The organism is Mycoavidus cysteinexigens (assembly GCF_003966915.1).
GTDB lineage: Bacteria > Pseudomonadota > Gammaproteobacteria > Burkholderiales > Burkholderiaceae > Mycoavidus > Mycoavidus cysteinexigens.
Genome location: NZ_AP018150.1, coordinates 2479873 through 2537543, shown reverse-complemented (window position 1 = coordinate 2537543; position 57671 = coordinate 2479873). Strand labels below are relative to the sequence as shown.

The window sequence follows — 57671 nt, the reverse complement described above, 5'->3', positions numbered from 1 at the left end:
GCGCTGGCAAAACAACCACCATGAAGGCGATTTGCGGTTTAAAAACTTGCGCAGCCGGCTCTATTGAGTATCGGGGCGAATTGCTCAAAAACCTTCCGCCACATGAATTGCTTAAACGCGGGCTCGCTATGGTTCCGGAAGGGCGTGGCATTTTTGCGCGCATGACGATTCTTGAAAACCTGCGCATGGGCGCTTATTTACGTAATGATGTGAATGGCATTAAGCAAGATATTGAGCAAATGTTTGTTTATTTTCCGCGTTTGCAGGAACGCGCGGCGCAGCTTGCCGGCACGCTCTCGGGTGGGGAACAGCAGATGTTGGCGATGGCGCGCGCATTACTAGGCCGGCCTAAGTTACTGCTAATGGATGAGCCTTCAATGGGCCTTTCGCCGTTGATGGTTGAGCGCATTTTTGAAGTGGTGCGTGAAATTTCGGCTCAGGGGCTGACTATCTTGCTGGTCGAACAAAATGCGCGGCTGGCGTTGCAGGCAGCGAATCGGGCGTATGTGATGGAGTCGGGTTTGATCTCTATGTCTGGGGAGGCGAAACAGTTGCTGGGAGATCCGAAGGTGAGGGCCGCTTATTTGGGGGAGTGATGCGCGTGTTTTATTGAAGATAGGAGTCTATCCAAATTTTTAATGTGGCCGCCTCACACACAAAAATAATGGCAAAGTCCTCTTTGACTACTTTTAGCTTGAGGCAATGCGCACCCGCTTATAATGAATCCAGTAAAACAGACTGATGAGTTAGGCTCAAATTCATGGAAAATCACTTTCAACACGTTCATATTAAACCCCATGCCGCACAAATGGATTCTTTAACAATTACGCGTCCCGATGATCTGCATCTGCATCTGCGTGACGGCGCGATGTTAGCTGCGGTGCTGCCACATACTGCACGCCAATTCGGGCGCGCGATGGTGATGCCTAATCTGAAGCCTCCCGTAACCACTACGGCCCAAGCGCTGGCTTATCGCCAACGCATTATGGCTGCGTTGCCAGAGGGCGCGGCTTTTGAGCCGTTAATGGCACTTTATCTGACTGACAATACACCTGCGGATGAGATTCGTCGCGCGCACGAGTCCGGTCGGGTACAGGCGGTTAAGCTTTATCCGGCAGGGGCGACCACTCATTCAGATGCCGGCGTGACGGATCTTAAGCACTGTACAAAAGCGTTAGAAGCGATGCAAGAGGTGGGGTTGCCGCTGCTGGTGCATGGCGAAGTCACGGATGCGTCGGTGGATATATTCGATCGTGAAAAAATATTTATCGATCAAGTGCTGGAGCCTGTACGGCGCGCATTTCCGGCTTTGAAAGTGGTTTTTGAGCATATTACAACGCAAGAGGCGGCTGACTATGTGCGCGATGCAGAGGCTGCACCTGGCATGTTGGGGGCGACGATTACGGCGCATCATCTGTTGTATAACCGCAATGCGCTTTTTCAAAAAGGGCTGCGGCCGCACTATTATTGCTTGCCAGTCTTAAAGCGCGAGCAGCATCGGCTGGCGCTAATTAAAGCCGCGACGTCCGGTAACCCTCGTTTTTTCTTGGGGACGGATAGCGCGCCGCATCCCAAGGGGGCGAAAGAACACGACTGCGGTTGCGCCGGGTGTTATACGGCGCTACATGCGCTTGAGCTCTATGCGCAGGTTTTCGATGGCGTGGGTGCGTTGGCGCAGTTGGAGGGTTTTGCAAGCGTTCATGGCGCTACATTTTATGGGTTGGAGCGCAATCCGGGAACGGTGACGCTGCGGCGCGAGCCGTGGACGTTGCCATCTGAGTTAACGGCAGGCGAACACACGTTGGTGCCACTCGGTGCAGGTGAAATCATCGAATGGCGGCTGTCATAATTAAATAAGCGTGCTACACTCAGGTGAGCAAAGTGGACTAGACCGCCGCCGCCTTCGTTAGAAGGGGGAGGAAAGTCCGGACTCCAAAGGGCAGGGTGATGGCTAACAGCCATCCGTGGTGACACGCGGAATAGGGCAACAGAAAGTAAACCGCCGATGGCCTTAAGCGTTAAGCTTATGGCTCAGGTAAGGGTGAAACGGTGCGGTAAGAGCGCACCGCAGTTGCGGTGACGTAACTGGCGCGGTAACCTCCACCTGGAGCAATTCCAAGTAGCGGGCACGCATCTTAGAATGCAAGCAGGCCCCTTGCTGGTCCGTGGGTAGGAAGCTTGAGCGCGTTAGTAATAACGCGCCTAGAGGAATGGCCGTCACGCGCAGCTCCGGTTGCGCGCACAGAATCCGGCTTATGGTCCGCTTTGCTTTTTCATTATAGTTAGGCCCCGTTGTGTGCTGGGGTTGAAACCTATTCAGTCTTTCTTCTTTTTATCCGTTTTCCGATTAAGCGCTTGCATCACAGTTCGATGCGTGCGTGGCGTTGTGGTCATTGCACCTTCGTGCGGATCAATTACTCAAAAATATTTGTGCTGCGCAGCATGCCGGTTTTGAGGCGAAATTTCCTGAAGTAAGGCCCAAATAGTTCCCTCATTTTTTCTTAAATAGTGTTAGAGCATTTGCATACTTACAGCTAACTTATTGAAAAATAAGTATTTTAAAAATTCGTATAATCCCCTCTATTTTTTCATAATGTAAAAAATAATTTTATATTATAAATTTCCTTGCATTGCACAAGAGTTATCGCTATAATCCTTTCCATCGGTTGTTGTTAAAGACAGCCAAACAGTGTCTCCTCCACCCTCCTCCTTTGGTGGATTCAGCCCGAACTTAGGTTTGGGCTTTTTTTTATCTTTAGTCCCCCCAGATGCAGGCAAGAACGGTCGCTTAAACTCTTTTCGCCTTAGCAAAAATCGGATCGTAGAAAATCTCAGTGAGCTGACGATCTTTAACAAAAAGCACAATATCAATCGTGGTGTAAAGAACTTGCTTGATCATTTCCATGCCGATATGTTGGCCGGCGCTGGATTTTTTAATTAAAGTCGCAATTCGCTCAAAGGTTTGTAGTGCGCCGTTAGCGTGGGTCGTGGTGATTGAACCTGGGTGGCCGGTGTTAAGCGACATGAGATATTCCCAGGCTTCATCGCCGCGTAATTCCGCTAGAAAGATTCGATCTGGAGTCGCTCGCATACACGCGGCAATACATTCATCCGCCGAGACGCGGCCTGTGCCTTGGCCGTAAAGTAATGCGATGACATTCGGATGATGGGGCAAAAAAAGTTCATGCACATCTTCAATTGTGGCAATGCGTTCGCTAGTTGGCACTTGCTCGATTAAGGAGCGCGCAAAGGTGGTTTTACCTGCACTGGTTTTGCCGGCGATGATGATGTTGCGCTGGTACTGAACGCTAGCTTCGAGAAATTTGCGTATCGTGCCGTTGCGCTTGAGTTCTAGCAACTCTACTTCAAACGGTTCAAGCCGATTGAAGTCGGGTGTGGTTAATTGCTCTGTGCAAGTTTCTGAGCTGGGTTGATGGAAGCTCACATCGATAACCCGGTCAAATGTCCCTTCGGCTTCGAGCTCAATCAGAGACTTGACGGTAGGGGTCTGCTTGCGAATCAGAAACATCAATGAGTGGTTAATGACGGCGGGCGGTAAGCCAATCGTTACGCGCTGGCCGCCGGGTAAGATCGCATACATCAGGCTTTTCATCGGTAGGCCGTTATAGACCACAATCGCGGTAATTAGGGCTTGCATATAACTCGCGGTAAGCTCTGGCATCGGGTACGTAAGCCAGCCGATGCGGGTGCGGGTTAGCACTTCAAGCGCACGGTTCATGGCGAGCTCGCTGATAGTTGGATCGTCGAGGAAACGCTTAAAAGGTCGCAATAACTGCAAAAGCGCCGAGTCTTTTGCCGCAGGTTGGGGCATGGTGGTTAAGTCAGGCATTTGCCGCGCAGCGACAGGGGCGGAAATAGCTTCATGGCTCATGGTGCTGGAGTCCATAAACGCTACTAAAATCTAAATCGCGCGCGACTAGAATTGAAATGCGTTCGCCTTGGTTTTTGTAGAGGGTCGGCGCAATATTGATCGAGTTGCGTAATGCTTCGGTGGCAGCTTGTTCTAGCCCTTGAAGAGAATTGCCGAACTGAATTGAGTTGGTTTCTTCACGCCGATTTTGGGCCAGCGCCCATTCTCCTAAATCGCCAATTAAACTCAACATAATGGTGCCGCCGAAACGTTCCCCAAAATGTCGATCAACCCAGCCGCTTAAACCAGCCTCGCCAAGCGGGCCGGCTCCAGGCGAGGTCAGGTTAATGATGACCCCTTGGGGCGTTTCCACACGAGACCATTGTACAAAAATGCGGGCCTGTCCTTGAGCGATGCCGCTTTGATAAAAACCGACCACCTTTGAACCGCGATCAAGTAATACCACCTGACCGTTGGCCGAATAGACATCTTGAGTTAAGTTGCAAACCGTCATGCCTGGCTGGCTGCTAATAATCTTAGTGGCTAGCACACAGCTAATAATGGTGCCTTGGGTCAGCAACAAATTTAGGTCGCTAAAACGGCCTGCGGTGGCTGGACTGAGCATTACTGGTTCTAATTTATTGGATAATTCGTTTGCGTTGCTGGTCTTAAGATTAGCCGGGCTCGTCGGCTTATCTAGCTTGTCCGACGGTGGCGCAGGTTGGGGGTTATCCGTTAAGCCAGCAAGTAAACGCCGTTCGCGCAGTTGCATTTGAGGAGGGGAGTGCAGCGGGGGCGGTTCAAGATCAACCGTAGGTGAAACCAATGGAAGAGGGGGCAAGGGCGGCTCTAGAAGCGTCTCTTTTTGTGCTGAAGGCGCGTTTGATAGTAATGGGGGCAGCGGATTTTGCAACGATACGGCTTGCTGCATGGGTTGCTTGGGTGGGTTGTTGCGTAGCTGCGAGGCTTTACGCATGAAAAGCAGGCCAATCGCTAAGGTGCAGATAATCAGCACGATAAATAAAAGGCGCGCACCAGGAAGCGAGAGGGGGCGTTGCGTATCTAACTCGGCACTGCCACGCTCGCCATTAATCTGTGCTGGCTGGGAATTTTCTACTGGATGCGCATTTTGTTTGGTTTTATCCACTGAATTGAACATTAGCGCGGCTCCTTAATAATACGCCGTACAGCCGGAGAAGCGGTGCCAGTGTGGTTGGCAATGCCGCTCGGATTGAACGCTTCGTTATAGATGGCGAGAGTTTGTTCGCCAAGTCGGAGGATCCATTTGGGATTGATGCTTTCAACCACGATAATATTGTTGGCAGAACCCTTTATATGACGATTGACAATGTTCTCGTCGGCTTGCGTATCCACTTTATAAATCGCGGGAAGATCCCGATTGCCGGGAAATTTGAAATAGGTAAAACGACCGTTATCCCATACGTTGATCGGTGCGATTTCCAGATCGCCGCTCATTTCATACGCTAAGTTATAGTTGCCTGGCGGCACTTTAAAGCCTTGTGCCAGCGCGAACGTGTCTTTTTGCGCTTGTAGCTTAAGCGTATCGGTATCTGGGTAGCGAAAAACTAGTTGATAAACGGCTGCTACTGAGCGTGAAGGTTGGTAACTTAGGCGAAAGTTATAACTGCGCCGATTGGTGATCAGAATCAGATTCGTATCTGCATTTTCTGCTTTAGGTTTAATGAAGATATGGTTTTTTTCGGCGACAAAGGACCAAGCGCTCGCATCGCCAAAAGCATGCGTGAGATAGGTTTCACCTTCTTCAAGCATGATATGGGTGGCAATCCCAAGCATGCTATCGATTTGCACCACATCGGCTGGGTTGTAGTTAGTGTAACGAATCCGGTGATCGTAACTGGAGCGTTCGGGGGCACTGAGGGCGTACGTAGGTTGGTTTGGCAGTAAGGCGAAGGCCAAGAAGAAAGCCAATCGTAAGACCTTATGTAACATGGTGAGATGAGTTTGCTCCATGGGAAGGTTATTCAGCGAGAGTTTCTGGATCTATCCGATAGCTGCTGACTTGAAAACCAAGCAGGTTGATGCGCCGCGCTTCGGGTTTCATGGCGGCTTTACGTAAATAATGGTAACGCACAGTAGCAATCCAATTGCGCGGGGCTTTTTTTGTTCCATTTGAATTAATTTGTTGCGTCGTAAAGCGCACGCTGCCAATACCCATCTCAACATCAGGCACGATCGAGCGGACGGTGACCGCAATGCGCGCATACTTGCCTAACACTTGGTCACGGGCGTTGGAGCCGCGATATAGGGCTTGGTATTGGTGCGCCACTTCCGGCGTACTCATTAAGCCAGTTGCTTCGTATGATTTTTGAATCGTGTTGTAATCGTAACTTTCACGATTTAAGACATATTGATTTAGCCAATATTGATCTGTTATTTCGCCGTAAGTCGCTTCTTTTTCGGCCATTGTTTGCACCCCATCTACCGCGCCCGTGGCGTTGTCGACTCGCAGCACAACCGGCGGCGGCACTTCGCGCTGAATCCCAATCACGCCGGCGCTTAAGCCTAATAAAGCCAATACACCAAAGACGCTGGCAATAATCCAGGCCGATTTGCGTGAATTTAAAATTTCACCAATATAGTCGCGCTCTAGTCCCCGACTTTCCGCCAAGTAGTGCGCTATTTTTTTACTCTCAATCGGTCTGTAGTCCATTATTTAATCCCGCTTCTAATTTCTTCTGGGATCGTTTGATTGATGCGAACTCGATTGCTTTCGTCGGCTGACTTAGGTCTTTTGGGAATGGAAGAGCAAGCTAATAAAATGCTGAACAAGCATAGAGAGAGAATCCGTTTTAAATGCATTATGAGCGCCTATTTGTTTGCAACTTCCACACCCATGCAAGGCTAACGCCGTTTGCAAGCGCACGGGCGAGGGCCGGTAACTGCTGAAAAATAATGATTGAGAGGACCGCTAAAATGACCGCGCCGCCCAATCCATAACTAACGTTTTGGACACCATCGAACTGTAGGTCGGTCATGTAATTACTATAGAGAGAGACAATTAAGCCCAATAGCGCGGAAAGAAAAACTAAGAGCAAAGCGTAGCTAAGGATTTGCTTAATCCAGGCTGCAAAAAAGCGTGAGGTGGACTGCCAGAGTAAAGCCACGATGAACAATGGCCCAAGACCTGCCAACAGGGCAAGGACCAATTTGATGAGCACCATATACGCGCCGCCAAGCGCCGTCATGATGCCGGTTGCCAGCAAGAGCGTTATGCCAAAAAGTCCATAAACAATTTCTTGAGCTTCAAAATGCCCGGCTTTTTCAAAGGCTTGGCTAGCTTTATCAAAGCCATTGCCGGCAGCATGATCCAGTAAGCTAGCCGGACTTTCAGTCTGAGGCGATCCTGGAACCAGCGCATAGGCAAGCTCATCCGAGCCGTGCATAACAAGTTGGGCAATTTGCGCTTGATACAGTCCCCCAGTTAAGGCTAGCGACACAATTACGGCGATACGAAATGAACGTGCAATGAAGTTGTGCACCGGCATTTCGATAGATCCTTGAAGCACCAGCAGACCGTACGCCATAAAAGCTAAGGTTAAGCCAATCGATACGACCGGCGTAATCGCTAAGATTGTATTGGCGCAAATCTCTGTCACAAAAGTTGTGGTGACTTGATCGATTTTTTGGAACAGCGGCGTAAACAGTTGAAATGACATACGAGCAGCAGAAATTGAATTCTTTTATTCCCTCAAAGTCGGCATGGCCTGATTTTGACTATTGAGGATACGTTGGCTTAAAGCGCGTTTTTGTTCCGCGATGAGCTGCTGTTCGGCTTTTTGCAACTGGCTAATCATGGCGAGTTTGACGGTTTCATTCTGGATTGCGGCTTGCTCGATATTAATGCGGGCTTGTAGTTCATCCAGCGCTTTGGGATCCTCGGTCGCGCTGATTTTTTTCATTAATGCTTCAATTTGATCTAAGCGTTGTTGCGCACCTTCGTAAGCTTTAAGGCCGATTGCCTTATCAGTAGCAGCAATCTGGCGGCGGCGCAATTCTAGATCGCGTTGCGCAGTTTGGATTGAGCTATGGGTTTGTTCCTGTTTAAGAATTTCTTGAATCGAGCCAGAGATGCCATAGTTACCGTTTTGTGCAGCATCGTATACCGTGCGCCAGTTCGGCGGTAAAGTGCGGCCTAAGTCGGCTCTGTAGAAAAGTGAGCCCAAGCCGCGCTGACCCGTTATGGCTTCGTATTGTTGCCGGGCCTGTTGCAGTTGATCATGGGTTGCCTTAATTTGTTCCGCCATGCGGCTGATTTGTTCAATAGCATGAGCTGCCGCCACGACATCAATAACCGGCATGCCATTTGCCCTCGCAAACGTGGGTTGAATCATCTGAATTGCGAGAGCGGTGGCATAGATTAACGTCAGTTTTTTGCTCATGCTTTAATCCTTTGGCGCACGTACACGCGCAAGATAAAGCGGTAACCAAATTTCAGGATCGGCACTAGTTTCTGCAATAATTTGCTCAGCTAAGAGGGCGTGGTCGGGTGTGCCAGATAAAACCAAGAGTTCGTCTTCGAACTTGCTCAGGTCTAATTCGGCAAGCACCGAGTTATCTCCTTGTTTGATCAAGAAACGCCGACTAAATTCACCTAAGCCTTTAACGAGTTCAAATTCAGCGTCAGTCAACTTAAAGCCTTGCATGTAATCCTCATAATCGGCTTTGGGATTAGGCAGAAAAATGTAGGTTGCGCATTGTTGAATCAAGGTTTTGGCGATTGAGCTAGCGAGTGCGTCGCTAGGCTCTTGAGTTGCAAACACAAAAATACCGTTTTGCTTCCGAATGGTTTTCTGTTTATTTTTTGCCAGATCTTCAAAATATTCATCTTGCAAAGGTTTCCAGAATTCGTCGAAGATATACATAAACCGGCGACCGTCGAGCATGTTTTCGGTGCGGTATAACAGATACATCATCAGCGGCGTGCGGATCTCAGGATGCTCAAGAAAATCGGTGACGTCAAAACCGTAGAGCCGGTTTTGGCTTAAATCAAGCGCGTCATTGGGATTATCAAACAGCCAGCCGTATGGGCCGCCCTGACACCATTTCAATAGGCGCGCATGAACGGTTGCGCGCGAATTGGCGCTGTCTTGGGCCTGGATTGGATTGGGTAATCCCTGCACCAGCATGGATAAGCGCCGCAGCGGCGAGTCTAGGTGAAACATCAGAGTATTTAAAGCCTGATCGATTTCCTGTTCTTCCTGGTGCGTGAGCGAGCCATCAATAACCGCCAATTTTTTAACAAATTCCCTAAGAAACAGCAGATTGGCAGGCGTAGGCTCAAGCTGGAATGGATTAAAACCAGAGGGCTGACCTAGATTAAGCGGCAAATAACAGCCACCCATCGCCAAAATCGCCACTTCCATGCCACGATCTTTATCAAAAACAATCGCTGTAGGCTTCAACTTTTGCGCTTGAGCTAATAAAAAACCCAGCGTCACGGTTTTGCCGGAGCTGGATTGCCCAATCATCATGGTGTTGCCCAGCAGCCGTTTGCCAGTCGCGTCTTCTTCTAATTTCGATGCATGAAAATTAAAATAAAGCGGAGTGCCGCTGACAGTTTTTAAAACCGTGACAGCCGGTCCCCAAGGGTTACCTGTGGGTTTGCCGCTCATGAAATTATGAAACGGCGAAAAGGAAAGAAAATTTAATGAAGTAATCGCGGCGGGCCTAGGTCGGTAGCTCCAGTTAGCAGGTAATTGTGCCCAAAAGCCAGCTTCTAGAGCTAGATCCACTATTTTGGGCACCAGGCCTGCATCTAACAGGGCGGAGCTGCTTTGTGCCAAAGCGTGACGCACTTGGGTGGCATCTTCGCCCAGTACCAGCAGGCTCATATGATGCTCCCCCATGATAAAGTGACCGGATACTAACTGATCAAGCGCCGTACCAATCGCGTCGATTTGCCCTTGCGCGACGTCGCGCGCATCGACCAAATGGCGCTGGTGACGTTGCAAGAAATCCTTAGCGGCATGACGCGAAAGAGTTGAAAAGCTTTGCGTTAGAACAAATTCAAATTGGCTTTCAAGCAATATATTAAGCTGCCCCGGCACCGTGGCGTCATCATATTCTCGGATCTCCACCATGCCAAACCGGCGCACACGGGTGGCCGTGCGAATTTCGCCGATTTCCCCCCAGGTACTAAAAAACGGTCGGTTCAAGCACATGTAATCAGCGAAACGATCACGGCAGACCGGCATGGGTTTGGGTTCGCTATTGATCAGCTGAGCTAGAAATTCCAGCGCCAATGAATAGGTATGGCCATTTTTTTGGTAAAGTCCGAGCAGCTCCGCATCGTAACGTTTAAAGGCGCGCTTAAGGGTCTGATTAATGTCATTAAGCTGCTTAATTGCAGCTTCTTGCCGTTGCGTTTTTTGCGCGAGCGTTTCACGTTCGCGCCGGGCAAAAAACGACAGCACAGGATCCGCTACGGGCCGAAAAATAACCGTCAAATACAGATCATTGACCATGAGTTTATGGTGGTCAAAGCTGGCTTGATATTTTTGGTTAAGTTGTTGGCAAAATACATTATCGAATTCGCTATTTGGATACTCATTCACTCTGCGGCGAATAATATGTGTCCATACACAAATATGGTCGGAGGCTAGTCCGCGTAGCGTGTTGTTGAGCTCTCGCGTCCAGCCTAAAATCTCGTCACTTGAAGCGCTCTGATGCGAGCGCCCGCCGATTTTCCAGACAGATAAATACTCTGCACTCTTGGTCGAAATGATGGTTTCGGTGACGTGGTGAGAATACGGAATATATTGCGTCACGGAGGCCTCGCTGGCCAAAATTTGGCGCGATCGCATTAATCTCATGATGCTGATTTCCTGCGGCGATAATCGGCTGGGCTATAGCTAGAAGCCCCCCAAAATCGTTGATTGCGGTTGCGTAATGTCGTGTCAATCCAAAGCCACCAAATCCGAAAAGCGCGGTCGTCATGGCGGGTAATTTGCGCCATTAAACACCAAGCCAGCGGAGCGCAGAGCCACCACCACAGACTGAAGTACATCGCAAACATCGCGCTTCCCATCAGCATAATAATTAAAGGCGTCATCGGCACGCCTGCAATGGTCGGCACGCGCGTTGCGCCTTTGAAAAGCGGGAAAGATTTGGACTCAGCCATTGCCGTTGGTTAGGTAAAAAGCATGGCAGTAATTTGGACTGCGGAACCGGCGATGATGATACCGATCGCCCAACGTATTGCTGCTTCTTTTTCTAGGAAGCGGCCCGCATAGGCAAGCCCAATAAATAAAAGCAAGATTGTGGCGCAAATGGGGATGATAGAGGTCAGCTCATTTTGCAGGGTCTGTAGGACCCCTGTGGCTTTCGACAGTCCCTGTGCAATCGCCGCATTTGCTAGGGTTAGGGTCGCTGCGCCCAGCATGCTATGCGCGCTGATACGGTTGAATAAATAGCGATAATGAGAAAGGATCATAGTGGCCTTAGCAGATAACGTAACACTCTAGAATGAATCTGGTTTGACTCAGGGAGCGAAGCTAAGTGCCGTAAATGGCAACAATTTTTTGCAAAAATGAACAGGTTTTGAGAGCAGTGCGGACTGCCTATGTCGCTGGCGGGAAGGATTTGGTGGGCGATAGTGGGATCGAACCACTGGCTTCCACCGTGTGAAGGTGGCACTCTACCGCTGAGTTAATCGCCCTAATTGAATACTAATATAGCCACGCATGCGCGCGCAGCAGAAACGATAAGCTTATCAGATAAATAGTGTGGAACGCCACTTTTTGTTGCTCTGGGAAGGCCCCGCGCTTTTAGTTTATGAGTTTCATCCGAGACAAAAACATAAATATTCCTAGCTGCGAATAACGTCAGCGTACGGTTGGATCGCAGTAAATTCAGCTAGGCCCCCTTGGTCTTTTGCAATCCTTGCGTAGCCGCGGGGGTAACGGCGGTGAGGGGGGCGCAATAAATCTTTAGACGTTGGCATAAGCCCCGTTTGGCACTCTCGATTGGCAACAAAGCAAAATACAAATCAAGTATTTCAGTGTATTTAAAATTATTATTGGGTGCAACTAGGGGTTGTATCAATCACCATTTGAAGCGGAGTTAAGGCCAAGATCTAAATAGATTACTTATCTATAGATAATGGGTGGTTAAAAGATTATTTTTCGTTATAATGCAATGTGATCCGGTTAAAAATTGATTTAATTTAAAAGGTTTGGCATGCCAAGTGTGTTTGAGGAGAAAATAAATATTGTTGGGAGCTGTGTTTGCTTGGGTTGGATTAAGTGTTAAGAAAAAAGGTGATGCTTTCGGACTCATTGATTTCTAAATTTGAAACATGGCCGGTCTCATCAAAAGTTAATTGAATATGGTAATCAATATTATGTTGATTGAATTGTAAGTTGGCTATTGTGTTTTTAGAGTCACCGTCAGACTCGAAAGTGATATTGCCATGATAAAGGCCCGTTTTGATTAGGTTGAATGAAGAGCGTGACGGATCCTCTCCATCTGAATTTGGGGTGGGAAGAAATGCATTCTTGTCAAAAAATATAATTTTCCCTTTATCTTCCGTTGTTTGTTTGGGCAAGCGAGCGATAATAGATACATTTTGAGTGGAAATAGGCTGCCATTCGCCTGAGCTTGTATTAAAAATTTTGGGGGGAGGCGTTTTTTCTAGTAACTCGGCGATAAGGTTGTGAGGGTTTTGGGAACCATCTGGCATTGTGGTTTCGTACCAATTTTTCCAAATTTTTTCATAGGTTACGCCAGTAGGGGAACCACTATGTTGATATTTAGAGAATAATTTTCCGAAAGCTTTTATAGCGATTTGATCAGCTTGGTCTGGTTTTTTTATTTTATCTTTTTTCCATTCTTCGTAAACTTGATGTTGCTCTTTAAAGTATGGACCATTATGATTTTCCAGTGCATTCATAATCCTATATTTGGTACCTTGGTCTTTGGATTGCGCATGCAGCATATATTCTGAAAATAATGAATTTCCTTCATCTAGAGAATTTTGAATTAAATATTCATCTAGAGAAAATGTTGGTTTCATTTTATATTCCGCGTGGGCCATTTCATGAGCCATGGTATTTAAAATTGTCTGTGGAGAGTTAAGTAAATTTCGCCTCCAATACCCATCTGCGATGCCGATTTCCTTTTTATGTTTATTGCAAAAATTAACTGTGCCGGGATGCAAATTTATATTCCAACCTTCGTCTTCCAATCTAGCATAAATTTTCTCCATTTCGGGAAAATGGGTTAATAAATGATCTAGCATATTTCCGCTTTCAAAAGCGATGATCTGTTGGTTTTTGATTTGAGCGGAAAACGTGATGGAAATATTTTCTGCTTTATCGCTATTGAATATTTTTCTATAAATATAGGCGTCTTTTTGCACAAGGCTTTTGCGGAGGTAATTCTGGGGTTGAATTATCTCAGTTAAGAGTGCATGGGGCTGCATGCCCATATTTTCTGCTACGCGTTGAAGGGTGGAGTAGTTTTTACCGGTTATGGCGCTTGATAATTCGGGATGAAGGGTATTGTTTGAAGATTGTTCTGGTATATCAACATTCAGAATTTCGCCTGATTTAATATCACATTGCACGTATAGCTTTAAAGTCATGCCTTTATAATTAAAACCGTATTCACGCCAACTATCGTCCCAACCTAAGATTTTCTGCACATCTCTAGTTTTGAGCGCCACGTTGATTACTTTACAGAATTCACTGACGTCGTCGATGCCTATACCCTTGAATTTATTTGTATGCTCCTTAGCTATTGCCTCCGCGGTCTTGGTCGTCAACCATTTAAAAGCATTATTTGCGCCGTGCGTGTAAATTTTTAGTGTTTCTGGCGCTAAGAATATGCGTGTTGCATGAAAATAATCTTCTACATAATCAATGATTTTTGGGTTTGCAGCGGCAAATTCAGGTGAAATTCTAAAATTGTCATATTCTTGGCAATAATACTCCGCGTATGTAATGCCGCCGGATATTTTTAATTCGCCCATTTTTTTTGCTAGTTCATTAGTCGATAATTCGCTTATTTGCAGAGAATTGGGGGTGTGTAGTTCGTTGTATAGCTTTTTAATCTCGGGCAAGAAGAATTGTGCCGCAGCTTTTTTTCCTGGATCATTCTCTCGAGAGAGGATGCCGTGACGTATTTGAAATTCATTTTGAAAGCCGTTTGCTTGAAGGCGTAGGTAGCTGTCAATGTATTCTTCGCGACTTTTAAAAGAAATAGGCTGCCGATTATTTTCACATCCTACGAAATAAGCGAGTTGAAATAAATACTCATAGGGTTTTTCAGAAATAGCTAAAGCTTGTTCAGATAAAGATGTGCTGATGGGGGGGTAAAAGGTACCGCTTACAGTTTGATCCAAACGGGAAAGCTGCTGATTTAAAAGAGGACTTTGGAGTCTGGCAAAAGCTAGATCCGCTTTGGGTAAGGCGGCTGACGGCCTTGACTTTGATGGTGCAGTAATATGGGTCGAAATTTGTTGAATTTTGCTTCCAATACGTTTTTTGAGTGCGCTTAATTTAGCGTTGCCTTTTTCTTTTTGGCTAGTAGGTAATTGGGTTGAAGAAAGCTCTTGCAGGGACGATGCATTACTTTGGGATGAACCGTTTGCTTCTTGGTTCCGAGTAGACGGCGGGCGTGTCCATCCCGAAAACTTGTCCATGGTGGATTGATTGAAATGGAAAACATTACGGGTCCGCTATTGTGCGGCGGATACTGGTCTATTCAAAATATAGGATGCGCCGCTCGCGGGTAGGGGTATGCCGCAATGAAATCTAGCGAAGCGAAGGTTTTACTCGTAAATAACTTTTTATATATGCGCTCGTAAACAACACCTGCATAGGGGCTATCTATATGCCAGCCAGCTCTTTATTCAGGAAAGGGGCGGAGTTTGCGCGGTGTTATATAAGCTAAGCAGCGACGTTCTACGACATGAATATAGCGCCGCCCCCTAAGCGTGATGATCTGTTTGACTCAAAGTGCTGCTGTACGCCACACGCTTTGGATTTTTGAGGTTTTTTCTAACTCATCCAAGAGGACCGTATGGGCCGAGATTTCATCAGGAGTCGCACTGAGTACGGGCAATCTGAGTTGATCAAGTGCGATCGAAGAATGCTGATGGGTATCGGCGCAGGACTCGTTATGCGCATCAAGCAATAAGTCTTCCTGGCCACGTGTCATGGCTAGATAAACTAGAGCGAGTAGCTCAGCATCGAGAAGCGCGCCATGTAAGGTCCGGTGCGCGTTATTAATGCTGAAACGCTCGCATAGCGCATCGAGCGAGTTGCGTTTGCCGGGAAAAATCTGCCTTGCGTGAACCAGTGTATCGATGACTTCGGTGCCGCACTGTTGATTGAATGACGCTAGGCCGAGTAAGGCTAATTCGGCATCCAGAAAGCCGATGTCAAACGGCGCATTATGAATAATAATTTGTGCATCTTTAACAAAATCGCATAGTTCGTTGGCGATTTGGGCGAATTTGGGTTTGTCGCTTAAGAATTCGGTGGTTAGCCCATGTACGGCCAGCGCACCTGGGTCGCTGTCACGCTCTGGGTTGATATAAAAGTGTAGATGCTTGCCGGTGAGCTGGCGGTTGATGAGCTCAACACAGCCAATTTCAATAATCCGGTCGCCGCCACGGGCGCTAAGGCCGGTGGTTTCAGTATCGACTACAAGTTGGCGCATAGATTTTTCCGCTAAGACTAAGAATAGGTTTGTCCCGGTTTGGTTCTTTTTTGCTAATGAACAAAACGAACGACCTAATTTGAGGCGATTTTGCGCGCCGGTAGTGAACTGTTGGCTTTGGTTTTGGGCGCTTTAATTGGCTTGATTTTGGCTTTGTGTTTGATGGCGGGTGTTTGCGCTTTAAGCTTCACAGTGCGCGCTGTCAGCTTGTTGGCTGCTGGCAATGGCCGCGCGCGTAACTTAGCTTTAACGATTGTCGATTTCTTGCTTATTGGCACGTGCAGCATCACCATTTGCCCAGGCGCGAGCTTGGTCCGCTTTGTATGATTCCAAGCTTGAACTTGCGCAACCGAAACTCGATAACGCTTGGCGAAGGCGGCTATGGTTTCATGGCGGCGCACGCGAATTAACATTTTGCGTGTGTCAGGTACGTCAGGCTCAAGTGCAAAGACGGCATTTTGAGCAATGTGGGCGCTGATATCTTCATCGTCTTCAGCTTTCGGGATCAGGACCGTAGAGCCTGGCTTGAGGCGCATTCCGGCTGGAATTTTATTGACCGCAACTAAAGTGGCGGGATCAACGCCGATTTTGGTCGCGAGTACGGCTGTGCGCTCTCGTTTGGTGACGGTATAGGTAGTCCAGCTTGAGAGTAGGCCCTGGTAGGTCTTAAGACCTTGTTCGAACATTTGGGCGTTTTCAAACGGCAGCAGAATTTGTGGTTGCGTTGCACCTAAAATAACGGGTTTTGAGAATGATGGGTTGAGCGCGCGAAAGGCGTCCACCGATAGACCGGCAAGCTGTGCTGCTATGGCGACATCAATATCGCGCGTGGTTGTGACAGTCACGAAGTATGGGTGATCTGGGATAGATGGGAGCGTTAAGCCATATTTTTCGGGTTGCGCGATAATATCTTTTACCGCTTGCAATTTAGGCACATAGTGGCGAGTTTCTTTGGGTATTTTCAGGCTGAGATAATCCGTTGGCCGGCCCGCTTTCCGATTGCGCGCAATGGCGCGCAAGACATTGCCTTCCCCCCAGTTATAGGCGGCCAGAGCCAGACGCCAATCGCCGAACATTTCGTGTAGTTTGGTCAAATAGTCAAGGGCGGCATTGGTTGACGCCAATACATCTCGGCGCTCGTCTAGAAACATATTTTGCTTCAGATTGTAACTGCGCCCTGTGCCTGGGATAAATTGCCACATTCCGGCAGCTTGCGCAACGGATAAGGCTTGGGGGTTATAGGCAGACTCAATGAAAGGCAGCAGCGCGAGCTCGGTTGGCATATTGCGTGCTTCGAGCGCTTCTACAATGTGATAAAGATAGAGTTTGGAGCGCTCGGTCATACGTTGCACATATTCAGGCCGAGCGAGGTACCAAGAGAGTTGAGCTTGAGCTAAGTCAGTTCTCAGCTCTGGCATTTGAAAGCCGCGCCGGATACGGCTCCATAAATCGGCCTCATTGCCACTATGGGCATTCACCGAATCATGATCGAGATCAATGGTTTGATCGACATCGGCAGCTTTAAAACGGGCTGTGAAAGAAGAGAAAAAAGAAGGGCGCGCATCTGCGGCAGACAACGTACCGTCAAGATTAGCTGGCGGCCTACTGGCGCAAGAGGCTAATAGTACGACCGATACGGCGCATAGCACACTAAAGATAAATCGCATTAGGGCAGAAATTCCAGGTAAAGCCGTAAAAAACCCTAGCATAGCAGGGAAGCTACTCTCGTTTTTCAACTGAATTTTAACTAAAATGATCTTTCTATTCACGCAGCGCGATAAAGTGCGCGAGCGGGTCGCCTTGGGGCATCCTAGGTGGTTGTTAGAGCTCTATCGGGCTAAATTGTAAGAAAGGGTTAACCGGTTTTTTATGGGCAAGCGTGGTCGGCACGGTTGGTTCGCCCTGTGAGCGGCCAGATTTTAAGGCCGGATTAGCAGGTGCGCAGGCCAGCGCAAAACGTGTATTAACTATTATTATTCGTGTTTACGGTGGACGCGCATAGTGCTGGGGCAAGTGGCTAATGCATCGAGTAAAGCGAGCATTTGCTGCGCTGGGCTTTCAAATAGCCGCTCGTAGTCGCTGGCAAAAAGCCTAGCGTCACATAGTATATGGAGCGGCGCACGCTCTGCACTGTTGATAACATAAGCAGGGGACGGGCGTGATCTCTCGCACAGCGCATGTCAACCGCGGTGCTAAGAGAGATGCCGTATCATTATGTTTGAGTGACAGTGGCGATTGTTCGCTGCATCGGGCTGTACCTAGGGATATTGCACTGGCGTGAGCGGCGGATAGTCGGCGACATGATCTAAATCATGCTGTGTGAGTAAAATAGCGCTTAGATGCCAACCATTTTTGTATCATTATGCGCTAACTGGTGTTGCATCGCTTGGCTTGACCACGCATGCAGCTTGGTCATCTAAGACACACCCAATAGCGTTGCCTTGAAGAGCCGGGACTGCTACGGATTCAAGTCATTCGCGAGCAGAAAATTTCATTGGAATGCCATGCCTAATCAATCCGTAATAGAGTGGTCCGCTTGGGCTGCCTCGGCTCCTGGGCGCTATGTGTTGGCCTGGGAGCAGGCGCAACTTGATCGTCTGGTAAGCGATATCTTCGGCTATTATGCGCTGCAGCTTGGCTTACCTCAACTTGACGCATTGCGCGAAAACCGGATGCCGTCTCGCGCCGTGGTGTTGAATGCAGAGTTGGATTTAACTCGGGCCGCCGAGTTTGCTGAATATAGCTGCATTTGGTGTGAGCTGCCGGAGTTGCCTTTTGCTTCGCAAAGCATCGACTTGTTGATTCTGCCGCATACACTTGAGTTGACGTGCGACCCGCATCGGCTGTTGCGAGAAGCCGAGCGGGTATTGTTGCCTGAAGGGCAATTAGTGATCCTGGGCTTTAATACAATGAGTTTATGGGGGGCGCGGCAAGCGCTTGGGCGTTTAACGAAGCAATCTTTTGTTCCCGCTGCGCGTAAACTGATTGCGTTTCCGCGGCTTAAAGATTGGCTTAAATTGCTTGGGTTTGAATTAAATCGCGGACGGTTTGGCTGCTATCAACCGCCATTTGGCAGCGAACAATGGCTGACGCGGTTTGCGTGCATAGAGCAAGCTGGGGATCGCTGGTGGCCGGTTTTAGGTGCGGTGTATATGATCACGGCGATTAAGCGCGTGCGCGGCATGCGTTTAATCGGAGCTGCGCAGAGGACTTCTCCTGCGCTGGCGCCCACTTTGCCACCGGTCGCTACTTCGCAAACACAACGGCGCAAATGATGAATTCTGAAATTATCGAGATTTATACGGATGGAGCATGCAAGGGCAACCCGGGTCCGGGTGGCTGGGGGGCGTTGTTACGCTATCGCACGCAAGAAAAGGAATTGTCAGGGGGCGAGGCGGCCACTACGAATAATCGAATGGAGTTGATGGCGGTTATTGCGGCGCTTGAAGCGCTCAAACGCCGTGCCAAAATTGCGGTTTACACAGATTCAAAGTATGTGCAATTAGGCATTAGTCAGTGGATGCCTGGTTGGAAGCAAAAAAACTGGATGACCTCAGCCAAAACGCCAGTGAAAAATATCGACTTATGGCAGCGCTTAGATAAACTGGCGCATCAACATGAAATTCAATGGCGCTGGGTCAAGGGCCATGCGGGTCACCCAGAGAATGAGCGCGCGGATGCGTTGGCGAATCAGGGGCTGGTTGCGGCGCAGAGAAAGCAAGAAAATAATGACTAAGTAGGTAGCGTTAAAGTTTTTTCACGAAAGAATTGATAAAAAATAAAGTACTTTCAAGTTATAATTAAAAGGTTTGTCTTAATTAAATTCACCTTAGCGCTTACCTTTACCTTCCATGCCGATCCCGCGTAGCGAGCGCATAGACGAATTATAGTTACCGGAGGCAGGTTGACACAGTAGGTAAGCGTGCTGTCTTTAGGAGTTAGCCGTGTTGCCGTCTTTCCAACCCGCTTTGCTTGCGCTTGCTGACGGCACGATTTTTCGTGGCGTTTCGATTGGCGCTGTTGGCCATACTGTGGGCGAGGTGGTGTTTAACACTGCCATGACGGGCTATCAGGAAATTCTGACGGACCCGAGTTACGCGCATCAACTGTTGACATTTACCTATCCTCATATTGGCAATACTGGGATCAATCAAGAAGATGTCGATGCGGCGAACGTGCAGGCCGCTGGCTTGATTATTCGCGATCTTCCTGTATTGTCTTCTAATTTCCGTCAACAGCAGTCACTTTCTGATTATCTGCGCGAGCAAGGCGTGGTCGCGATTGCGGGCATTGATACGCGGCGTTTGACCCGAATTTTGCGCGAACGCGGTGCGCAAAGTGGTTGCATTCTGACCGGTACGGATGCTGAGCAAGCGCTTGCGCTAGCCAGAGCATTTACGGGACTGGACGGAAAAGATTTGGCCCAAGTTGTATCGACCCCGAAACCCTATGAGTGGACGCAAACCGAATGGCGACTTGGCGCGGGTTATGGCGTATTGACGCAGCCGCGTTACCACGTTGTGGCTTTTGACTATGGGGTTAAATTTAATATTTTGCGTATGTTAGCGCAGCGTGGCTGTCGGGTTACGGTGCTGCCGGCGCAAGCGAGCGCAAGCGATGCGCTGGCGCTAAAACCAGACGGGATCTTTTTGTCGAATGGTCCGGGTGATCCACAGCCGTGCGATTATGCAATTCGCACGGTGCGCGAATTGCTCAAGCATAAATTGCCGACTTTTGGGATTTGCTTAGGGCATCAGATTATGGCGCTTGCGCTTGGAGCGCAAACAGTGAAGATGAAAACGGGGCATCATGGCGCCAATCATCCGGTGAAAGATCTGGACGATGGTCGTGTGGTGATCACTTCGCAAAATCATGGCTTTGCTGTGGATGCGAAGACTTTGCCTGCGCATGCGCGGATTACGCATGTTTCGCTATTTGACGGCACGTTGCAAGGTTTTGCCTTAACCGACGCGCCCGCATTTTGTTTCCAGGGTCACCCAGAGGCATCGCCGGGACCGCATGATCTGGCCTACTTATTCGATCGCTTCATAACCCTGATGGCGGATGAGCGTGTTAGCAGCCAGATCGTCATATAAAAAGCTATTTAGAGAACTTTATGCCTAAGCGCACAGATATTAATAAGATTCTGATTATTGGAGCGGGCCCGATTATCATCGGCCAAGCGTGTGAATTCGACTACTCCGGCGCGCAGGCGTGCAAGGCGTTGCGGGACGAGGGTTATACGGTCATTTTAGTGAACAGTAATCCAGCCACGATTATGACGGATCCAGAAATGGCGGATGTAACCTATATCGAGCCAATTACCTGGGAAGTGCTTGAGCGGATTATCGCCAAAGAACGTCCTGACGCTATCTTGCCCACCATGGGAGGGCAGACGGCGCTAAATTGCGCGCTTGATTTGCATCGGCACGGAGTGCTTGCCCAATACGAGGTAGAGTTGATCGGTGCTTCACCGGAGGCCATCGATAAAGCGGAAGACCGGCAGAAATTTAAACAAGCCATGACTAAAATTGGCCTGGCTTCAGCAAAGTCAGGCATCGCGCATTCGCTTGAAGAAGCGCTAAAAGTACAGGCTGAGATCGCGCTGCAAACTGGCGGAGCCGGTTATCCGGTGATCATCCGGCCGTCTTTTACAATGGGCGGCTCAGGTGGCGGCATTGCTTATAACCGTGAAGAATTTGAAGAAATTTGTAAGCGTGGCCTCGATCTCTCGCCTAGCCATGAGTTATTGATTGAGGAATCTCTGTTAGGTTGGAAAGAGTTTGAGATGGAGGTGGTGCGGGACCGAAAGGATAACTGCATCATTGTGTGCTCAATTGAAAATCTCGATCCAATGGGGATCCATACTGGCGATTCCATTACAGTAGCGCCGGCGCAAACCCTCACGGATAAAGAGTATCAAATTTTGCGCAATGCTTCGCTAGCGGTATTGCGCGAAATTGGCGTGGATACGGGGGGCTCGAATGTGCAGTTTGCGATTAATCCGGCCAACGGCCGCATGGTCGTCATAGAAATGAACCCACGCGTATCGCGTTCATCCGCGTTAGCCTCAAAGGCGACGGGTTTTCCTATTGCGAAGATTGCCGCCAAGCTTGCGGTAGGCTATACCCTCGATGAATTAAAAAACGAGATCACCAGTGACGGCGCTGGCCACGGTACGCCTGCTTCATTCGAGCCCACGATTGACTATGTCGTCACCAAGATTCCACGGTTTGCCTTCGAGAAATTCCCTGAGGCGGATCCGCACTTGACGACGCAAATGAAATCAGTCGGCGAGGTTATGGCGATTGGACGCACGTTCCAGGAATCTTTTCAGAAAGCGTTGCGCGGGCTTGAAGTAGGGGCGGACGGGTTGGATGAAAAAGCCACTGATCTTGATGAGATTGGCAAAGAGATTAGCAAGCCTGGCGCGGAGCGTATTTGGTATGTGGCGGATGCGTTTCGCAGCGGTTTAAGTCTGCTAGAAATTCATCAAGAAACGCATATCGATCCTTGGTTTTTAGCGCAAATTGAGCAAATTGTGCTGAAAGAGCAGGCATTAAAGACGCGCTCATTAGAGAGCTTGTCAGTCGATGAGTGGCGTGAATTAAAGCGTAGCGGTTTTTCCGATCGACGCTTGGCTAAGCTGCTGGGGATAGACGCTGCCGCTGTGCGTGCGCGCCGTTGGGCACTTGATGTGCGCCCAGTCTATAAACGTGTGGACACGTGCGCGGCTGAATTCGCCACCAACACCGCCTATTTGTATTCAACCTATGAAGAAGAATGTGAAGCTGAGCCGACTCAGCGCAAAAAAATTATTGTATTAGGCGGTGGTCCGAATCGGATTGGACAAGGGATTGAGTTTGATTATTGCTGCGTGCATGCGGCGCTGGCGCTACGTGAAGATGGCTATGAGACGATCATGGTCAATTGCAATCCAGAAACAGTATCCACCGATTATGATACTTCTGATCGGCTCTATTTTGAGCCCGTTACGTTAGAAGATGTGTTAGAAATTGTCGCTAAAGAGCAGCCCTTGGGAGTGATTGTGCAATACGGGGGACAGACTCCGCTCAAATTGGCGCTTGATCTTGAGGCGAATGGCGTACCTATCGTCGGCACAGTGCCGGACATGATCGATATGGCAGAGGACCGCGAGCGCTTTCAGCAGTTGTTAGCGGAGCTCGGCTTGCGCCAGCCGCCTAATCGCACCGCCCGCACCGAAGAAAAAGCGCTGGCGCTGGCGGCGGAAATTGGTTATCCGTTGGTGGTGCGGCCTTCTTATGTATTAGGAGGGCGCGCGATGGAAATCGTACATGAACCCTGCGAGCTTGAGCGGTATATGCGGGAGGCAGTTAAAGTTTCCAATCACTCGCCGGTTTTGCTTGACCGTTTTCTGAATGACGCCATCGAATGCGATGTGGATTGCATTGCAGATGGGCAACGGGTTTTTATTGGCGGGGTGATGGAGCATATTGAGCAAGCTGGTGTGCATTCCGGCGACTCGGCATGTTCGCTACCACCTTATTCGCTATCGGCGGCTACGATTGCTGAACTTAAGCGGCAAACCACAGCAATGGCGCGGGCTTTAAAAGTAGTTGGCCTGATGAATGTTCAGTTTGCAATTCAGCGCCAAGTTAAGAGCGCTGACCAAGCAGCAGAGGTTGAAGATATTGTTTTTGTGCTTGAGGTCAATCCTCGTGCTTCACGCACCGTTCCTTATATTTCCAAGGCCACCGGCATGCAGCTTGCCAAAATTGCAGCGCGTTGCATGGTTGGGCAAAGTCTTGATGCGCAGCGTATCGGCAACGAAGTGGAGCCGCCTTGGTTCAGTGTTAAAGAAGCGGTATTCCCGTTTGCTAAATTTCCCAGCGTTGATCCAGTGCTTGGCCCTGAAATGCGCTCAACCGGCGAAGTAATGGGCGTTGGCCGCACTTTTGGTGAGGCATTGTTTAAATCGCAGCTTGCGGCGGGTTCGCGCTTGCCTGTTTCCGGCACAGTTTTGATGACCGTAAAAGACAGCGATAAACCTACTGCAGTCGAGCTTGCGCGCTTACTGCATGAATTGGGCTATCTGCTGGTGGCGACTAAAGGCACCGCGATGGCGATTAGCGCGGCTGGGGTGCCGGTTAAAGTAGTCAATAAAGTGAAAGATGGTCGTCCGCATATTGTGGATATGCTGAAAAATGGCGAGATTGCGTTAGTTTTTACAACGGTTGATGAAACGCGCACGGCAATTGCGGATTCTCGTTCAATTCGGACCAGTGCTCTGGCGAATAAAGTCACGTATTACACAACGATGTCAGGCGCGCGCGCTGCGGTTGAGGGACTGCGTTATCTGAAAAATCTTGAGGTATATGATATACAAGGGTTACACGCTAGTCTAAACTAGTGTTTCAAATTATTTAGAGTACAGTACCTTTTTGCTATGACTTCCACTCCCTTAACTATACGTGGCGCGAGCCTACTAAAAGATGAACTGCACCGACTGAAAACAGTTGAGCGGCCAGCAGTGATTCATGCAATCGCAGAGGCCCGCGCGCAGGGCGATCTTTCAGAAAACGCCGAATATGAAGCGGCAAAAGAGAAGCAATCTTTTATCGAAGGCCGAATTTTAGAGTTAGAAGCGAAACTCTCTACGGCGCAAATTATTGATCCGACATTGGTTGATGCGGATGGTCGCGCAGTATTTGGCGCGACAGTTGACCTTGAGGATTTGGCCTCAGGCGAAAAAGTGACCTATCAGATCGTTGGTGATGATGAAGCGAACATCGACCATGGCCTGATTTCAATTAGCTCGCCTGTTGCGCGAGCGCTGATTGGCAAATATGAAAGCGATATTGCTATGGTGCATGCCCCAAGCGGGGTACGCGAATATGAAATCATCGCGATTCGTTATATTTAATTTCCCTGGCAGGGGTTGAGCGACGGTAACTTTAGCGAACGGGCTATTTTTCAGACTGATGTTGGCGTTTTGTGCTGGTTTGCCGTTTTTTTGCTTTTTTGATTAAGCCGCCTGTGGTCACGCGTTCATTCCCTCGCACTAAGATGTCTTTAGCTTGTGGGCGCCGGCTTGGATTTGCGTTTGGCTTGATAATGGTGACCAAGCGTGGGGAGGCGCCTTTAGACGCTTTGCCTACTTTGGGTTGCGGGGCGGCGAGTGCGCGCCAAATAAGCAATAATTTGCCGATATGTTGAATCGGAGCCGCGTTGAGTTGCTCGCAAATATCTTGATAGATTGCAATCCGTGTGTCACGATCATCGCCTAGCACACGAATTTTGATCAATTCATGTGCACTAAGGTTTTTTTCAATTTCCGCCACAACGGCTTCGGTTAAACCATCGGCGCCAATCATAACAACTGGCTTGAGGGCATGGGCTTGTGCGCGTAAGGCCGCCCGTTTAGCGGGCGTAAGAGATAAAGCAGGCATGATTTAAAATGGTCTTTGGTGCGCTGAGGTTAAGTAAAAGTTCAGCTACCGTAAATATAAACCTGTATTATCCGCTAAATTGTTAGCAAAAACATAGATATAATTTTTATTAGATGGCGAAAAATCGGTTTAACCACTCTTGGTTGCATGACCATATCAATGATCCTTATGTAAAACTGGCTCAACGGGAAGGGTATCGGGCTCGCGCGGCTTTCAAATTGAAAGAAATCGACGAGCAAGATAAACTGATTCGCCCGGGCCAACTGATTGTTGATTTAGGGGCCGCCCCTGGCAGTTGGAGCCAATACGTTCGTCAAAAACTGGCACAAAATTCACGTTCAGAGATAAATAATCTCCCGGGCATGATCATTGCGCTTGATATACTACCTATGGAGCCTATTGCGGATGTCCATTTTATTCAAGGTGATTTTCGTGAGGAAGCTGTGTTGGCGCAGTTAAACGCTGTGACGGGAGCGCGTAAAGTAGATCTGGTTCTTTCCGATATGGCGCCCAATTTATCTGGGGTCGCGGTAGCGGATGCAGCGCGCATTCAAGATATCTGCGAGTTAGCGTTAGAATTTGCGCAGCAGAGTTTGCACAAAGAGGGGGTATTGCTTGTTAAATGCTTTCATGGCAGTGGCTATAGCCAAATTATTGAGCAGTTTAAGCAGCGCTTCAAAGTAGTCGTAGTGCGCAAGCCTAAGGCTTCGCGCGATAAGTCTGCCGAGATTTTTATTTTAGGAAAATGTTTAAAAATCGCGCACTAAATTGTAAATCATTGCAACATTGTCCATGAGTGGCTCAAATTTTTGCTATGAAGGTGGCATGCAAACTGAATTAATATTAATGCATCGTGAATTCCATACGATGGATCAAGGAGTAAGGCTTTGAATAACAATATGCTTTCGAAGACATTAGTATGGTTGATCATTGCACTGGTGTTATTTACCGTATTCAAACACTTTGATAAGCCGCCACCGCCGGAGAATACCGTTTCGTATTCTCAATTTATGGACGATGCAAAGAATGGCAAAATCAAGAGTGTTCTAGTAGACGGCCGACAAGGCCGCAATTTATCCGTTACGCCAGTCGAAGGGAATAAATATCAAATTGGTACGCCTGGCGATATTTGGATGGTGAGCGATTTATTGAAATACAACGTACAAGTGAGTGGCAAACTTGACGAAGAAACCAGTTTGTTCTTTTCTATTTTGACCTATCTTGGCCCTACGCTTTTGATCATCGTCTTCTGGTTTTATATGATGCGGCAAATGCAAGGAGGCGGCAAAGGCGGAGCTTTTTCGTTTGGCAAATCGCGGGCGCGATTGATCGACGAAAATAACAACGTGGTTAATTTTAATGATGTTGCGGGTTGCGATGAAGCTAAAGAAGAAGTGCTAGAATTGGTCGATTTTTTGCGCGATCCGCAGAAATTCCAAAAGTTGGGTGGTCGTATTCCGCGTGGCGTGCTACTGGTTGGGCCGCCTGGAACAGGTAAAACTTTGCTGGCGCGCGCTATCGCTGGCGAGGCGAAAGTTCCTTTCTTCAGTATCTCTGGTTCGGATTTTGTGGAGATGTTTGTTGGGGTGGGCGCAGCGCGCGTGCGTGATATGTTTGAACAAGCGAAAAAACAGTCACCGTGCATTGTCTTTATTGATGAAATCGATGCCGTCGGACGTCACCGTGGCGCTGGCATGGGGGGCGGCAATGATGAGCGGGAACAAACCCTTAACCAAATGCTGGTTGAAATGGACGGGTTTGAGGCCAACTCGGGAATCATTGTGATCGCGGCGACCAATCGCGCAGATGTATTGGATAGAGCATTGTTGCGTCCAGGCCGATTTGATCGCCAAGTCTATGTGGGCTTGCCTGATATTCGTGGTCGCGAGCACATTCTCAAGGTACATTTACGCAAAGTACCTATTTCAAATGATGTCGACGCGTCGATTATTGCGCGTGGTACGCCGGGATTCTCAGGCGCTGATCTGGCTAATCTGATCAACGAAGCGGCATTATTCGCTGCGCGACGCAACAAGCGTATCGTTGAAATGAAAGATTTTGAGGACGCGAAAGACAAAATTTTCATGGGGCCAGAACGCAAATCAGCAGTCATGCGTGAAGAGGAGCGCCGCAATACGGCTTACCATGAGTCCGGACATGCGGTGGTGGCTAAACTTTTGCCGCACGCGGATCCCGTGCATAAAGTTTCGATTATGCCGCGCGGCATGGCGCTTGGTATCACTTGGCAATTGCCTGAGCATGATCGAGTTAATTTATACCGTGACAAAATGCTGGAAGAAATCGCCATTCTTTTCGGTGGTCGGATCGCGGAGGAAGTGTTTCTCAACTCAATGTCTACTGGAGCTTCAAACGATTTTGAGCGCGCCACTAAAATAGCGCGTGATATGGTTACGCGCTATGGCATGTCGGATGTGCTAGGAACTATGGTTTACGTCGATACCGAGCAAGAATCCATGTTCGGCAGGGTATCTTCAAAATCAGTATCTGAAGCCACACAACAAAAAGTGGATGCAGAAATTCGCCGGCTTCTTGATCAAGAATATCAGCGCGCGCGCTATTTGCTCGAGAATAACCGCGATAAAGTTGAAGTGATGGCGAAGGCTTTGCTTGAATGGGAAACCATTGATGCCGACCAAGTTAACGACATTATGGCCGGCACTCCTCCCCGCCCACCTAAAAGCGATTCATCTGATGGAAGCTCGGCGGCTGGGGGTGGTAATGATTATGCTGAAGTTAAAACCTCAAATACGGCGAAGCCTGCTGAAGCACGTTAATTGATTGCAATAAGAATGAGCTGGCGCGACTGGGCCAGCTCATTGTATTTTGGCTTTATTTAAATTCTACTGGGCAAAGCATGCATCCCCCTGGTCCGAGTGAATTCCAATGCGGGCGTTTTCGTCTTGCGCTAACTCGCCCGCTGGTGATGGGGATTCTTAATATCACCCCCGATTCATTTTATGACGGTGCGCGTTTTCTTCCGCATGAGGCTGCCTTGGCGCGTGCGCACCAAATGGTTGACGAGGGTGCGGATCTGATTGATATTGGGGGCGAATCGACGCGCCCAGGCGCGCAGGCCGTACCCCTTAACCAAGAGCTCGGTCGTGTGTTGCCCATGATCAAAGCGTTGCGTGAAATTGGCATACCGCTTTCTATCGATACCCATAAACCTGAGGTGATGCGCGCAGCTTTGGCTGAGGGCGTAGATTTAATCAACGATATTTGGGGTTTTCGGCAGCCGGGCGCGCTTGAGCAAATCAAGCAGAGTAGTTGTGGTCTATGCGTGATGCATATGAGTGGCGATCCACAGACAATGCAAAAAGCTCCTTCATATCAAGACGTGGCGAGCGAGGTCGCGGCTTTTTTGCAAGCGCGTATTGTCGCGCTGGAAGCCGCCGGGATCGAGCGCACGCGCATGAGCGTGGACCCTGGGTTTGGGTTTGGCAAAACGCTTGAGCATAATTACACTTTGCTGGCGCGCTTGGCGCAGCTAGCACCGGCTGACGTACCGTTACTCATTGGTGTATCGCGTAAATCGATGCTAGGCGCTGTCACTGGCCGGCCGGCTAACGAGCGGGCCGCGGCAAGTATTGCTGCCGCAATTTGCGCCGCTGAACGGGGTGCGCGCATCATTCGCGTGCACGATGTAGCGCTCACCGTCGATGCTTTAAAAGTGTGGCATGCGGTACGCACCGCTGACACGGGTCAATAAAGGGAAATTAACCATGAAGCGCCATTATTTTGGTACCGATGGTATTCGCGGTAAAGTGGGTGAACTGCCGATTACCCCAGATTTTGTCTTACGCCTTGGTTATGTCGCAGGTAAAGTATTGGCCGGAGCCGACCAGCGGCTAGCGGCAGGTAGTCGGCCAACTGTCTTAATCGGAAAAGACACACGCGTATCCGGCTATATGCTTGAAGCTGCGTTAGAGGCAGGACTCTCTGCGGCGGGGGTCGATGTTATGTTAGCCGGCCCGATGCCCACGCCAGGCGTAGCCTATCTGACCCGCGCTTTACGCTTAGCGGCGGGCGTGGTGATTAGTGCTTCGCATAACCCTTATTACGATAATGGGATTAAGTTTTTTTCAGCCGACGGCAATAAATTGCCAGACGAAATCGAGCGCGCGATTGAAGCGGACCTTGAGCGAGATCTAGTCTGCGCCCCCTCGGAAAAACTGGGCAAGGCGCGCCGGCTAGATGATGCGGCCGGACGCTATATTGAGTTTTGCAAGAGCACTTTCCCGGCTCAATTTGATTTGCGTGGGATGAAATTGGTGGTCGATTGCGCGCATGGCGCGGCTTATGATATTGCGCCCCATGTATTTCATGAATTAGGAGCCGATGTGGTCGCGCTCGGTACTCAGCCTAACGGTTTCAATATTAATCAAGATTGCGGCGCAACTGCGCCCAATGCATTGATAGAAGCGGTACGAGCAAACCATGCAGACTTGGGGATTGCGTTGGATGGGGATGCCGATCGGCTGCAAGTTGTCGACGCTGCTGGGCGCTTATACAACGGCGATGAGTTGCTTTATGCGCTGGTCGTTGACCGTATTGCGACGGATGGCAAAGTGGCCGGCGTGGTAGGCACGCAAATGACCAATTTAGCGGTAGAAATTGCATTGCAGAGGTTAGGCGTTGCTTTTGAGCGCGCTGCCGTGGGTGACCGTTATGTGCTTGAGCGCTTACGGGAACGCGGTTGGCAGCTAGGTGCGGAAGGCTCCGGCCACATTTTATCGCTTGATCGGCATACGACTGGCGATGGCATTGTTTCTGGGTTGCTGGTGCTGGCCGCTTTAAAACGAAGTGGTAGCTCGCTTGCTACGATCTTGCGCGAAGTCCAACTTTTCCCACAAAAATTAATTAACATTCGATTACACCCAGAGAATAATTGGCAGACGAATCATGAGGTCAAGGCGACCATTGCTGATGCCGAGCGCGCACTGGGCGATACAGGCCGGGTCTTAATTAGGGCCTCTGGCACCGAACCCGTGTTACGTGTGATGGTTGAGGCGGCAGCAGCGACGGCTGCGTCGCATTACGCAGAAGCCATTGCTGAAAAAGTGCGTGCCGCTTAAGCGTGGTTACCATTCAATCGAACTCATCATTTTTCACTAACAGAAAACAGGTGCCTTGGAGGTAACGCAAACGTGGCGGTTTAATTTCTGTTTCTATCTATTTTTTGCAGACCCTAATCTAATCGCAGTTCACAGCCGACAACTATGGGCGACCACCAGAATCAAAAGTAATCTTGCAAAAGCCTGGGGCGCCTCATTCATTCTGATGCGCTTGTTTTCTTTACCATTTGTTAGCGGCAATACACATTACCTCGGCCAATATCTCGATTAAACCAGCGTTTTTTAAGGATTGGAGCGCAGCTATGTGCAATAGGTGGCCAGTATCATCTTCCTATTCTAGAGCCTCTTAATTCTTTTAGAAGTTCTCGCTTATACGCCAACTCTAAACTTCTTCTTCCATAGCGGTTGCATATTTCTTGCAAAACTTTGTCGTAGGTTATCTCAAGTAGCTTACATAATTCTTCTTTATTATTAATAACTACAGATATGTCTTCGTAATAAGTAAGAGCAATTTTCCTTAAGTCGTTAATGGAATAAGAGTTAATAAAAAATTTACTATATAGCTCTTCGTTGCTAAAAATAAGTATAGCCACTTCTTTTTGAGTGAGTGCTATTTCTTTTAATTTTAAAATCAAATAATTTTGATTGGTTATTTTTTGATGGAGTTCCTTTGTTTTAAAAATAATTAAAGCTGCTTCCGGTTGATGGATTAAAATATCGAAAAGATTTTTGCTGGCAATATTGTTTTCCAAAATTTTTCTATAAAATATTGGATTATTTAATATTGTTTTTGCAGAGATGGGATTAGAAATGGCGATTTTTGTTAACATACATCCTGAATTTTCACTCAGTAAAATTTTATTATAAAAATATTCATTATCTAATATGAATTCAGCAATTTTACTATCGCTTATTGCTTCTTCTATTAATTGATTTTCAGGTAGATTGTTCAATCTGATGAAAAATATATCTCCTTTTTCATCAGATTGAACGTATTCAAATTTTCTGGCAGAAAAATTATTCATAAAAATATTTTTCGCCTGATCTTTATTCTTTGATAAATAATTTTGCTTTATTAAATTTTTCCAAATTAAATCATCGTCAACTATCGCTTTAAATTTTTTGGAGACCAATTCAATAGAGCTAAGTTCTTTAATTGGTAAATGTTGAATAATTTTAAAAAGAATTTCATTTGGAACGCGATTTATAATCATTTTAATCCTTTGGGTGTATTTGAATTTGGTTGCTTAAATATATATTTTTTTATCGGGGAGAGCTGAGCATTTGCACTATAAATATTGCTTCGTAATTTAATATCTAACTTCGCATAAAAGCTTCATGGTTAAAAAATAAGTTATTTACTATATGACAAGATAAAGAAAGAAAAGTTCATTATTTTAAATCTCTAAATTTAAGGATGTTCTACCATGAACCTAAAATTGATTGAAGCTGCTCTAAGTAATTATTGTCAAGATGAAAAAGACGAAAAAAAAACGCAAATTAAAACAGCGATAGAAAATTCTTTAGTCGGGAAACACAAATTAAATTTGAAAAATTGCGATGCTGAGGCTGTTCAGTCTGTACCAAAGGAATTATGGGGGGCACTAGAAGGAATCAAATCACTCACATTGCCTCCAAAATTACAAAAATTACCCGATGGAATACAGTCAATCGAATCTCTTAATCGCCTAAAGATTAAAGATGCAAAAATAGAGCATATTGACCTGAGGAACCTTAACGTGCGGGAACTTAAACTAAGTGGCGAGAGTATAAAAAAAGTTAGCGTTAAACCGAAAACCCGAGTCTATTATGATAGCAAACGAGATGAAAAACTTCCAGTCATCTTTGACGATAGCGGAAAAGATGTAAAAGGAACAGCGATGAGACACTTTTACCTTTCTGCCACTTTCAAAGAAAATGAGAATACAAAAGGTATTTTAAAAAATAATTTGAATCTGCTGCATAAATCCAAAGAAAATAGTTTTGAAATTGCTTGTAGGCACCTGGCATATAATGAAATTATACTCGAGCAAGGGCATATTGAAGAGAAAGAATCTGGGGGGCAGCTATATGAAAGAAAATCAGATAATAGATATTTTCATTTAAGTGAAGGTGGAATAGAAAGCGAGATAACGTTGGAACATGAAATTGGCTATAATAAGATTGTAAATGAAGCTACAGAGAATTATGTGGTTGGCCACACACAATGGGAAGAATTTTTAAAAGACCAATTCCCTGATATAACTCCAGATTCCCCTAAACAGATGCTAATGGTATCCGGAAATCATGTTATGGCAATTAGTCTCTCAACAAAAAATGCAACGCATATTAAACCTAAGCAATATATTATAGAATTTTACGACCCGAATGATACTCTCACCCATAAAAGAATTATAATGGATAATTTTGATAAATTGGGAGGTATGGGTATAAATGATTTGATGCAAGAAGAAAGCATTCGTACTTATTATGGAAATGGTAAAGAGGAATGTTCATTACTTCAACTTGTTCCTAAAGGTGCTTTTGAAAATCCTATGGATCCAATGTCACAAATCGAAGATAAAACACGAAAGCATAAAATATTTCTTTCTGAAAACGAAAAAAATAACCCCATGTGGGCACATTGCCTATTTAGCTCTAATTTGTCACTCAATCAATTAGAAGAGGCGGTTGATAAATCTCCAAATATGGAAACAAGATTAAAATTATTAGAAGCAAGTAACGGAAAAGGAGAATCAGGATTATATTATGCATTACGCTCTAATAATAGTCATAATCTGATAGAAAATTATTTTAATATTTTGCATGTTCAATATAAGAAATCTAATATTGAACAGGACGATATTGGAAGATTGTTGGCTTCAAGGAATGAATCTGAAGTTCCAGCGCTTCATATGGGATTTGATGCAGGAAATATCCAAAGCGTGGAAGAATTTTGGGAAGTGTTAAAAAAATGTCATGAAAAAGGGATGATAGAGCCATCTCATATAAAAAATATATTGATTCCTACTGGTTCTAATGAACTAGCGTTGCTGCCTCTCATTGTAAATGGAAATAACGATGATAAAATAGAATTGTTTGCTAAAATTTTAAATGAAGCGCGTGATAGTAGTTATATAAATGATCAGGAAATATTGGAGATTTTACTCGATAAAAATGAAGGTGATATTTCCGGGTTTGAAGAGATTTACTTGACTGGAGAGCTGCCTGGATTCACCTCTCTTATAAACAAATTAAATCTTCCACAGGAAATGAAAAGCCACTTACACACAGAAATGTTAAAGTTTGTAAATAATCCAGAGTAGGTATAATTATAGAGGCAAGGTTTTTTTATAAATATTGATGGGCCGTTTGGTGCAGTATCAGATATTTTAACGGCGATGGGCTGCGGTGTGCGCTCGTCGTCGATCGGATTGCGTCGGATGGCAAAATTGCTGGCGCGGCAAAGACGCAGATGACCAATTTAGCGTTAGAAGTCGCTTTACAACGGTTAGGCGTTGCTTTTGAACGGGCCGCTACGGAATGTAATGAGCGCCTCCCCTAATGAAGAGGAGCCTGCTACGATTTTGGTATGATTCCTCCCCATTAAATGAATAGAATGCAATCAAACAGATGTCGTTTTCGAGTGCAGAGTATGCGAGTAAAAAGGAGATCACTCGCCGAGAGAAATTCCTCACAAGCATGAATACGCTGGTGCCCTGGACCCGCCTGCTTGGAGCGCTCGAACCGTTCTATCCTGAGGGTCTACGAGGTCGTCCGCCGATGGGACTGGAACGCATGTTATTACGGCTTTACTTCATCCAGCAATGGTATGCGCTAGCGGATGAGGCATTTGAAGATGTGCTGTATGACAGCCAGCCTCTATGTGATTTCGTGGGCATCGACCTAGGCTGCGAATCCGTGCCCGATGCAACGACCGTTCTGAAATTTCGCCGTCGACTGGAAATTTATAATCTGACCCGCACAGCCTGCTCGCTGAAATGAACGCGCATCTCAGTGAACAAGGGTTACTAATGCCCCAAGGTACAATCGTCGATGCCACCCTTTTTGCGGCGCCTAGCTCCACCAAAAATAGCGACAGCAAGCGGGATCTGAGATGCATCAAACGAGGAAGGGGAATAATTGGCACTTCGGCATGAAGGCCCACCTTGGGGTGGATGCAGACTCTGGTCTAGTGCATACCGTACCCACTACGCCTGCCAATACTTCGGACGTGAGCGAGACCCATCATTTATTGTATGGCGCCGAAACCGAGGTGTTTGCCGACGCCGCACACACGGGCGCGCCAGAACGCGATGAGTTGAAGAAATGCCATGCCAAATGGAACATCATGGCCCGACCTAGCTCATTGAAGCAGCTTAAAGAGGGGCCGCTGCATGAACTGACTCGGCAACTCGAGCATATCAAGGCACAGATTCATGCGCGAGTCGAGCATCCATTTAATATTATCAAAAACTTGTTTCGCCACAAAAAAGTACGTTATTAAGGGTTGGTCAAGAATACGGTGCAGTTATTTGCTTTGTTTGCGTTAGCGAATATCCAGACTGCGAAGCGCAGATTACAGGCTCAATCCGTCCAAACTACGGGTTGAGCGGGAAAGTTAGACAAAAATGGCTCGTTTGAGCTCAAAAATTGCACACACTTTCCTTCACTCCGCATTTTTCATGCAGTAATTACCATGCCTTTGGAAAACTTCCATTAAATCAGCATTTCCTTAAAATAAATATTTTACTCATTAAATTTGTGTAAATTAAACTCATTTATGGTCTGTATGGCTTTTCTTTTTAAGAAAATTTAAATTTCTTCTTTGTTATATACAATGCCGGTTCTAGATGAAAAAGAAGAGATTTACGCAAATTTATCTTGCAAATAGTTGGGGGATGAGTAAACAACAAATTTTCCAATCAATAATGAACAAGTACTTGATTAGACAAGCTGGCGCGATACCGAAGAGCCAATCTTGGACTGAAGGAGGACTTTAAAAAGATCTCAGGCGAAACACTGCATCCCAGAAATTCATCGACTGCTAAAACGCTTCGCAAGCTTTGCGCTCGTTTTAAATTGCGTAGCAAAAAACCTCGTTACAATACTTCAGTTGAATTTCGTCTACAGTAACGCTAATGCGTGCAGTAGAGCGGGTCAAATTCAGCCGCTATGTTATGTTCCGTTTGCTAAACTATGAGCGATTCCTGGCTTTCTAGTTTTTCGCTTAGATCATCGAGAGCGATTATTAAAATGCTAAGCTTTGCGACTTTTTCGGTTTGTTGTTTGTCCAACTTTTTAAACCTGTGGGAGTTCCAATGAGTCTGATTAAAACCTTGTTTGTGGGCTTAGCTGCAATCGCCTTTGCCGCTGCTAGCCAGGCGGCCGATATTACTGGTGCGGGTAGCACGTTTGCTGCCCCTATTTATATGAAATGGGCGGATGCCTATCAGAAAACAGGGGGAGGTAAGGTCAATTATCAAGGCATTGGGTCATCAGGTGGAATTAAGCAAATCAATGCAAAAACAGTCGATTTTGCTGGTTCCGATATGCCTTTGAAAGAGGATGAACTTAACCGCGCAGGTTTATTCCAATTTCCAACCGTGGTGGGGGGCGTGGTGCCGGTGGTGAACGTGCCTAATGTAAAGCGGGATGAATTGGTGCTCTCAGGCCCAGTATTGGGTGATATCTACCTTGGAAAAATAAAAAAATGGAACGATCCAGCGCTTGTCGCATTGAATCCAGGGCTCAAATTGCCTGATCTTGATATTGCCGTGGTGCATCGCGCGGATGGCTCAGGCACGAGTTTTATTTGGACGAATTATCTCTCTAAGGTGAATCCGCACTGGCAAAAAAATGTAGGCGAGGGCGCTACGGTAAGTTGGCCGGTTGGTACGGGGGGTAAAGGCAATGATGGCGTAGCTGCTTTTGTGCAACGTTTGCCAGGCGCAATTGGTTACGTTGAATGGGCCTATGCGAAATCGGGAAAGATGCAATATGCACGGTTAAAAAACACCGCAGGCGCTATTGTCGAGCCGAAAACCGAAACCTTTAAAGCGGCTGCCGCAGCCGCAGATTGGTCCAAATCCTTTTATCAAATTCTGACTAATCAGTCAGGTAAAAACGCTTGGCCGATCGTTGGCGCTACTTTTGTCATGCTGCATACAAAGCAAGATAAACCCGCGCAAGGCCAGGAAATTGTGAAATTCTTCGACTGGGCGTTTGACGCGGGCCAACCGGCCGCGGCTGAGCTGGATTATGTGACGTTACCTAAGCAAGTTACCGATCATATTCGCGCACAGTGGCGGGGTAATTTAAGAGATGTGACTGGCCAGCCGTTGATTCGCTAAAATAAGATTGCCGCTGCTCATGAAACTGTCTGGCAAAGTTGCCTTGCCTAAGCCGCGCCTGGTTAGGCGTAAAGCGCTGAGCCCGCTGTCTCGGCTTGGCGATAAATGTTTTGCCGTACTCACGCGCGGCGCGGCGCTCGTGAGCTTGCTGATCTTCGTTGGCATCATCCTCTCGCTATTGGTCGCAGCCTGGCCGGCGATGCAAAAGTTTGGCCTGGGCTTTCTTTGGCAGTCGCGCTGGGATCCGCCGTCCGACGTATTCGGCGCCTTGGCGCCCATCTATGGCACCTTGGTCACATCGTCGATTGCTTTGCTGATTGCCGTACCGGTCAGTTTTGGCATCGCATTTTTCTTGACGGAATTAGCGCCGGCTTGGTTACGCCAGCCACTGGGGATGGCCATTGAATTGCTAGCGGCGATTCCATCGATTGTTTATGGCATGTGGGGCCTACTGGTTTTTTCTCCAATTTTTGCTGACTTTTTTGAAAAGCCGATAGGCGCATTGCTCGGTCCATTGCCCGTGTTGGGTGCGTTGTTCCGCGGGCCGCCAATTGGTACGGGTCTGCTGTGCGCGGGCGTGATCCTGGCGATGATGATTGTGCCTTATATTGCTGCGGTCATGCGTGAAGTGTTTGAACTCACTCCGGTATTATTAAAAGAGTCAGCTTATGGCATGGGCTGTACGCGCTGGGAAGTGATGCGCCATATTGTTTTACCCTATACCAAAACAGGCGTGGTGAGCGGCGTCATGCTTGGGCTTGGCCGCGCGTTGGGTGAAACCATGGCGGTCACTTTTGTGATCGGCAATACCAATTTACTGCGTAATGTATCGCTTTTTTCACCCGGCAATAGCATTACCTCAGCGCTTGCCAATGAATTTGCTGAAGCCGGCGCCGGCTTGCATAGTGCGGCATTGATGGAACTGGGTTTAATTCTCTTTTTAATTACGTTTGTGGTTTTGGCTTTATCTAAATGGATGCTGCTTAGACTTGAGCAAAAAGAGGGGGGCAGATGAGCTTGCATTCAACCTCGCCTTCACGTCGCCTGAACTTAGCCTTTGTGCAATTGCAGGCGCGCCGCCGCCGCCGCAATCTGCTTGCTTTGACGCTTGCATTGGCGGCTATGGCGTTTGGTTTATTATGGCTTCTGTGGATTTTGTGGACGACCTTCAAACTGGGCCTAGGCGGTTTATCGCTACATCTTTTTACGGAGATGACGCCACCGCCCAATACCGCAGGGGGTGGCCTCGCAAATGCAATTGTCGGCAGCATGCTTTTGGTCGGGTTGGCGACTTTGATTGGCGCGCCGCTGGGCGTGCTGGCGGGTATCTATTTGGCTGAATACGGACAACGAAGCTGGCTTGCGCCCACGGTGCGCTTTCTCAATGATATTTTGCTGTCCGCCCCTTCGATTGTGATTGGTCTTTTTGTTTACGCGTTGGTGGTAACGCGTAGTGGACATTTCAGCGGCTGGGCTGGCGTATTGGCACTGGCTATTATCCAAATTCCAATCGTGCTGCGCACCACTGAAAATATGCTGAAATTGGTGCCCAGCGCGTTACGCGAAGCCGCTTTCGCCTTAGGCGCGCCAAAATGGAAAATGATTGGTGCGATTACGTTAAGAGCGGCTGCGGGTGGGATCGTCACCGGCATTTTATTGGCAGTGGCGCGCATTGCTGGCGAAACCGCGCCGCTTCTCTTTACCGCTTTATCCAATCGGTTCTTTAGCGTCGATCTGAATCAGCCTTTAGCGAGTTTGCCAGTCACGATCTTCCAGTTTGCAATGAGTCCTTATGCAGAATGGCAGCAGCTTGCATGGGCAGGAGTTTTTTTGATTACGCTAGGGGTCTTGGGACTAAACCTTTTAGCTCGTCTAGCGCTTAGGAAAAAGTAAATGGTGCATATTCCAGACAAGGCTTTGTCTTCTCCCGCCAAGCTCCAGATCAAACAGTTGAATTTTTTCTATGGCCAATATCGCGCGCTAAAGAACATTGAACTGCCAATACCGGAACGCAAAGTCACCGCGTTTATTGGACCTTCTGGCTGCGGTAAATCTACGCTTTTACGCACCTTCAATAAAATGTATGCCCTCTATCCAGAGCAGCGCGCTGAGGGCGAAATTTGGATGGACGGAGAAAACTTGCTAAGCCCGAAGCAAGATATTGCTTTATTGCGCGCGCGGATTGGCATGGTGTTCCAAAAGCCGACGCCTTTCCCAATGTCGATTTATAACAATATTGCATTCGGCGTGCGCATGTTTGAAGCACTCTCACGCACTGAAATGGATGAGCGGGTCGAATGGGCTTTGACGAAGGCGGCTTTGTGGAGTGAAGTAAAGGATAAATTAAACGCCAGCGGCCATAGCCTCTCAGGCGGGCAGCAACAGCGTTTATGCATTGCGCGGGGGATTGCGATTCGTCCAGAAGTCTTATTGCTCGATGAGCCGTGTTCTGCGCTCGACCCTATTTCGAGCGGGCGGATTGAGGAGTTGATTGCAGAATTAAAAAGTGATTACACGGTTGTGATTGTCACGCATAATATGCAGCAAGCTGCGCGTTGCTCAGATTACACGGCGTATATGTATTTGGGTGAGTTAATCGAGTTTGGCGAAACCAGCCAAATTTTTGTGAAGCCTGCCCGCAAAGAAACCGAAGATTATATTACGGGCCGTTTTGGCTAAGGAGGTGGATCCATGTCCGACAAACATCTGTCGAGCCAGTTTGATGCCGACTTGAACCTTCTGTGCGCAAAAGTGCTTGAAATGGGGCGTTTTGTTGAAATGCAAGTGGTAACCGCTATGCGTTCGCTGAACGATCTCAATGCTGAGGCGGCGGCTCAAGTGATTAGAAATGAGCAGCAGCTCAACGCGATGGAAATTGAAATTGATCAAGCGTGTTGTTATACGATTGCGCGGCGTCAGCCTGCGGCGCGAGATCTGCGGCTCTTAATGGCGATCTCTAAGATGATTCCAAATCTTGAGCGCGCTGGCGATGAAGCGGAAAAAATTGCTACTAGCACCCAGCGCATCATCGCCAACGGTGCGCGCATGATTAATTATTCTGAAATCAAACTCGCGGGTGAGATGGCGGTGACGATTTTGCGGCGCGCATTAGATGCATTTGCCCAGTTTGACCCACTTGCCGCCGCGCAGATCGTGCGTGATGACCGCGCGCTGGACGAAGAATTCCGAGCTTTTGTGCGCAAGCTAATTACCTATATGATGGAAGACCCGCGCACCATTTCGGTAGGGTTAGATTATCTTTCGATTGCCAAAGCGATCGAGCGCATTGGAGACCATGCTACTAATTTAGCCGAATTCATTATCTATATCGTTAAAGGCACCGATGTACGTCATGTACCGCCTGACCAGCTTGAGCGTGAAGTGTTAACTTAGAAAAAAATGCTTCATTTTTTGAAAAAAATAAAAGTCGAGGGGAGTATTAAAAAATGGAAAAAATCTGGCTGAAATCGTATCCATCCGGGGTTCCTGCTGAAATTGATTTATCCGCTTATGCCTCGTTGGTTGAATTATTTGAAGAAAGCTTTAGCCAACACGCAGAACGAGAAGCTTTTGTTTGTATGGGCAAAGGCATGACTTATGCCGAGCTAGAGCGCCTCTCACGCCAGATGGCCGCTTGGTTGCAAGCGCAAAATTTACAGCCAGGTGCGCGCGTGGCGTTGATGCTGCCGAACCTTTTGCAATATCCCGTGGCGATGATGGCGGTGTTGCGCGCGGGTTATGTGGTGGTCAATGTGAATCCACTTTATACGGAAAATGAACTTGAGCATCAATTAAACGACAGCGGCGCTGAAGTGATTGTGGTCTTGGAAAATTTCGCCGCGACCTTAGCTAAGGTTATTGCGCGCACGGCCATTAAACAGGTGATCGTAGCTTCAATCGGCGATTTAATGGGGGTTAAAGGGCCCTTCATTAATGTTGCGGTACGCTATTTGAAGAACATGGTGCCGCCTTGGCGGCTGACAAATTATGTCCGTTTTAATGAGATGTTGGCGCGTGGCGCACGCTTGCCTTTTGTCGCCACTCGGCCACGCGCGGAAGATATTGCTTTTTTGCAATATACCGGTGGTACGACAGGACTCGCTAAAGGCGCCATTTTATTGCATCGCAATATTTTGGCGAATGTTTTGCAATCAGAAGCCTGGCTTGCGCCGGCACATCGCCATCGGTCAGAAATTAAGCAATTGATTACGGTCGTTGCGTTGCCGCTTTATCATGTGTATGCACTGACGGTTTGTGCGCTGCTCAGCATTCGCAATGGTGGATTGGGGATTTTAATTCCCAATCCACGCGATATTGACGGTTTGATTAAATCTTTAAAACCCTATCCATTTAATACATTTCCGGCGGTCAATACACTGTATAACGCGTTACTCAATCATCCGCGTTTTGGGCAACTCAATTTTTCAAAGTTATTGGTGGCCAATAGCGGAGGAATGGCGGTGCAAGAAGCCGTGGCGCGCCGCTGGTTCGATTGCACGCGTGCGCCAATTGTCGAAGGGTATGGGTTGTCAGAGACTTCGCCATGCGTGACCTGCAATTCGGTGGTTGCCACGACTTATTCAGGCACAATTGGCGTGCCGCTTCCCTCAACTGAGGTATCGATTCGAGATGAAGACGGCGTAGAGGCGCCGCCAGGTCAAAAAGGCGAGATTTGCATCCGTGGGCCGCAATTAATGGCGGGTTATTGGCAGCGGCCGGATGAAACGGCTAAGGTCATGACGGCCGATGGTTTTTTTAAATCCGGCGATATTGGCATGATGGATGAAAATGGCTGCATCAAAGTGGTCGATCGCAAGAAAGATATGATTATCGTATCTGGGTTTAATGTCTACCCGAATGAAGTTGAAGATGTGCTCGCGCAGCACCCCGGTATTTTTGAAGCGGCAGCGATTGGCGTGCCAGATGAGCATTCTGGAGAGGTGGTAAAGATTTTTGTGGTTAAGAAAGATCCGGCTTTGAAGGAAGCGGAGGTGATGGCTTTTTGCAAAGAGCGGTTAACTGGGTATAAGCGCCCGAAGCTGATTGAGTTTCGCGCTGAATTGCCTAAGACGAATGTGGGGAAGATTTTGCGTAGGGCTTTGCGGGAACCCCAGAAATAAAGGTCAGATATATTAATTGAGGTATAAAAAAAGGCGCCCGAAGGCGCCTTTTTAATTACAATTTAATGCAGTTCTTTATCTTTATCTTTATTTCTTTAGATTAGAACTTGTGACGCAAGCCTACACGAACAACAGCTTGACGATCGTTTCTAGCTTGATCCAGACCAGCGATTTGTGCAGGTGTACCTACTTTGCCACCGTTGGCTTTTTGGTAAGCGCCAAGCATGTAAACATCGGTGCGTTTTGACAAGGAATAGTCAGCGCCGAGGTTAACTTGATGATATTTTGGCTTTGAAGCTGACTCACCCGTTTTCTCGTCTTTAAGGCTGCTGCCTTGAGTGTAGGAGTAAGCACCGCCGACTTTCAGAGCAGGTGTTAACTGATATGCGAGGTTAATTTCACCGTTGTTGAATTTAGGTGAACCGCTATATCCGGTGTTCATCTCGCCATTTGAGCGCGAATCATTGAGGTCTTTAAGCTTGACATTGCTGTAAGTTAGACCAAGTGTAGCTGGGCCAAACGTATAAGAACCGCCTACACCAACGATTTCCAAGGCACTAGCTGACGAAAAACCAGCGATAAGGGAATTTTTCCCAAAATCACCGCGGTTAAGCGTATTTTCAGTCTCTGTGTTACCGTAGAACGAGAGGTTAGGGTTCATCGCGTTCAAGTAAGCTGCACCAAAAGCCAACGGGCCATTTGCATAACCTGCACCTATCGACCAAACACGGTTTTTCTGGAATTCGCCAGCAAAGCCACCCAAGCTATACAATGCGCTGTAGGTCAAGCCACCGTTATTAGGGCTGGTGTATTTGATCGAGTTGTTGATGCGCGCGCTATTGTTGAAGTTGTCGATGTCACCTGGGTGAGCAGCATACGTACCCCATTGGCTGCCAGCAGAGAAACCCGAGACAAAATCAGATACAGGATCGTACTGACGACCTACGGTCACTGTACCGAAATCTCCAGACAAGCCAACAAACGCTTGACGACCGAATTCAGAACCGCCTTGGCCTAGTCTACCGTCATTCAAGCTAAAGCCATTTTCCAACGTGAAAATAGCTTTCAAGCCGCCACCTAGGTTTTCCGTGCCACGGACGCCCCAGCGGCTACCTTGCATAACGCCGCTAGTCAGGCTAATTTGTTTGCCGCCGTTTGCAGAGGCTTTTTGTTGTGCGCTACTAACATAATTAACACCTGCGTCAATTACGCCATACAGTGTCACGCTGCTTTGGGCATGAGCCGCACCAGCGAATGCACCCAGTGCCGCGAGAGCAAGAAGTGACTTTTTCATTGAGAATCTCCAAAAAGATTGGGAATGGATTTGGCAATTTATATGGTCTAACCCTTGCACAGCATACAACTTAAGGCCCAAATAACCTATAAGAAGCAGAAACTGTACTTTAGCCGCCAACCTATGAATTTAGGTGGACTTGCCCGTACATGGGGATAGATCCAACTTTACTGCTACAACTTCACTAGAAGTTAATGTACTGTAACAAATTCGTTAGCGAGGTAAAAGAAAAAGCTCTTTTACTTATGGTGTATTCTTAATTTCTGTCACATTTAAACAACAGCGGTCTGTGCTTATATGGATAATCAAAAGCTGCTGCGGCAGGGTGACGTATGTTCTTAACCAAGGAGGAAAACCGATGATAGATCGTTTAATTGGCGAATTTGATCGAAGTTTGCGCGCGCTAACTGGCGTGGTGCGGGCGACGCGGCCCTTGCCCCAAATCGATGAGGCCGCAGCGGCAGAATTATCTGCGTCGGAGACAAAACAGGCGGGCGCCTTGATGCGTGTGAATCATACTGGGGAGATTTGTGCGCAAGCGCTGTATCAAGCGCAAAAGCTGGCAACTCAGTCGGTTCGACTTAAAGCAAATTTTGAGCATGCAGCGCGCGAAGAAGAAGATCATCTAAGTTGGTTGGCGGAGCGCTTAAATGCCTTAGACGCGCGTTCCAGTTTGCTGAATCCGTTGTGGTATGCCGGCGCCTTTGCAATCGGCTTTATCGCCGGAAAAATGGGCGATCGGATCAGCCTGGGTTTTATGGCTGAGACCGAGCGGCAAGTTGAACAGCACCTGGATCGTCACTTAGAAAAGTTGGCGCTTAACGATCATGGGTCGCGCGTAGTGCTTGAACAAATGCGGGTTGACGAAATTGCGCATGGGCAAGCGGCTATTGCGGCGGGCGGCGCAGAACTGCCGCTTCCAGTACGGCGTTTAATGCGGATGAGTTCGCGCGTGATGACCTCTGTGGCTTACTATATATAAATTCATTGGGAAGCCTAAATCTCTATGAATCACACACCTAAAGTCACTCCATTACCACTTCATGCAGATTTATGTGTAATGGGGTGGTCTAGAGTGTAGCTCTCGTGGCATTGCCTTGGCAATCACTGTGTCTCGCCCCTTTTTATCGTTCAGCTGGACGCTCTGGATTTTGTTATCTACTACAAGCGCTACCAGCGTCACTTTATTCGCTGCCTCGCTAGACGGGTAGTCGTATAGCAGCACACCCTCTGGTAGCCCGGCGTCTGCCCGACCTAGGCCAGGCTTAACTATATCTTGGACAAAGGGGAGCATCGATTTTCCAGTGTACCCTGCGTTCTGGGCCTTTTTCAGCAGATCATTTACCCAAGTTATAGGCTGTTTTTGATCTAAAACGTTAGAAAGAAACTTGCCTATAGCGTAGCTTTCCCTGGTCGCAGCCATTTTTCTTGACTCGCGCCGCTTCGTATTGGCGATCACTTTGTCCCGCCCCTCCTCATTATCCAGCTGGACCCTCTGGATCTGGTTATTTTCTACACGCGCTACTAGCGTCACCTTATTAGCTGCCTCTTTAGACGGGTAGTCGTATAGCAGCACACCCGCTGGCAGCCCAGCATCTTCCCGACCTAGGCCAGGCTTAACAACCTTTCGGATAAATTCGAGCATCGACTTTTTAGAATACCCTGCATTCTGGGCCGCCTCCCCCAGCGCCTTTACCCAGCCTCTAGGTTTCTCTTGACCTAGACTAGGACGAAGAGACGGGTTTATATCGTATATCTCCCCGTTAGCAATCATTCCGCTTAGATCCCCTGGCTTTGTATTGGCGATTACTTTGTCCCGCCCCTTCTCATTATCCAGCTGGACTCTCTGGATTTGGTTATTTTCTACACGCGCTACCAGTGTCACCTTATTGGCTGCCTCTTTAGACGGGTAGTCGTACAGCAGCGCATCCTCTGGCAGTCCGGCGTCTTCCCGACCTAAGCCAGGCTTAACAACATCTCTGACAAATTCGAGCATCGATTTTTTAGGATATCTTGCGTTCTGGGCCGCCGTCTGCAGTGCCTTTATCCAGTCTGCGGGATCCTCTCGACCTAGACTAGAACTAAGAGACGGGTTTATATCGTATATCTCCCCGTTAGCAATCATTCTGCTTAGGTCTCCTCGTTTTGCATTGGCGATCACTTTGTCCCGCCCCGCCTCATTATCCAACTGGACCCTCTGGATCTGGTTATTTTCTACACGCGCTACCAGCGTCACCTTATTAGCTGCCTCTTTAGACGGGTAGTCGTATAGCAGCACACCCTCTGGCAGTCCGGTTTCTTTCCGACCTAGGCCAGGCTTAACAACAGTATCTCTGACAAATTTGAGCATCGATTTTTTAGAATACCCTGCATTCTGGGCCGCCTCCCCCAGCTTGTTTATCCAGTCTGGAGGGTTACTTTGACTTAGATAAACACTAAGAGCGTAATTTATATCGTAGCTCTCCCCGTTAGCAATTGCCTCTTGCACGGGATTACGGAGCGCTATACCGATTTGCTCACGGTTGACTGGCGTATCGATCCGTATATCGTTGATACAACCACCTTCTACGTACACCAGCAATGCCACGTTGATCGACTTGCCGCCATTGCGCTCGGGAAAACTGGCTGCATAAAGCCAGAGCTCGCCCGGTTGCTTTGTCTCCAATTTTGTAAAGTCTTTTTGATTCATTACCTTACGTGCAAAGAACATCAATCCTTTGCCACCATACTCAACTGTCACCGCCGTTTTTTTGATTTCTCTGGGTACCTTCGTTAAGGATTGGCGTAACCGAGTTTTCAAGGCCTCTGTCAACGGAAATGGAAAGTCCTCTTCGACACGCGCTTTGCGACGCGGCAAGCGCGCGCTGCCAATCAGCGGGTCGTCCCCCTCCATATCCTTGTCTGCCATCTCACCCGTCGCTTCGATACCAAACAGCGGTGAGGTGCTTGCGACAGCGGTTACTCTGATAGCCTGAGCCTGCTCGCGGGCTGTTTGCAGTTCAACATCAGCGCACCCGTCAAGTATGTTGGGGTCAGCAAACATGAATGGCGGTTCCCCGCGCATGAGCGCATAACAGTTGAGGAGTAAATGACAGCTCCGTACATTGGCGTCGGCAAACGCATGAGTTTGATCGAGACGCCGTGCCAATTTAACTTCAGCCAGTGCCAGGTCAACCCCGTTCATTTTGATTTCCTTTTTGTATTCAGAGAACCAGTGCTGTAACGCTTTGATCAAATCATGTTGATTGGCCTCTTTGCGCACCAGCGTCAGGAAGCGCTGGCCGAACTGGATGGAGTACTCAGTATTTTCCCCGTCATCTTTAAGGTCCAACGTAATGTTGAAGGGTTGCAGTGCGGCGGCCGTCTTGCGTAGTTCTTGCTCTCCCGTCTCGCTCAGGTTGGACCCCATCAGCAGGCCGAATTCGACATCATCCGTTTCAAGGCCAGTCGAATTTTGCGGCAATCCGACTTCGCCGCCTGCATCCTCCATCTCATCCACAACCATTTCGTCGTCATCGCGTCCAGTGCAGGCTTGATTCAACTCAATTAGGAACTCTGCATTCGGTGCTTGGCGGCTTTGCACCCTTTGCATGACGCATTGCCAACCGCATGCCATGCGGTACAGATAGCCTGGCTGGCTATCAAACAAATAGCCCAACAGAGGGTTGCTAACGTCGATGCCACACTTTTCCAACAGAGCAATAGTTTGAGGGTCAATGCACAGCCGCCACATTTGATCTGCTGCAATCGGATAGCCACTGCATTGCTGAATATCGTCCGCAACCTGTGCAAAAATCCGTGCGGTTTCGTTCGCACGCGGTGCAAACTTATCTGGGCTAGCCACTAGTGCCTTTAGGTGCAACAGATCGGGATCAGCCAGCAGTGTGGTGATGTGACTCCCGGCCTTTTGTTCCAATTCCCGAACGGCCCGCAGTGCCTGTTGCAGCACAATGTCCGTCGTGTCAGTTGTCACCTGAGCGCCAAATTTCTTGCATGCCTGCCAGGTGCAATCGAAGAGCGCAGCCATAAAACGGTGCTCGTCAGGCAAATTCCACTTAGCGCGCGCCTGTTGCACGCTCCGCTGTCCTCGGTCACACTCGAGGAGTTGCGTAAGCCGTTCCGGAAAGGTGTTAAGAATTTCGCTGTGTATTTTCGCTAATGTGACAGAATCTAGAGAGGATTGAGCCATAGTCGGCGATTTACCTATGCCATGATGTCCTTCCACGCAAAGACGCTTGCTACTATCATTTTTTCCTAGATTTTTTCTTTTAAGCGAAAACTCAGAGGTTTGCTGAATCCTGGAAGGCTCATCAGAAGATTCACAGGATGAGACATCAGAAAACTCACAGGAAGATCCATCAGAGTTGCGACTGAAACTCCTTTTTTTGAAATTCGTCTGCGGCTCTGTTGGGTGAATCCTACTGGAGGCATTCTGATCTACTGGCAATCGATTTGGAGTAATTTTCTTAAACGGAATGGAAGTTTCTTCAGAAGACTTATCGGAGGGTGGATCAGAAAGGTCATCAGAAGACACATTGGAGATTGCCGGTCGCAGTCCATTAGAGCCGATAGTGCGGTTAGCATTAGCGTTCTTCGATCGATGGCGATCGGCAACGGAAATTTTTTGCGGAGAGTTGGGAAACGCGCCCAATGGCTTCTGAGATATCGGTGCGTTATTATCGTTAGCAAAGCTGACCGATGGCGACGATGGCCTTATTTTTCTGAAGGAATCCATGAAGCTCTCTTGCTTATTTGGGAAATGTTGAAACACCAAGGTAATGCCAAACCGCCTATCGCGCACTGAAGTGTGAGAGAAGCCTTCACTTAGAGAGTAGCACCGTGCGGTACCGCCTCAGTGTGTTGGCCCTTTCGCGTTATACGGGTCACCGCCGAACGGATGAATCTGCTCTTTTTATAAAATTATTTTCCGCTTCAGTAACTAAATCATTCATATTCTCAATAAAGTTTTTTTGGAGTTTCTTGTCGTGAGAGCCATCGATGTCGTCATAGTTAACCAAGCTAGCGGGACTCTGGCGTCGTTTCAATCGCAGAAAATTAATTAGCAAATGGCCTACCATCGTATTCCCGCTCGGAAAAATACGGTGTTGGGTCAGCTTTCTTGCTAGATTCAAATCGTTCATCGTTCGCCTCTGTGCCTTATCTTCCAAAGAATTCGCGCCTGAGTCAGTAATTTTCTTATCTTCTTTAAAATACTCAATGACAAAATCTTTAAGCGCCTCTTTGAGGTCATTGGGGTCCATAGCGGCACGCTTTAAATCAACCACTTGCTTGCCGAAGTCTTTATCTATGCTTAATTTATATGTAACTTTGATACCGTAATCCTGATAAGAGTTTTCAATATTCTTTTCGAGAAGGCTAAGTCCTTCGTCTGTCATATTGCTTCCTATAACCAAGGCGCATTCGTTTCCATTGTAGAGATCCTCCATGAAGGGGACTTTATTCTCCGCGCCCGTACAGGTTTCATATAAACTAATCAGGAGATCTGCGGATAGCTTCTCGTCCTTTAGGCCAGCGCTAACAATCCGCTGCCAACCTTTAGCCATATTAAAAAGATAAGGGTTATCAGGTGAATTCGAGATAAAGCATAACAGCGGGTTGTCGGGGGAAATGCCAGCCTTAATCGCATTGCCGACCAAGGCGGGATTTACGCAATATCTCCACATCTGATCTGCTTCTACCGTCGCGCCGGTCAGCTTTTTGATGTCGGAAACGATGTCGTCGAATAGGCTAGCCGTCTCTTTGGTTTGGAATTGAAGTATCGGATTCTTATTAAAAAAATCTCCCAATTTGGCCTGACGATTTACTCCATCTTCTATTATCTTCTCATCGCCGACTTCTAGATTTCCTAGTTCGGCCAAAGCCGTTAGTATCTTTTCTGTATTGTGCTTATCAAGCACGATCCCTTTTTCTGCGCAAATTTGGTAGCTTGTTTTAAATGCAGCGATATTGACGCATTCCTGAGTTGGGAGCAGCCAATACCTCCAGAGCATTTTTTGTTGATGCTTTTCTTCTTTAGAGGTTAAACCTGATGTACTTGTCTTGTATGCACTAAAAACCTTTTCTAATTGCTGTGGAAATTTTTCCTTAAACGAATCCTTAAAAGGTTCCTTAAAGGCAGACTCAGTTTCATTAGAAGCCCTGGTGAGTCTTCTTTTTGGTGCTCTCTTTATCGGAGAGGGAGCCCTTAGGCCTAGATTATTTTCTCTGGGTTCCAAATCTGAGCCGGATGATTCGAGTGAGGGTCTTCTTTTTTGACTACGCTCCACTGTCCCTGGCAGTTCCACCGCTGTGCTCAAATCATTTCCGCCGGGTATGGAAGGGATAAAGTTGCTGATATCGGCGCTCATATCAGGAAAATCAACAGCGGGATCTGAGAATGTATCCCTACTATTTTCAGACAGTAAGTGAATGTCAACAGGTCCGCTATTGAGCAATTCTTCCCATTGAGCATCTGAAATAAGAAATTCAGAATAGTTTGGGCTAGGCGGTGGGATGAGCTTATCTTCCTCGTTATCCGATTCAGCGTTTGTAGCAAAGCTAGGAGAAGTTGGGTTATACGGTGAAGTGCATATATTTTCTCCTCTTGATGAGCTTAAGCCATCAATTTTTCTCGTAAGCAATACGCCCGGTGTATTCCCTGAAAGGTTTCCCAAAGAACCTGTCGAACTCCTGCTGCCGCGTCTTGAAGACGTTGCGCTGCTCGAGCCGGAAGAAGCCCCCAAGTCGTCGGTATCTGAGTCTGGCTGTCCGGCTTGTAAGGGCGGTGAGCTGAAGGTGCGTCGTATCGCCATATATCCTCCCTCTAACGGGCCAGAATCTGAGTAACGATTAGCAGATTTTTGTTTATCGTGTCAGCGCGAGTCATTCAAGTCCTTTTCATTTATTTCTGATGAAATGAGGATAAAGCGTAGTCATGCCCAAAATTTGGAGATGGCGAAATTTCACCCAATGCTGCGAATGAGTTGATTGGGCATGAGCCGAATTTTTGCGACGCCCTACGAAATTGCGCTTAAATGTGGCTTGTTTCGCTTTTGGTTCCACTCACTCTTCATAAATTACTTTCACAAATCTCCATACTTCTCTTATTTCAAAAGAGATTCTCTTTTTTATCTCAAGTTATTTCCGCTAAGCTGTTGTTTTTTCTAATAAAAATCAAGCAAAAAGCAGCCCTGATGCTTGACCATTGTGCAACCTTACTCTAAAGTGGGATAGAGTGTGAAAAAGTGCGCTTTTGTGTGAATTTTTCGCTAAAAGTGGCGTCAATTGGTGTAGTTAAGTAGTAGGAGCGCGGTGCCGCGCTCCAGGTTAGGAGAGGCGAGTGTTCCAAGGAGCGTCAGCGCTGACGCTCGATGCGAAAGGGCGGATGTCGATTCCGTCTCGTTATCGAGAAGCGTTGCAAGGTCAAGCGGCAGGCCGGGTGACAGTGACTAAGCACCCGGATGGATGTTTGCTGCTTTTTCCATTTGCTGAATGGGAAAATTTTCGCTCCAAAATCGTCGCTTTACCTATGGATGCTCAATGGTGGCGTCGAATTTTCTTGGGCAATGCTTCTGAGGTCGAATTGGATGGTGCAAACCGAGTGTTGCTTGCTCCTGAGTTGCGTAAGGCCGCAGCGCTAGATAAAGAGGTGATGTTATTGGGCATGGGCGCTTGTTTTGAAATCTGGGATGCGCGGACTTATGAGGCCAAAGAACAGGCGGCGATGATGCAAGAAATGCCTGCTGCATTGAAGAATTTTACGTTCTGAAGCGATATTTTATGCAGGATTTGCAACATTGTACGGTGCTGCGCGAAGAGGCGGTGGATGCTTTGCTGTGGCGGCCTGATGGAATTTATATCGATGGCACTTTTGGGCGCGGTGGCCACAGCCAATTGTTGCTGACGCGGCTTGGCGCGACGGCGCGCTTGGTGGCTTTCGATAAAGATCCGCAGGCGTTGGCGGCGGCGCAGCAGATTACGGATCCGCGTTTTGAGATTGTGCACAGTAGTTTTGCGAAGTTGCGCGAAGAAATGGCGCAACGTGGCATTCAGCAGGTCGCTGGGGTTTTATTGGATTTGGGGGTTTCTTCTCCGCAACTGGATGATGCTGAACGCGGCTTCAGTTTTCAAGCGGATGGGCCACTGGATATGCGGATGGATCCAAGCCGCGGCGAGTCGGCGGCGCAGTGGCTAGCGCGTGTGACACAGGCGCAATTAACGGAGGTCATACGGGATTATGGGGAAGAGCGGTTTGCTCAGCAGATTGCAAAAGCGATTGTTGCGCGCAGGGAGCGGTTGGGACCGCTCACGCGCACCCGTGAGCTGGCCGAGGTTGTGGCCAGCGCCGTTAAAACTCGTGAAGCGGGGAAAAACCCGGCTACGCGCACCTTTCAAGCTATACGGATTTACGTTAATCAAGAGCTTGAAGAATTGGAAGTAGCGCTGGCGGCGGCTTTAGCTTTATTAGAACCAGGAGGGCGTTTGGTGGTGATCAGCTTTCATTCGCTTGAAGATAGGAAAGTTAAGCAGTTTTTAAAAAAACATGCACAAGCGCCGCGACTGGAGCGCCGCTTGCCGTTGCGGGCGGCTGATCTGCCTGCGCCATTACTTAAATTACATGCGCGTATACGTGCAAGTGCGGCTGAGATTACTGAGAATCCGCGGGCCCGCTCGGCCCTGATGCGTTCTGCCGAAAGGACCGCGTCATGAGTCGCGTGCATTTACTGATGCTCGGCGCACTGCTGATCTGTGCGTTATCGGTAATCAATGCAACCGATCAGCAGCGCCGCATTTTTATCGAGCTCGACCTTGCGCAGGCGCAAGAGCGTCAGTTGCGCCAGGATTGGTCACAATTGCAATATCAGCAAGGCGCATTATCAAAAGTATCACGGATCGAGAGCGTGGCGCAGCGTGCGCTCAAAATGAGACCAGTGACTTCCGGTTTGACGCATTATTTAACCCCTCAAATCATCAATTTGGATGAGGTTGAACCCTTAAGTGCATCTACGTTACCGCAAAACGCTGCAAAACGCGCACCTCAATTACCCGCTTTTTTTGAGAAGGGCTGGAGATGAAACAGGCTTCGCCTAAAACCATGCCATTTTCGGCAAGTCCAGTTTTATCGCTGCGCTTGCCGGTATGGCGTTCAAAACTTGTAGTCTTTTTACTATTTCTTGGTTTTGCTGCATTAGCTGTGCGGGCATGGTGGATTCAGGGGCTGGGCAATGACTTTTATCAAAAACAAGGCGAGAGCCGCTATCAGCGTACATTGGCACTGCCGGCAACGCGCGGCAAGATTTTTGATCGCAATGGTGTGGTGCTGGCGACGAGCTTGCCGGTCCGTGCGATTTGGGCGATTCCAGAAGATGTGCCGGCTGAGTTGGCTGCCCCTAAGCTCGAGGCATTGAGTAAATTACTGGGTTTGAGCCAGCCGGCGCTGCGGCGTAAATTGGCCGAAGACAGAAGTTTTGTGTATCTCAAACGTCAAGTGCCGCTTGACGTGGCGGAGCAGGTGGCGGCGTTGGATGTCCCCGGGGTCTATCAGCGTAAAGAATACCAGCGGTTTTATCCAGAAGGAGAAATCACGGCGCACCTAGTTGGCTTTACTAATATTGAAGATGAGGGCCAGGAAGGGATTGAGCTTAGTATGCAAAAACAGCTCATCGGTATGCCAGGTAGTCGCCGCGTAATTAAAGACCGGATGGGGCGTGTGGTGGAAGATGTGGATGAACTGGTATCGCCGCGTGATGGACGTGATTTAACTTTGTCGATTGATAGTAAATTGCAATATATCGCCTACACCGATTTGAAAGAGGCGGTGCAACGCCATAAAGCCAAAGCGGGAGCGGCGGTGGTGCTGGATGCGCGGACTGGTGAGGTGCTGGCATTGGTTAATTATCCGGCTTACAACCCGAATCGTCGGACCCAGTTAACGGGCGCGCAGTTACGCAATCGCGTATTGACTGATACCTTCGAGCCGGGCTCGATTATGAAGCCGCTGACGTTGGCGCGCGCGCTTGACTTGAAGCGCGTAACGCCAACAACGCTGATTGACACGGCGCCTGGTCGTTATAAATTGGACCAGGCAACGATAAGCGATAGTCGTGATTTTGGTCTATTAACGGTGGCTAAAGTATTGCAAAAATCAAGCAATATTGGCACGACTAAAATCGCCTTGCAGCTCAAGCCGGAGGAGATGTGGGAAATGTTTACTAGCGTTGGTTTCGGACAAGCGCCGGAGATTGGTTTTCCAGGGGCGGTTGCTGGACGTTTGCGGCCATGGCAGCGCTGGCGGCGGATTGAACAAGCGACCATGGCTTATGGTTATGGCATTTCCGTCTCGCTGTTTCAAATAGCGCGCGCGTATACGGTATTAGCCCATGATGGGCAATTATTGCCGCTTACGCTGTTTAAAAATTCTGAGACTGGCGCTGCCAGTCCTGAGCCAGTGGCCGGTGTGCAAGTGATTGCGCCGCAGACTGCGCGCCAAGTGCGTCAGATGCTTGAGGCGGTGCTTGGGCCTGGCGGTACGGGGCAAGATGCATTGCTGGCTGACTATCGAGCGGGCGGCAAGTCGGGCACGGCGTATAAACATATTAAAGGCCAGTACGATAAATCAAAATATCGCGCTTCGTTTGTCGGTATTGCGCCCATCTCCGCGCCGCGCATTATCGTTGCGATTTCGATCGATGAACCCAGTGCCGGCAAGCATTTTGGCGGCCAGGTCGCAGGGCCAGTATTCGCGGAGATCGCGAATGACACATTGCGCGCATTAAATGTGACCCCCGATAAGCCGATTCCATTAATGGCGGCGCAGCATACGCAGCCGCAACGCTTAGGAGTTAACCGATGAGCGGCGCACAAGGATTATTCGTGGATCACCAAACAGTAGGTACGCTGGAATATGTAATGGACTGGCTGCGTGCGCGGGCTCCTGCGAGCGCTAATCTGTGCGTTGATAGCCGAGCGGTGCAGCCAGGCGATGTGTATTTAAGTTATGAGGTCATAGAAGCAGAACAGCGTCGTTATTTTAGCGATGCAATCCAACAAGGCGCACGCGCAATTCTGTGGCAGCCAGGTCAGTCGGATGCTGCGCCGATCGGGCTGATAGAGGCTGAAGATTTTGGCGTGCCAACCTTAGCCATACCGAAGCTAATTGAATTGGCGGGTCCTATCGCGAGTGAATGGTATGGCGCGCCCAGTGAGGCTCTGTTAGTGACCGGCGTGACCGGCACCAATGGCAAAACTTCTTGCAGTTTTTGGATTGCACAAGCCTTGTCCGCGTTGGGGAAGCCATGCGCGCTGATGGGTACATTAGGGAGTGGCTTTGCGGGTAAATTAGTCGCAACTGGCTTTACGACTCCCGATGCGCCTCAATTACAGCGTAGTTTAGCGCAGATGCTTAGCGCAGGTGCGCAGGCGGTCGCGATGGAAGTTTCATCGCACGGTTTGCATCAAGAACGGGTCAATGGCATAGCGTTTGATACAGCGATCTTTACCAATCTGTCACATGATCACCTGGATTATCATCACACCTTAGAAAATTATGAAAACACGAAAGCGCGCCTATTCGATTGGCCGACTTTGCGTTGCGCCATTATTAACTGTGATGATGCAGCCGGAGTGCGCCTGCTGGCGCGGGTGCAAGGCAAAGTCCGCACGATTGCTTATGGCATAGATAGAGGGGACGCAACGTCTCAGCTATTAAAAGCAGATGGCGTACTGCGCGCGCAAGAGGTGCGCGCACTGGCTGCTGGCACAGCCTTCAAAGTGGTTTCTAGTTGGGGGCAGGGCGAAGTAAGCGTGCCTATGCTAGGCACTTTCAATGTGAGTAATTTGCTGGCCGTGCTGGGTGCGTTATTAGCGGCAGATGTGCCATTTGAGGTGGCGCTCGCTCAACTTGAGCGTTTGGAACCCGTGATCGGTCGGATGCAGCGCTTGGGTGGCAATCTAACCTTAAATGAGCCGCTCGTCGTGGTCGATTATGCGCACACCCCCGATGCTTTGGAGCAGGCTTTGGTTGCGTTGCGCCCAATCGCGCGCGCCCGTGGCGGAAAGTTAATCTGTGTTTTCGGCTGTGGCGGCAATCGAGATAGAAGTAAGCGCGCGTTGATGGGGGGCTGCGCCGAACGGCTTGCCGATGCCGTGGTATTAACCAACGATAATCCTCGTAATGAGTTACCCGCTGCGATTCTAGAAGATATTTTGCGGGGCATATCTGATCGCGCGCGCATTGAGTGCACGGAAGATCGCGCGCGCGCGATTCTGCGCGCGATCCGCGCAGCGGCGCCCGAAGATGTGATTTTGCTCGCCGGCAAAGGCCATGAGACAACTCAGGAAATCCAGGACCATAAATATCAATTTTCTGATCAAGATCATGTCCGGTTGGCATTGGCAGCGCGCGCGACGCAACCGATGGGGAATCATCTATGAATCCATTGTCATTGCTTGAGGCGGCTCAGTTTATTGCGGGGGCGCAGATTTTCGGTGAGCCAGGCGCGCATTTTGAGCGGGTCTGCACTGACAGTCGCACCGCGGGGCCAGGCGATCTTTTTGTCGCGCTGAAGGGCGAGCATTTTGACGGCCATGATTTTTTAGCCGAAGTGGCGGCCCGTGGAGTGGCTGCACTCCTGGTCTCGCGTCCTACCGGCCAAATCTCTTTGCCGACCTTACAGGTGGCTGATACACGCTGCGCGCTTGGCGCGCTTGCGCATGGCTGGCGCCGCAAATTCGAGCTACCGCTAGTAGCCGTGACCGGCAGCAATGGCAAAACCACCGTTAAAGAAATGATTGCTTCGATTTTTGCCGAAGCGGTGGGCGAGGAGAGGCGGCTTGCTACGCGCGGCAACTTGAATAATGACGTGGGGGTACCGCTCACTTTGTTGCGCTTAAATGCGGCGCATCAGTTCGCTGTGGTTGAGCTTGGCATGAATCATCCGGGTGAAACTGCACAACTCGCTGCGCTCACTGAGCCGACCATCGCATTGATTAACAATGCCCAACGCGAGCACCAAGAATTTATGGCCAGCGTAGAAGCCGTCGCGTATGAACATATGAATGTGTTGCATGCCTTGCCAGCGCATGGGGTTGCGATATTGCCGGCAGACGATGTCTACGCGCCGCTTTGGCGCAATGCCGCGCAGGGGCGGCAGATCATTGACTTTGCACTGGCTCGCGAGGCTGCAGTAAGTGGCGTGCTGCGCGCAGAGGGTCAACTTCAAGTGCAGACAAGTAAAGGCCAATTCGAGCTCACTTTACCTGTATTGGGTGTACATAATGCACGCAATGCATTGGCCGCCACCGCTGCCGCGCTGGCGGCTGGCGTTACGTTAGAGGTGATCCGGCGCGGCCTGGAAAAATTCCGGCCCGTGAGTGGCCGTTTAGTGGCTAAAGTAGCGCGGCTTGCGCCATTGGCGGGAGCCATGATTATCGATGATAGTTACAACGCAAATCCAGATTCAATGCGTGCTGCGATTGATGTGCTCGCAATGCACACTGCGCCGCGCATATTGGTGATGGGAGCAATGGGTGAAGTCGGGCAACACAGTGTAGCTTTTCACCGTGAAGTAGGAATGTATGCGCATGAGTGTGGGATTGATGTGCTCTATGCCTTAGGCGATGCTACGCGCCCCGCTTGTCACGCATTTGGTGCGCAGGCTAAACATTTCAGCAGCGCTGAAGAATTAATTGAGCAACTTTTATCGGCGGGGTTTGGCGTAAATGCTACCGTGCTGGTTAAAGGTTCGCGTTTTATGAAAATGGAACGCATTGTGGCAGCGTTGAGCGCTGAGTCGAACCAGGGCCAAACGCCCGTTTTACATTAAGAGGAAATTAAAACGATGCTACTTTGGCTTGCGCATTGGTTACAAAACGACGCAAGCTTTTTGCGCGTAATCAATTACCTGACTTTGCGCGCGGTCATGGCCGCTATTACCGCTTTGGTAATCGGCTTAGTGTGCGGTCCGTGGGTGATTCGCAAGTTGACGCGACTCAAAATGGGCCAGGCGGTGCGCCAAGATGGGCCGAGCACGCATTTGGTCAAAGCCGGCACGCCTACGATGGGCGGCGTGTTGATTTTGCTGGCGATTGCGATCTCGACTTTATTATGGGCCGATTTAACTAATCGTTTTGTTTGGATCGTCATGCTGGTTACGCTTGGTTTTGGCTTAATTGGCTGGGTCGATGATTATCGTAAAGTGGTGCATAAAGACCCGCGCGGCATGTCGTCGCGAGAGAAATACGGCTGGCAATCGTTGATTGGCCTTTTTGCCGCAGTATATCTTGCATGTAGCGTATCAGAGGCCAGTAATGTGCCGGTTTTTGATTTCTTTATGGCATGGGTGCGTAGCGGCTTATCGGTTGATCTGCCCGCGCGGGCTGACTTGCTGCTGCCATTTGTTAAATCTATCAGTTATCCATTAGGTTTATATGGCTTCATTACGCTCACCTATTTTGTGATTGTAGGTGCTAGCAATGCCGTGAATTTAACCGATGGCTTAGATGGCTTAGTGATTATGCCAGTCGTGTTAGTGGGCGGCGCATTAGGCATTTTTGCGTATGTGATGGGCAGTGCGGTCTATTCAAAATATCTGTTGTTTCCGCATATTCCGGGCGCTGGCGAGTTATTGATCTTTTGCGCGGCGATGGGCGGCGCGGGCCTGGCTTTTCTTTGGTACAACACGCATCCGGCCCAAGTTTTTATGGGCGATGTAGGCGCGCTTGCGCTGGGTGGGGCTTTAGGCACGGTGGCGGTGATTGTGCGCCAGGAAATCGTCCTTTTTATCATGGGCGGTATCTTTGTTGCCGAAACCGTGTCAGTGAT

General features: G+C 48.5%; 44 protein-coding genes, 1 tRNA gene, 1 other RNA gene and 2 pseudogenes (2 of these 48 only partly in view). 29 read left to right on the top strand and 19 right to left on the bottom strand.

Annotated features, from left to right (window positions below):
- The 3 genes from MCB1EB_RS10700 to rnpB form a co-directional block, all read left to right on the top strand.
- On the top strand, window positions 1-596 hold the 3' portion of the coding sequence (locus MCB1EB_RS10700) for an ABC transporter ATP-binding protein (protein WP_026921533.1). 118 nt of this gene lie to the left of the window's left edge; only the last 596 of its 714 coding nucleotides appear in the window; its start codon lies beyond the left edge, outside the window; it ends in the stop codon at window positions 594-596.
- A 212-nt stretch (window positions 597-808) separates the two neighbouring features.
- On the top strand, window positions 809-1849 hold the full coding sequence (gene pyrC, locus MCB1EB_RS10695; protein ID WP_126354064.1) for a dihydroorotase: 1041 nt from the start codon (window positions 809-811) through the stop codon (window positions 1847-1849).
- Window positions 1850-1878: 29 nt separating this feature from the next.
- Window positions 1879-2271, top strand: an RNA gene (gene rnpB, locus MCB1EB_RS10690) — RNase P RNA component class A.
- Window positions 2272-2788: 517 nt separating this feature from the next.
- Here the strand turns inward: rnpB and virB11 are convergent.
- From virB11 to MCB1EB_RS12670, 14 genes are all read right to left on the bottom strand, one after another.
- Window positions 2789-3907 (bottom strand): P-type DNA transfer ATPase VirB11, encoded by a 1119-nt coding sequence (virB11, locus tag MCB1EB_RS10685; protein ID WP_269471766.1) that lies wholly within the window; start codon window positions 3905-3907, stop codon window positions 2789-2791.
- Complete coding sequence (gene virB10, locus MCB1EB_RS10680; RefSeq protein WP_045364395.1) at window positions 3882-5030, bottom strand: type IV secretion system protein VirB10; 1149 nt, start codon at window positions 5028-5030, stop codon at window positions 3882-3884. Before virB10 ends, virB11 begins: the two co-directional genes overlap by 26 nt.
- Window positions 5030-5863, bottom strand: coding sequence for a P-type conjugative transfer protein VirB9 (virB9, locus tag MCB1EB_RS10675; RefSeq protein ID WP_126354028.1), 834 nt, complete (start codon window positions 5861-5863; stop codon window positions 5030-5032). Before virB9 ends, virB10 begins: the two co-directional genes overlap by 1 nt.
- Before the next feature lie 7 nt (window positions 5864-5870).
- Window positions 5871-6563, bottom strand: coding sequence for a VirB8 family type IV secretion system protein (locus MCB1EB_RS10670; RefSeq protein WP_045364399.1), 693 nt, complete (start codon window positions 6561-6563; stop codon window positions 5871-5873).
- Between the two features lie 148 nt (window positions 6564-6711).
- A complete protein-coding gene (locus tag MCB1EB_RS10665; protein ID WP_045364402.1) occupies window positions 6712-7569 on the bottom strand; it encodes a TrbL/VirB6 family protein in 858 nt (285 codons plus the stop codon).
- 24 nt (window positions 7570-7593) lie between these two features.
- Entirely contained in the window at window positions 7594-8292 is a 699-nt protein-coding gene (gene virB5 / locus MCB1EB_RS10660) for a P-type DNA transfer protein VirB5 (RefSeq protein ID WP_052393947.1), read from the bottom strand.
- A 3-nt stretch (window positions 8293-8295) separates the two neighbouring features.
- Window positions 8296-10725: a VirB4 family type IV secretion/conjugal transfer ATPase gene (locus tag MCB1EB_RS10655; protein ID WP_045364405.1), complete on the bottom strand. Its 2430-nt coding sequence runs from the start codon at window positions 10723-10725 to the stop codon at window positions 8296-8298.
- Window positions 10722-11033 (bottom strand): VirB3 family type IV secretion system protein, encoded by a 312-nt coding sequence (locus tag MCB1EB_RS10650; RefSeq protein WP_045364409.1) that lies wholly within the window; start codon window positions 11031-11033, stop codon window positions 10722-10724. The genes MCB1EB_RS10655 and MCB1EB_RS10650 overlap by 4 nt, the downstream gene beginning before the upstream one ends.
- Window positions 11034-11042: 9 nt before the next feature.
- A complete protein-coding gene (locus MCB1EB_RS10645) occupies window positions 11043-11345 on the bottom strand; it encodes a TrbC/VirB2 family protein (protein ID WP_052393949.1) in 303 nt (100 codons plus the stop codon).
- A gap of 150 nt (window positions 11346-11495) precedes the next feature.
- Window positions 11496-11570, bottom strand: a tRNA-Val gene (locus MCB1EB_RS10640).
- Window positions 11571-12152: 582 nt separating this feature from the next.
- Entirely contained in the window at window positions 12153-14555 is a 2403-nt protein-coding gene (locus MCB1EB_RS10635) for a hypothetical protein (protein ID WP_126354027.1), read from the bottom strand.
- Window positions 14556-14866: 311 nt separating this feature from the next.
- Window positions 14867-15577, bottom strand: coding sequence for a DNA polymerase III subunit epsilon (gene dnaQ / locus MCB1EB_RS10630; protein ID WP_045364418.1), 711 nt, complete (start codon window positions 15575-15577; stop codon window positions 14867-14869).
- Window positions 15578-15651: 74 nt separating this feature from the next.
- Entirely contained in the window at window positions 15652-17244 is a 1593-nt protein-coding gene (locus MCB1EB_RS10625) for a transglycosylase SLT domain-containing protein (protein WP_045366240.1), read from the bottom strand.
- A 154-nt stretch (window positions 17245-17398) separates the two neighbouring features.
- The gene (locus MCB1EB_RS12670; RefSeq protein ID WP_369008477.1) at window positions 17399-17527 is read right to left on the bottom strand and encodes a hypothetical protein; all 129 of its coding nucleotides are present in this window, start codon (window positions 17525-17527) and stop codon (window positions 17399-17401) included.
- Window positions 17528-18081: 554 nt separating this feature from the next.
- Between MCB1EB_RS12670 and MCB1EB_RS10615 the strand changes: the two genes are divergently transcribed.
- From MCB1EB_RS10615 to greA, 5 genes are all read left to right on the top strand, one after another.
- Window positions 18082-18852: a class I SAM-dependent methyltransferase gene (locus MCB1EB_RS10615; RefSeq protein ID WP_026921518.1), complete on the top strand. Its 771-nt coding sequence runs from the start codon at window positions 18082-18084 to the stop codon at window positions 18850-18852.
- Window positions 18852-19313, top strand: a complete 462-nt coding sequence (gene rnhA / locus MCB1EB_RS10610; protein ID WP_026921517.1) for a ribonuclease HI — start codon at window positions 18852-18854, stop codon at window positions 19311-19313. The genes MCB1EB_RS10615 and rnhA overlap by 1 nt, the downstream gene beginning before the upstream one ends.
- A 208-nt stretch (window positions 19314-19521) precedes the next feature.
- On the top strand, window positions 19522-20673 hold the full coding sequence (gene carA / locus MCB1EB_RS10605) for a glutamine-hydrolyzing carbamoyl-phosphate synthase small subunit (RefSeq protein ID WP_045364424.1): 1152 nt from the start codon (window positions 19522-19524) through the stop codon (window positions 20671-20673).
- Window positions 20674-20693: 20 nt separating this feature from the next.
- The gene (carB, locus tag MCB1EB_RS10600) at window positions 20694-23969 is read left to right on the top strand and encodes a carbamoyl-phosphate synthase large subunit (protein ID WP_045364427.1); all 3276 of its coding nucleotides are present in this window, start codon (window positions 20694-20696) and stop codon (window positions 23967-23969) included.
- 36 nt (window positions 23970-24005) lie between these two features.
- Entirely contained in the window at window positions 24006-24482 is a 477-nt protein-coding gene (gene greA / locus MCB1EB_RS10595; RefSeq protein WP_026921514.1) for a transcription elongation factor GreA, read from the top strand.
- 43 nt (window positions 24483-24525) lie between these two features.
- Here greA and MCB1EB_RS10590 read toward each other — a convergent pair whose 3' ends face one another.
- A complete protein-coding gene (locus MCB1EB_RS10590; RefSeq protein ID WP_026921513.1) occupies window positions 24526-25008 on the bottom strand; it encodes a YhbY family RNA-binding protein in 483 nt (160 codons plus the stop codon).
- 113 nt (window positions 25009-25121) lie between these two features.
- Here MCB1EB_RS10590 and MCB1EB_RS10585 point away from each other — a divergent pair, with 113 nt between their 5' ends.
- The 4 genes from MCB1EB_RS10585 to glmM (MCB1EB_RS10570) all read left to right on the top strand — a co-directional run bounded on the left by MCB1EB_RS10585 (window position 25122) and on the right by glmM (MCB1EB_RS10570) (window position 30104).
- Window positions 25122-25775: an RlmE family RNA methyltransferase gene (locus tag MCB1EB_RS10585; protein WP_045364430.1), complete on the top strand. Its 654-nt coding sequence runs from the start codon at window positions 25122-25124 to the stop codon at window positions 25773-25775.
- Window positions 25776-25907: 132 nt separating this feature from the next.
- The gene (ftsH, locus tag MCB1EB_RS10580) at window positions 25908-27803 is read left to right on the top strand and encodes an ATP-dependent zinc metalloprotease FtsH (protein ID WP_431311515.1); all 1896 of its coding nucleotides are present in this window, start codon (window positions 25908-25910) and stop codon (window positions 27801-27803) included.
- A gap of 80 nt (window positions 27804-27883) precedes the next feature.
- Window positions 27884-28738, top strand: coding sequence for a dihydropteroate synthase (gene folP, locus MCB1EB_RS10575; protein WP_045364433.1), 855 nt, complete (start codon window positions 27884-27886; stop codon window positions 28736-28738).
- Window positions 28739-28751: 13 nt separating this feature from the next.
- The gene (gene glmM, locus MCB1EB_RS10570) at window positions 28752-30104 is read left to right on the top strand and encodes a phosphoglucosamine mutase (protein ID WP_045364436.1); all 1353 of its coding nucleotides are present in this window, start codon (window positions 28752-28754) and stop codon (window positions 30102-30104) included.
- Between the two features lie 323 nt (window positions 30105-30427).
- On the opposite strand, the gene MCB1EB_RS10565 is transcribed toward glmM (MCB1EB_RS10570), so the two are convergent.
- Window positions 30428-31318 (bottom strand): F-box protein, encoded by an 891-nt coding sequence (locus MCB1EB_RS10565; RefSeq protein ID WP_045364439.1) that lies wholly within the window; start codon window positions 31316-31318, stop codon window positions 30428-30430.
- A gap of 213 nt (window positions 31319-31531) precedes the next feature.
- Between MCB1EB_RS10565 and MCB1EB_RS10560 the strand changes: the two genes are divergently transcribed.
- The 9 genes and pseudogenes from MCB1EB_RS10560 to MCB1EB_RS10525 all read left to right on the top strand — a co-directional run bounded on the left by MCB1EB_RS10560 (window position 31532) and on the right by MCB1EB_RS10525 (window position 41556).
- Complete coding sequence (locus MCB1EB_RS10560) at window positions 31532-33409, top strand: ShET2/EspL2 family type III secretion system effector toxin (protein ID WP_045364442.1); 1878 nt, start codon at window positions 31532-31534, stop codon at window positions 33407-33409.
- A 59-nt stretch (window positions 33410-33468) separates the two neighbouring features.
- Window positions 33469-33621, top strand: a pseudogene (gene glmM / locus MCB1EB_RS12460) (phosphoglucosamine mutase); the annotation flags it as partial.
- A gap of 95 nt (window positions 33622-33716) precedes the next feature.
- Window positions 33717-34695 (top strand): annotated as a pseudogene (locus MCB1EB_RS10555) (IS5 family transposase).
- A gap of 709 nt (window positions 34696-35404) precedes the next feature.
- Window positions 35405-36436 (top strand): phosphate ABC transporter substrate-binding protein PstS, encoded by a 1032-nt coding sequence (gene pstS / locus MCB1EB_RS10550; protein ID WP_045364445.1) that lies wholly within the window; start codon window positions 35405-35407, stop codon window positions 36434-36436.
- A gap of 19 nt (window positions 36437-36455) precedes the next feature.
- Window positions 36456-37451: a phosphate ABC transporter permease PstC gene (pstC, locus tag MCB1EB_RS10545; protein WP_081953548.1), complete on the top strand. Its 996-nt coding sequence runs from the start codon at window positions 36456-36458 to the stop codon at window positions 37449-37451.
- Window positions 37448-38329: a phosphate ABC transporter permease PstA gene (pstA, locus tag MCB1EB_RS10540; RefSeq protein WP_045364448.1), complete on the top strand. Its 882-nt coding sequence runs from the start codon at window positions 37448-37450 to the stop codon at window positions 38327-38329. The genes pstC and pstA overlap by 4 nt, the downstream gene beginning before the upstream one ends.
- Window positions 38330-39115: a phosphate ABC transporter ATP-binding protein PstB gene (gene pstB / locus MCB1EB_RS10535; RefSeq protein WP_026921501.1), complete on the top strand. Its 786-nt coding sequence runs from the start codon at window positions 38330-38332 to the stop codon at window positions 39113-39115.
- A gap of 12 nt (window positions 39116-39127) precedes the next feature.
- Complete coding sequence (gene phoU, locus MCB1EB_RS10530; RefSeq protein WP_045364451.1) at window positions 39128-39829, top strand: phosphate signaling complex protein PhoU; 702 nt, start codon at window positions 39128-39130, stop codon at window positions 39827-39829.
- A gap of 53 nt (window positions 39830-39882) precedes the next feature.
- The gene (locus MCB1EB_RS10525; RefSeq protein WP_045364454.1) at window positions 39883-41556 is read left to right on the top strand and encodes a long-chain-fatty-acid--CoA ligase; all 1674 of its coding nucleotides are present in this window, start codon (window positions 39883-39885) and stop codon (window positions 41554-41556) included.
- A gap of 100 nt (window positions 41557-41656) precedes the next feature.
- Here the strand turns inward: MCB1EB_RS10525 and MCB1EB_RS10520 are convergent, their stop codons facing one another.
- The gene (locus MCB1EB_RS10520; RefSeq protein ID WP_045364456.1) at window positions 41657-42850 is read right to left on the bottom strand and encodes a porin; all 1194 of its coding nucleotides are present in this window, start codon (window positions 42848-42850) and stop codon (window positions 41657-41659) included.
- 358 nt (window positions 42851-43208) lie between these two features.
- Between MCB1EB_RS10520 and coq7 the strand changes: the two genes are divergently transcribed.
- Entirely contained in the window at window positions 43209-43832 is a 624-nt protein-coding gene (gene coq7, locus MCB1EB_RS10515; RefSeq protein WP_045364460.1) for a 2-polyprenyl-3-methyl-6-methoxy-1,4-benzoquinone monooxygenase, read from the top strand.
- A 69-nt stretch (window positions 43833-43901) separates the two neighbouring features.
- On the opposite strand, the gene MCB1EB_RS10510 is transcribed toward coq7, so the two are convergent.
- Both MCB1EB_RS10510 and MCB1EB_RS10505 read right to left on the bottom strand, forming a co-directional pair.
- The gene (locus tag MCB1EB_RS10510; RefSeq protein WP_045364463.1) at window positions 43902-47039 is read right to left on the bottom strand and encodes a hypothetical protein; all 3138 of its coding nucleotides are present in this window, start codon (window positions 47037-47039) and stop codon (window positions 43902-43904) included.
- 694 nt (window positions 47040-47733) lie between these two features.
- Window positions 47734-49662: a hypothetical protein gene (locus MCB1EB_RS10505; RefSeq protein WP_126354025.1), complete on the bottom strand. Its 1929-nt coding sequence runs from the start codon at window positions 49660-49662 to the stop codon at window positions 47734-47736.
- Window positions 49663-50189: 527 nt separating this feature from the next.
- Here MCB1EB_RS10505 and mraZ point away from each other — a divergent pair.
- The 7 genes in view from mraZ to mraY are tightly spaced (at most 15 nt apart) and all read left to right on the top strand, a layout consistent with a single transcriptional unit that may run on beyond the window.
- Window positions 50190-50618: a division/cell wall cluster transcriptional repressor MraZ gene (mraZ, locus tag MCB1EB_RS10500; RefSeq protein ID WP_026921493.1), complete on the top strand. Its 429-nt coding sequence runs from the start codon at window positions 50190-50192 to the stop codon at window positions 50616-50618.
- A gap of 11 nt (window positions 50619-50629) precedes the next feature.
- Window positions 50630-51559, top strand: a complete 930-nt coding sequence (rsmH, locus tag MCB1EB_RS10495) for a 16S rRNA (cytosine(1402)-N(4))-methyltransferase RsmH (RefSeq protein ID WP_045364474.1) — start codon at window positions 50630-50632, stop codon at window positions 51557-51559.
- The gene (ftsL, locus tag MCB1EB_RS10490) at window positions 51556-51924 is read left to right on the top strand and encodes a cell division protein FtsL (RefSeq protein ID WP_045364477.1); all 369 of its coding nucleotides are present in this window, start codon (window positions 51556-51558) and stop codon (window positions 51922-51924) included. Before rsmH ends, ftsL begins: the two co-directional genes overlap by 4 nt.
- Window positions 51921-53702, top strand: coding sequence for a peptidoglycan D,D-transpeptidase FtsI family protein (locus MCB1EB_RS10485; RefSeq protein WP_045364479.1), 1782 nt, complete (start codon window positions 51921-51923; stop codon window positions 53700-53702). The genes ftsL and MCB1EB_RS10485 overlap by 4 nt, the downstream gene beginning before the upstream one ends.
- The gene (locus tag MCB1EB_RS10480; protein ID WP_045364482.1) at window positions 53699-55282 is read left to right on the top strand and encodes a UDP-N-acetylmuramoyl-L-alanyl-D-glutamate--2,6-diaminopimelate ligase; all 1584 of its coding nucleotides are present in this window, start codon (window positions 53699-53701) and stop codon (window positions 55280-55282) included. The genes MCB1EB_RS10485 and MCB1EB_RS10480 overlap by 4 nt, the downstream gene beginning before the upstream one ends.
- Complete coding sequence (locus MCB1EB_RS10475) at window positions 55279-56673, top strand: UDP-N-acetylmuramoyl-tripeptide--D-alanyl-D-alanine ligase (protein ID WP_045364485.1); 1395 nt, start codon at window positions 55279-55281, stop codon at window positions 56671-56673. The genes MCB1EB_RS10480 and MCB1EB_RS10475 overlap by 4 nt, the downstream gene beginning before the upstream one ends.
- A gap of 15 nt (window positions 56674-56688) precedes the next feature.
- Window positions 56689-57671 carry the 5' portion of a phospho-N-acetylmuramoyl-pentapeptide-transferase gene (mraY, locus tag MCB1EB_RS10470; protein ID WP_045364488.1) on the top strand. It continues 187 nt past the right edge of the window, so only the first 983 of its 1170 coding nucleotides appear in the window; the start codon lies at window positions 56689-56691; the stop codon falls past the right edge of the window.

What these genes read in the sequence shown, in the direction of transcription:
- MCB1EB_RS10625 (WP_045366240.1), bottom strand. Translation starts at nt 17,244, where the DNA reads ATGCGATTTATCTTTAGTGTGCTATGCGCCGTATCGGTCGTACTATTA.
- MCB1EB_RS10655 (WP_045364405.1), bottom strand. Translation starts at nt 10,725, where the DNA reads ATGAGATTAATGCGATCGCGCCAAATTTTGGCCAGCGAGGCCTCCGTG.
- MCB1EB_RS10525 (WP_045364454.1), top strand. Translation starts at nt 39,883, where the DNA reads ATGGAAAAAATCTGGCTGAAATCGTATCCATCCGGGGTTCCTGCTGAA.
- MCB1EB_RS10590 (WP_026921513.1), bottom strand. Translation starts at nt 25,008, where the DNA reads ATGCCTGCTTTATCTCTTACGCCCGCTAAACGGGCGGCCTTACGCGCA.
- virB5 (WP_052393947.1), bottom strand. Translation starts at nt 8,292, where the DNA reads ATGAGCAAAAAACTGACGTTAATCTATGCCACCGCTCTCGCAATTCAG.
- MCB1EB_RS10615 (WP_026921518.1), top strand. Translation starts at nt 18,082, where the DNA reads ATGCCTAATCAATCCGTAATAGAGTGGTCCGCTTGGGCTGCCTCGGCT.
- MCB1EB_RS10665 (WP_045364402.1), bottom strand. Translation starts at nt 7,569, where the DNA reads ATGTCATTTCAACTGTTTACGCCGCTGTTCCAAAAAATCGATCAAGTC.
- dnaQ (WP_045364418.1), bottom strand. Translation starts at nt 15,577, where the DNA reads ATGCGCCAACTTGTAGTCGATACTGAAACCACCGGCCTTAGCGCCCGT.
- ftsL (WP_045364477.1), top strand. Translation starts at nt 51,556, where the DNA reads ATGAGTCGCGTGCATTTACTGATGCTCGGCGCACTGCTGATCTGTGCG.
- pstB (WP_026921501.1), top strand. Translation starts at nt 38,330, where the DNA reads ATGGTGCATATTCCAGACAAGGCTTTGTCTTCTCCCGCCAAGCTCCAG.
- virB10 (WP_045364395.1), bottom strand. Translation starts at nt 5,030, where the DNA reads ATGTTCAATTCAGTGGATAAAACCAAACAAAATGCGCATCCAGTAGAA.
- virB11 (WP_269471766.1), bottom strand. Translation starts at nt 3,907, where the DNA reads ATGGACTCCAGCACCATGAGCCATGAAGCTATTTCCGCCCCTGTCGCT.
- MCB1EB_RS10485 (WP_045364479.1), top strand. Translation starts at nt 51,921, where the DNA reads ATGAAACAGGCTTCGCCTAAAACCATGCCATTTTCGGCAAGTCCAGTT.
- folP (WP_045364433.1), top strand. Translation starts at nt 27,884, where the DNA reads ATGCATCCCCCTGGTCCGAGTGAATTCCAATGCGGGCGTTTTCGTCTT.
- carB (WP_045364427.1), top strand. Translation starts at nt 20,694, where the DNA reads ATGCCTAAGCGCACAGATATTAATAAGATTCTGATTATTGGAGCGGGC.
- MCB1EB_RS10520 (WP_045364456.1), bottom strand. Translation starts at nt 42,850, where the DNA reads ATGAAAAAGTCACTTCTTGCTCTCGCGGCACTGGGTGCATTCGCTGGT.
- coq7 (WP_045364460.1), top strand. Translation starts at nt 43,209, where the DNA reads ATGATAGATCGTTTAATTGGCGAATTTGATCGAAGTTTGCGCGCGCTA.
- pstC (WP_081953548.1), top strand. Translation starts at nt 36,456, where the DNA reads ATGAAACTGTCTGGCAAAGTTGCCTTGCCTAAGCCGCGCCTGGTTAGG.
- MCB1EB_RS10645 (WP_052393949.1), bottom strand. Translation starts at nt 11,345, where the DNA reads ATGATCCTTTCTCATTATCGCTATTTATTCAACCGTATCAGCGCGCAT.
- MCB1EB_RS10560 (WP_045364442.1), top strand. Translation starts at nt 31,532, where the DNA reads ATGAACCTAAAATTGATTGAAGCTGCTCTAAGTAATTATTGTCAAGAT.
- glmM (WP_045364436.1), top strand. Translation starts at nt 28,752, where the DNA reads ATGAAGCGCCATTATTTTGGTACCGATGGTATTCGCGGTAAAGTGGGT.
- virB9 (WP_126354028.1), bottom strand. Translation starts at nt 5,863, where the DNA reads ATGGAGCAAACTCATCTCACCATGTTACATAAGGTCTTACGATTGGCT.
- MCB1EB_RS10635 (WP_126354027.1), bottom strand. Translation starts at nt 14,555, where the DNA reads ATGGACAAGTTTTCGGGATGGACACGCCCGCCGTCTACTCGGAACCAA.
- greA (WP_026921514.1), top strand. Translation starts at nt 24,006, where the DNA reads ATGACTTCCACTCCCTTAACTATACGTGGCGCGAGCCTACTAAAAGAT.
- pyrC (WP_126354064.1), top strand. Translation starts at nt 809, where the DNA reads ATGGATTCTTTAACAATTACGCGTCCCGATGATCTGCATCTGCATCTG.
- pstS (WP_045364445.1), top strand. Translation starts at nt 35,405, where the DNA reads ATGAGTCTGATTAAAACCTTGTTTGTGGGCTTAGCTGCAATCGCCTTT.
- MCB1EB_RS10565 (WP_045364439.1), bottom strand. Translation starts at nt 31,318, where the DNA reads ATGATTATAAATCGCGTTCCAAATGAAATTCTTTTTAAAATTATTCAA.
- MCB1EB_RS10480 (WP_045364482.1), top strand. Translation starts at nt 53,699, where the DNA reads ATGAGCGGCGCACAAGGATTATTCGTGGATCACCAAACAGTAGGTACG.
- pstA (WP_045364448.1), top strand. Translation starts at nt 37,448, where the DNA reads ATGAGCTTGCATTCAACCTCGCCTTCACGTCGCCTGAACTTAGCCTTT.
- MCB1EB_RS10505 (WP_126354025.1), bottom strand. Translation starts at nt 49,662, where the DNA reads ATGGCGATACGACGCACCTTCAGCTCACCGCCCTTACAAGCCGGACAG.
- MCB1EB_RS10475 (WP_045364485.1), top strand. Translation starts at nt 55,279, where the DNA reads ATGAATCCATTGTCATTGCTTGAGGCGGCTCAGTTTATTGCGGGGGCG.
- phoU (WP_045364451.1), top strand. Translation starts at nt 39,128, where the DNA reads ATGTCCGACAAACATCTGTCGAGCCAGTTTGATGCCGACTTGAACCTT.
- MCB1EB_RS10650 (WP_045364409.1), bottom strand. Translation starts at nt 11,033, where the DNA reads ATGGCTGAGTCCAAATCTTTCCCGCTTTTCAAAGGCGCAACGCGCGTG.
- rsmH (WP_045364474.1), top strand. Translation starts at nt 50,630, where the DNA reads ATGCAGGATTTGCAACATTGTACGGTGCTGCGCGAAGAGGCGGTGGAT.
- MCB1EB_RS10670 (WP_045364399.1), bottom strand. Translation starts at nt 6,563, where the DNA reads ATGGACTACAGACCGATTGAGAGTAAAAAAATAGCGCACTACTTGGCG.
- rnhA (WP_026921517.1), top strand. Translation starts at nt 18,852, where the DNA reads ATGAATTCTGAAATTATCGAGATTTATACGGATGGAGCATGCAAGGGC.
- MCB1EB_RS10510 (WP_045364463.1), bottom strand. Translation starts at nt 47,039, where the DNA reads ATGGCTCAATCCTCTCTAGATTCTGTCACATTAGCGAAAATACACAGC.
- MCB1EB_RS10585 (WP_045364430.1), top strand. Translation starts at nt 25,122, where the DNA reads ATGGCGAAAAATCGGTTTAACCACTCTTGGTTGCATGACCATATCAAT.
- ftsH (WP_431311515.1), top strand. Translation starts at nt 25,908, where the DNA reads ATGCTTTCGAAGACATTAGTATGGTTGATCATTGCACTGGTGTTATTT.